The sequence below is a fragment of the Streptomyces sp. NPDC001851 genome, from assembly GCF_040297165.1.
Classification (GTDB): domain Bacteria; phylum Actinomycetota; class Actinomycetes; order Streptomycetales; family Streptomycetaceae; genus Streptomyces.
On record NZ_JBEOYR010000043.1, the window covers coordinates 1 to 57,665 of the forward strand.

Consider the following 57,665-nt stretch of genomic DNA (forward strand, 5'->3'; position numbering starts at 1 on the left):
CACAGTCGGCGCGCCAGACCCGCTACCCACTGGCCCGCGACTTCAGACCGGTGCCAACTATCCCGCTTTTGTGCCAACTAAAAAGCCTCGTCACAGCTCAACAGATGCCGGGCGGGGCCCGTTACGGCCGGGCCACTGGAACACGAGGCGGCAGTAGGGCTTGTCCAGGACGTCCCCAGCAGGCAGCTCGCGGTCGGCGGTGCCGGCCGGGTACACAGTCAAGACAGGGTCGTGGTGCTTGCCATCGTTCTTGCGCACGTCGCGGTCCCAGGCTCTCACCGTGGCCGCCAGCTGCTCGGCGAGCTGCGCGCCGTGCTGTCCGAAGGCGTGGACGACCCACTCCCACTCCTTTTCGGCAGGGCTGTCACCGTGCCGGGTCTGGACGTGGACGAGGTAGGCCAGTGAGGCGTCGCCGAGGATCGCCGGCGCATCGCCGTCCTTCGCGATCTGGGTGACGCCGGTGCCTTTGTCCCAGTGGGCGGACAGACGGACGAAGCCGGGCAATGTGGTGGCCGCGTAAAGCTGCAGCGAGCCGAAGTAGAAGCCCGCCCCCATGGTGACCCCGGTGGCGACCTGGTAGCGCGGCCCCCGCAGGGCCTCCTCCAATCCCTTCGTCGAGGCGGGGGTGCCGTCCTCGAATCGGAGCTTCAGCTCGCCGTCGAGGAGGTCCACGACCGGGATGGCGCGGGCGTGTTCGCCCTGAGCACGAAGGAATCCGCAGTGCGTGAACTTTCGCGCGTGCAGCACCTCGCCGTGCCGCTCGAACGCGATCGCCCTGGTGTATCCATGGATTTCGAGGGGCAAGACCAGACGCCCGCCCTCAGCGACCTGCTCCCGCCAGAATGGGGAGATGTCCCAGGAGTTGTAGGTGATCACGACCGCGTCGAAGCCGCCACGCGGTACGAGGTGCGAGGGGGCGCCGAGCGCCGCATCGCCCTGGAACGCGGTGACACGGCCACTGCCGGCCTCTGTGGTCAACCGCCGGGTGCGGTGCACGACGTAGGGGTCGATGTCGCCGGTGACCACCCTGCCCGTGGCGCCGACCACATGGGCGATGAGCTCGGCGTTGTAGCCGCCGGATCCCGCCTCGAACACGATCGCTCCCGGCGTCAGGCACAGGCTTTGGAGCATGTCGGCCTGGAGCCAGACAGCGGACACCGAACTGGTCGCCTTCCCCGTCTCGTCGCGGCGGGTGACGACGGCCCGGTCGCCGCCGTCGTACGCGGTCTTCAGGGCTTTCTCGGGGACGAAGCGGTGCCGGGGCACCGTGCGCAGCGCCTGCTGTACCGGTTCGGAGGGCGCCCAGCCGCCGTCGATGACCGTCTGGGTCATCTGCTGGCGCAGCCGGACAGCTTCGGCCGGTTCGCCGGGCACGGGCGGCTGGTCGGTCGCGAGCGGATAGGAGTGGACCGGTGCAAGGTCAGGAATAACCCCGGGCCAGGTCGCGCCCAGGGCCTGCGCGGCTGGAGCGAACACGGGACCGAGGCAGGCCACGGCGTGCAGGTCATGCCACTCCCACCGGTCGAACAACTGCCGTTCTCGGTTGGCGAGGGTGCCGGACCATGCGGTGATACGGACGACCGCGGTGAGCCGCGGCACGCCGTGGCTGTCGTCGGCCAGCATCGTGACCACGTGCGCGTCCGAGGCCGAGGCGGTCAGGCCCGTCTCCTCGGCCAGTTCCCGAACCGCCGCCGCTTCGAAGGACTCCGCACCACTGGTCTTCCCGCCGGGAAGTTCCCACATGCCCCGGCGCGAGCGGCCGAGCAGGACCCGGCCGGCCTCGTCGGTGACGACCGCAAGGGCGCCTGTCACAGCCAGACCGGTGGGCGGTCGCTGCCGCTCCACCGCCCGGGTGCCGGTGTGGCACGGGCCGCGCAGGACCAGGACAGCGAGCTGGTCCGCCTCCAGCCGCTCGACGGTCTCCCAGCCTTCGGTGAGCAGGCGGATCTCGTCTTCGTCGAGGGCGATGTCCCATCGTTCGGCTGGGGTGTGCTCGACCACGGGGGTGATGACCACAAGCGTGCCGCCGGGCCGCAGCCGTTCACCGAGCCCGTGCAGGACGCGGGTGCGATCGCGCAGGAAGGGGTACATCAGCCGCATGGTGACCAGGTCGTAGCCGTCCTCGAGCAGCTCTGCCGGGTCGTCGCGCTCGATGTCCAGGCAGATCCAGCGCACCGGCTCGACGCTGGCGTGTTCTTCCCGGGCCCGGGCGAGAGCGCTGTCAGCGAAGTCGACGGCGTCCACCGTGTAGCCGAGGGAGGAAAGGTAGGCGGCCAGGCTGCCGGTGCCGCAGCCCACATCGAGCGCCCGTCCGCCGCCATCGGGAACGGGAGCGTGCTCGGCGAGCAGGGCCCGCTCGCGCTCACCGAGTTCCCGGAACCCCTTGCCGTCGGCATAGTGCTGCTGCCACTGGTCGCGGACGACGTACGCCACGGGCGTGCTCCTCAACTGCTCTTCAGCTGGTGGGTGGTGTGGTGTGCTGGTCAAAGACGGTCCGTTGCGCGGAGCCGGGCCAGGGTGCGGCGGCCTCGCTCGACGAGTTCCGGATCGCCGTGGGCGGCGCCGTATTGGATGCCGGAGACGGCATCCAATACGGACAGGACGACCAGGTGCTCTTCTTCGGCGAGGGACAGGGGGCGGCCGTAGCCGGTCATCAGGGCCTCGTGCAGGTCCGGCCGGCCGTGCCAGGCGTCGGACAGGCGGACGAAGTCCCTGACGGCCGGAGCGCGTTCGCTTCTTTCGAAGTCGATCACGTACACGGTGCCAGTCGACTTCTCCCAGCGAAGGTTCCGCCGCTGGAAGTCGCCGTGTGTGGGAACTCTCTCCAGTGCAGGCAGACCTGCGGCCTCCTTTGTGGTGGCGCGGATGAACGCCTCGTCCCCGGGCTCAAGGCAGGCGCGTGCTCCGTCCAGATGCCGTTCCAGCTTCTCGAGTGGCATGGAGTCAGGGAGGGGCGGCAGCGCCGGGGCGCTGCGGTGGATGGTTGCCGCGAGCTGCCCGATGCGATGGAAGATCCGTCGCTCTTGTTCGGGTGGGTGGACGGCGCCGTGAAGGGAGCGGCCTGGCACCGCGGTGATGACGACGGCCCGCAGTGATGCATCGGCGGCCATCAGCCGGGGTGCCATGGGGCCCAGACAGGGGACCCAGCTGCGGAAGGCGGTCACCTCGCGCTGGTGGAAGCGGTCGCTCTGGTGGATCTTGACGAACCACACCCCATCCTCGGCATCGCGTGCCCGCCACACCTGGCTTCCCTTGCGTGCCCAGGAGACATCCGTCCAGCCGGTGACCCGGCCGACCGCCCGCTCGACGAAGTCCCGCACCGCGTCCTCGGGCGTCGTGCTGCAGGGGCCAGCGTGGGGGAGGAGGCGTAGCCGGTCAACGGCCGGGTCGTAGGCGATGGGATCCCCGGACTCCTGGAAGTGCAGGGCGATCCGGGCTCCCGCCCGGTAGGCGTCCAGCCCGGCCCGGCAGTAGGCCACCATGGGCTCCGGCAACGCGTCGAGCGAGAACCAGCCTATGGCGTCGCACCGGTCCGGCTCCATGACGCGGGGACTGCCGTGCCAGTGCCGGACCTCGAAGAAGAACCCCACGCGCGTGCCCCCGCCGGGGGAACGGTGGTGCACGGTGACGGCCGCGCAGACATCAGCGGGGTAGACGAGGACGCCCGTCTCCTCTCCGGTCTCCCGCACGAGCGCGGTGACGACATCCTCTCCGGGGTCCAGGTGACCAGATGGGAGATGCCAAAGTCCTGTCGCGTAGACATCGCCAGCCCGCCGGGACAGCAGTACTTCGGGGCCGGCCTCGGTATCGCGGACCGCGACCAGGTGCACGTCCAGCGGCTCGGTGTGCCGCCCCCCGCTCACCGGTCACCGCCGGGGCGGCGCGCGAGCAGTACGGTGAACGCAGCGTCCTCAGTGAGCCCTTCGCCTCGGCCGTGTTTCTCCAGCATTTCTTCCGGGCGGCGCCTCATGCGTGCTCCAGCAGCGTGCGCAATGCGGCGGCGTCCGCCTGGAGCTGTGCCTCGTCCTGGCGGTTGGTATCGAGAGCTGTCCAGGGGAGCGGCTCGCCTGGCGCCGGGTCGGCGTCGCCGGCGTAGCGGGGAACGATGTGGGTGTGGAGGTGGGGTACCACGTTGCCGAGGGTGGAGTAGTTCATCTTCACCGGCTGATAAAAGCCCGTCAGGGCCTTGCCGAGCGTGAGGGTGTCGGCCCAGTACGCGGCGGCCTGGGTGTCCGAGAGGTCGGTGGGCTCGGCGACGTGCGGTGCGCCGCGGTGGATGAGTACGCAGTAGCCCCGGACCTGGCCCGAGCGCCACAGGTAGGCGTTGGCCACTTCGCCCTGGTGGAGCAGGAGCCCCCAGCCGATGTCGTCGGCGGCGAAGTCGGTGCCGCACATGGGGCAGCCCTGGCCGTCGCGGTGGCGGAGGAATTCCTCGGACCACCCGGCCGGATGACTGTGGCCGTCGGCGGGCTGAGGGAGGCGTTCCCGTTGCTGGGTCATGGACAACTCCCGAGCGATGGAGACGTCTGGTGGGGGACGGTGGCGAGTGGGGGCAGCGTCCAGGTGAGGGCCGTCCGGCCGGGACCGGAGGTGACGCGTTGCGGGCCACCGCCGTCTGGAATATCGACCCGGTAGGTGTCCGGCCGGCCCGCCCGCTCCCAAGCGTCGTGGACGTCTTCAAGTTCGGCCCACACATCACGCGGCCCGTGCACGCGGACCGTGCCGTCGCCGGGGCCGGCCACCGCCCAGGATTCCTCCTCAGGGGCGACGATGGTCATCGTGTCGACCTGGAAATCCCTGACCAAGCCCGGTGCCAGGTACGCGGCGGCGATCCAGAAGCCGTGGGCGTCATCGGCGGGCGGCGTGAGCCGGGTCGGGCGCGGTCGGCCGGGGTCGGCCTTGACCTGGGGACGGTGGTTGACGGCGGTGAGCCACTCGTAGCCGAGCAAGGGCCGGTGGCCGCGCGGCCTGCCCGTCAGCACCGCCTGAAGCCTGCCCTTCATCGTGCGGGTGGCTCGCACCTGGCCGGGCCAGCTGGGCGTTTTGGTCACGAGCGTGGTCAGCAGCGTTCCGCCGGGGGCGAGCTGCTCCACCCAGGCCAGCGGGATGCAGGGCACGCCGATGCCGGAATGGATCCGGTCATACGGTGCCCCGGTGGCGTATCCATTGAGCGCGTCACCTTCGACGACCGTCGCTCCCAGCCCGAGCCGGTCCAGGTTCCGCTGGGCGAACACGGCCATGTGCGGATCGCGTTCGACCCCGGTGGCACGGCCGGGGCCCGTGATGGCAGCGGCGAGCGCCAGGGAGATGCCCGGACCCGACCCAAGGTCCAGGAACCGCTGCCCGCAATCCAGTTGGAGGCATTGCAACACCTCGACGGTGGCAGGGGCGTAGGTGCTCATGGAGGTCATGTGGCCGCCAGTCACAGGTCCCCGGCGAAGGGCGTCCAGCGGCTCGCCGTCGCGCTGGAGCAGGACGGAGTCGCCGCTGTGGACGAGGTCGAGCCACTCCGCCTGGTCGTTGGGGTGCGAGCCGTCGAGGAGCCGCCAGTCGATCGGATCCGCCCCTGGGCCGCTGACCCGGACATACGCGTGGGGGAGAAGTACTTCCCGCCGCACACGCAGGAGAGCATCGCGCAGCCGCGGGTCGGTCAGCACGCCGTCGGCGACGAGGCGGTCGACCATCGCGGTGCGGGAGGCGGTCGTTGCGGCGAGCAGGTCAGCGGACATCCTCGGACGCTGGGACGCGCTCGATGCAGAACCCTCTCCTTGTTCCTGACCGGTTGGCCCTACGGCCGTGCTTGCAGTGCTTGCATCGGGAGGCACGGGTGTATCTGGGATCTGTGCGCGGTGGTTGCAAGAGGAGTCCGGCTGCTGGGCCGCTTCAGGACCAGGCCGGTGCGTGTCCATCTCCGGGGCGCTCACTTCCGCCGCTCCCAACCGATCTCGGTATACAGCCGGCCGGCACGAATCCCCTCGATGGCCGCTCGGGTGTAGGGAACGGTCGGCTCCGGCAGGCCGTCGACAGGCCACCAGGCCCAACGGAGGCACTTGTCCGGCTCCAGCACGCGGGGCTCGCCCTCCCACCGGCTGGCCTGGAAGAAGAAGCCCACGCGCGGGACGGCGTCCTCGTGGTCGAGGAGGTGCACCGTATGCACGAGGATGAGGTCCTCCTCGGCCACGACCAGCTCCGCCTCCTCCCTCGCCTCCCGTGCCACGCAGGTCCGGGCCGGTTCTCGTTCCACATGGCCTGCGAGCAGATGCCACTGGCCGCCCGCGTATGCCGAATCCGGATGCCGCTGCCCGAGCAGCACCATGCCGTCCCGCTCCAGGTACAGGTGGCCGCCGATCACGTTCAGTTCCGCGCTCACGCCGTACCACCTCCGCCCACCGCGGGATTGCGCTGTCCGTCGCCAGCGGGGGCATGGCCGGGTGAAGGTGAGGGGGAGGGGACAGGTGGTTGCACGAGTGGATCTCCTGGATGGGAGGGGACAGGCTGGGCTCCAGGCATCTGGGGGAGGCCGCGTAGCGGGGAGCGGTAGAGGACCACGAGGGGGACGAGGAGCAGGCAGGTGCCGACGATCAGGGTGGGCCGTACCCCGATCCGCGTCCCGAGGCCGCCCGCGACCAGGGCGGCCACCGGCCGGGCGCCTGAGGTGAGCCAGGTACTCACGGCCTGCATGCGAGCCTGCATGCCCTCGGCGGTGACAACCTGACGAATGGAGCGCTGGGTAGTTCCCGCTGCCGCGGCGCAGGCCAGCTGGAGAAACAGGGCGGCGCCGATGGCGGTCTGCCAGGCCAGGGCTGGGGAAGCGAGTAGCAGCGGGATCTGGGTGAGCGGGGTGAGCGCGAGCGCGACGAGCATCATCGGCCCAGGCCCGTACCGTCGCGCGAGCGCCGGGGCGGCAAGCGCTCCTGCCGCCGCGCCGAGGGCTCCCACCCCCAGGACCACGCCGAAGGCGGTCGGGCTCATCGAAAGGGACCTGAGCAGGTACAGGGCCCACAGGGTGTTGAGGAGTGCCAGGGCGGCCGAGGTGGTCGCGTTGACCAGGGTCAGCGTGCGCAGCCGGTGGTCACGGCGCACGTACCGCAGGCCCTCACCGATCTCGGTGTGCAGACGGTGGCTTCCTGCCCGCGCCCGGGTGGTCTCGCGAGTCTGGATACGGGCGGTGCACCAGGCACTGACGAGGTAGGAGCCGACGTCACCGAGCAGTGCCCGGGCCGGTCCGAGGAGCGCGGTCAGGGCGGCGCCGAGGTTGCTGCCGGCGGTGGCGGCGACGGCGAACAGGGCTCCGATACGGCTGTTGCTCCGTTGGATCAGGGACCGGTCGACCAAGCTGGGCAGGAGACTGATCGCGGCGGCATCATGCAGCACCCCTGCCGCCCCCTGCACCGCGGCGACCACCATGAGCTGGGCCAGGGACAGCCTGTCCAGCGCCGCCGCTGCGGGCACGCTGGCCAGCGCGGCGGCGCTGACCAGATCCCCGGTGATCATCTGCTTCCGCTTGGAGCGCCGGTCGGCCAGCGCTCCGGCGTACAACGCCAGTAGGACGGGCGGGAGTTGGCCCATGAACGTGATCCAGGCGACCTGGGCAGGGCTGGCATCCAGTTCGAGAACGGCCAGCACGGGCAGGGCCATCGAGCTGATCGAGCTGCCGGCCACACTGGCGGCCTGGCCGGTCAGGTACCGACGGAAGTCCCGGTGCCGCCACAGCGACGTCCGCCCGGCAGACGAGACGGAGTCATACGGGGAGGACATGACGTACCCCCTCGGCTCCCGTCGGACGCACGCCCGGCACGACCGTGGCAGCGTGATCGTGTTGCTCGGGCATCCCAGGCACCGCGGTGTCCACGCCCGGGTCGCCGCCCCGGACACAGCCGTGGAGGAGAAACACCTTCCGTCGCACACGAAGGGGGGAGTCACATGCCTGTTGGTCGGCCGGCACATAGGCATCCGGACGGGCCGGCATGGCGGTGTGCCGTGTGCTCACGGCGGCGGACAGGTCTGTGAGCACGATGCTCTTCTGCAGGCGTGTGTTCATGCGTGTGCCTGCCGCTGTTCGTCATCGTCCCGGGCATCCGACGGGACCTGGCAGGACAGCAGCTGCCGGAACAAGCCGGGTTGCTGAGATAGCTGTTCGTATGTGCCTTCCTGCACGACCCTGCCCTCGTCGAGAACGACGATCCGGTCGGCCACGGCGGCGCTGGTGATGCGGTGGGTCACCAGCAGTACCACCCGATCCCGGGCAAGGCTCCTCAGCCGCTGGAAAATCCGGTACTCGGCAAGCGGATCGAGGTTCGCGGTCGGCTCGTCGAGGACCAGAAGCCCTGCTTGGCGGAAGAAGGCCCGTCCGAGAGCGATGCGTTGCCACTGGCCCCCGCTCAGTTCCTCCCCGTTGAGCCACTCGCGCGCGAGAAGGGTGTCCAGCCCGGCGCCGAGCCTGTCGACGACCTCGTCGGCACCGGCGGCCTCACACGCCTCGCGTACCGCCGCGTCGCCACGCGCCGTGGGCTGCCCGAGGGTGATGTTCTCCCGCACCGTCAACGGCCAACGCGCGTAGGTCTGGGGCACCAGGGCCACCTGCCGCCACAGCGCCTGCGGCTCGGCGTCACCGGTGGGAACGCCGTCCCACAGCACCTGCCCCTCGGTGGGCAGGTACAGGCCACTGATCAACTTCGACAGCGTCGACTTGCCCGAGCCGTTGAAGCCGACAACGGCGGTCACCTCGCCCTGGCGCAGGGTGAGCGTCACGTCGGACAGAGCGTCTTGGCTCTTGCCCGCGTACCGGTGCGTGACCGACTTGACCTCGATCTTCTTCGGCGGACCCGGGCGATGCGCACCCCGGCGCATGCGGAACCCTCCGGCCTTGTCCAGGAAGCCGCTCCAGTCGTCCATGTACAGGCCCGTGCGCACGGCGCGCGCCCCTACCGAGACCAGACCGCGGACCGACTGGCCCACCGTCTGCAGGGCGAACACAGCCGTCCCGGCGTGTCCGACGCTGATGCGGCCGGTGGCCAGCAGCCACACGACCGCCGCCCATACGACCGCCGAACCCACGCCGCCGCACAGCGCGCCGATCAGGGACATGCGGGCCCCCTGGTCGGCGGCGGCGCGGTCCTCGCGGTTGATCCGGGCGACCGTCTGCCGGTACCGGCCGGAGAGGAAACCGGCCATGGTGCCGGCACGGATCTGGTCGGCAGCCTCCTTGGTGTAGATGTGCCAGCGCAGGATCGACAGCATCCGCAGGTCGCCGTTGCTACGCAGGTTCGCCAGGTATCGCACGCGGGCGGCGCTGATCTGGGCCAGGGCCTGCGGCAGGCTGGCCGCGACCAGAAGGGGGAGAAGGACCCAGTGCACGCCGGCCAGCACGATCGCTCCGGCGACGAAGGAGGCCGACGAGGCGATTAGGTCCTGCCCCTCGTTGATCAGGTCCCCGGTGACCTGCGCGCCGCGGTCGGCGGCTTCGCGGTCGTGGTTGAAGTCGGGCTCGTCATAGGCGCACAGCTCCACCTCGGCGCACCCGGTGAGCAGCATCTGCTCGGCCTCGCGCGACATCAGCGGGCCCAACCGGGAAGACAGCCAGGAGACGGTGATCCCCAAAAGGGCGCGTACGCCGGCGGTGCCGGCCAGCAGGGCCACGGACGGCCACGCCTGAAGGAGCCGCTGGTAGACGTCTCCGCTGGTCAGCAGGGCGGTCAGCGTGCCGCTGATGGCGACCAGGCCGAGGGCTTGCAGCACGCCGGTGACGGCCTGGCACAGCAGGAGACCGATGGTCGCTCGGCGGTCGACCCGCCACGCGAGAGCCAGTGACCGGCGTACCAACTGCGGCAGCCGCCGGGCCATATCACGCATCCTGATCGAACGGCCGGCCGCTTCACGGCTCCCCGTCAGATCGACATACCGCATCTGCGGCTCGCCAGCGGCCGTTTCCGACGGCTCATCCGGCTCATCCGGCTCGGCCGCAGAGGACGCGTCGGGCCCGGTCGTCGGTCCGGGAGGCAACGAAGAGGGCGCGTACTCCAGCGGGGAGGTGCGCGGCCCCGGGACGTTGGCGGGTGAGGCATCAGTGGGCTCACTCATGCCGCCCACCCCGTATCCGGTCGCGCTGCGCGCTGGGCGGCGGCGTCAACCTGCCGCCCGGATCGTGCGGTGTACGGGACGGCCGGCAGAGGACGTTCGAATACGGCGGTGGGATGCGCAGGGGCGGGCACGGGATTCACGGGGTCCTCCAGATGGACGCACGAGGGGTACTGGTGCTCTAACAACGGCCCCCGGACGGGTCTGTCACGGGTGAATCCGGGGCAGATCGTGGACGGATGTTCTATTAGGTGGCCGTGGTCAAGCGGGCCTTGTCGCGAGGTGTGCCTGCATCGCTCGAACAGCTCGGATCACCCCTTCGAGGTATTGCAGGGATGCTGTCGGGCGCGGTGCGGGCATGGCAATGAGGAGCAGCGGCGGCAGTGGCGTCCGCTGCTCTCGACCTGGGGCGGGTCAGGTTCCGGTCTGCTCCAGGGCCGCGTTCCAGGCGGCGAGGGGGTCGGGGCCGGAACGCAGGAGCGGAGCGACGGGCCGGCTGAGGTAGCTGTGCTCGACGAGGTAGAGGCCCGCGGTGCCGGCGTAGCCGGGGAACAGCTCGTTGAGGCGGGCCATCACGGTCTCGGGCTCGGCGTCGTCGGCGTCGAGGAGGCGGCGCGCGAGGATCTTGCGGTTCCACACGTCGATCCCGAAGACGGCCGGGTCGCGGGAGGCGTGGGAGGCGATCACCGCGGCGGTGTAGGGGCCGACCCCCTTGATTTCCTGGACTGCCTCCATCAGGTTTCCGGACGCCTGGAGGTCTTCGGTGCTGTGGTCGCGGAAGTAGGCGGCGTAGTGCGGCAGGCTTTTGGCGCGAAAGCCCAGCCGGTCCTGTTCCTTCAGCGTTTCCGGCGGGACGTGGGCGATTTCGTTGGGGGTGAACCAGGCCCGCAGCGTGATCCCGTCGAAGCGGACGAGACGGCCGTAGTGCACCAGCAGGTTGCGGGTCATCTGGGTGGTGCGTGCGATGGTGACGTTCTGCAGCAGCAGGGCGATCACGGCGATTTCGAAGTGGTCCTCCGGGCACGACTGCCGCATCCCGCCCAGTACTGCGAGTGCCTCGCGCATCGCGGGCACTCGGGACGCGAGCTCCGCGAACGCCGCCTGGTCTTCGTCCAACCCGTATGAAGAGATCAGTCGGCGCGTCAGCTCCTCGCGGTCGGCAGGCTTGAAGTCGCCGTCGGTGTAGATGTCGGCGATCACGGTGCGGTCCTCGGCACGCAGGCGGACTCCTACCACGAGGTTGCCGACTCGGAAGGTGCGCCAGCTGCAGGACTCGGTGTGGGCTTCCAGGCCGGTGGCGTAGTGGGACGGCTTCCAGAAGGTGTGCAGGGCGTTGAATGGACCGTCGCCGGTGACGGGCAGTTCGAGGGTGTCGGTGTGGTCGAGGGTGCGGGGGCTCACAGTCATGCTCCTGGGTGGCGGCCGTGGGTCGAACGGAGGCGGGAGTCGTCGTGGTGCGGGCCATCGGGTGGGGCGGAGCCGCCCGTCTCCGCGTCGTCGTACAGAGCGAGGGTGCGGCGCAGTTGCTGAGTGAGGGCCGCGCGCAGATCTGCGGGCTCGACGACTTCCACGTCGGGGCCGTAACTGGTGACCAGCGGAATCAGCCACTCCCAGCGGTCGACGAACAAGACGATCGACAGGGTCCCGTCGTCGTGTTCGTAGACTTGCGAGGTGGACTTCAAGCTCAGACGCAGCAGCTCGTCCCGTGCCCCAGGGGACACCCGCAGGGTGACCCGGACGTCGCCCTTGCCGTAGTCCTCCATGGTCTGGGCCCACCATTCGCGGACCGAGAACCCTTCCGGGTAGGCGAAGGTGAGGTCGGTGGGCTGGAGCCGGTCGACCAGGTTCAGTCGGAAACGGGTGGGTGCGCCGGTGGTTCTGGCGGCGACCATGTGCCATTCGCCGGCCTTCCAGACAGCCCCGTACGGCTTGAGCAGGGCTGTTTCCTGATCGCCGTCCTTGGTCCGCCATGTGGCCTCAAGTACGGTCGCGGTGAGCATGGCAGTGCGCAGGACGGGCAGGTGGCCGGAGCCTTCATCGCGCCAGTACCAGTCAGCGGTGTCGAAATGGATGCGCTGGGCCAGGCGCCGGATGACATCTTGGACGGTGTCACTGATCCCCGCGGCGCGAGCGCGGTCTTCCGCCGGTGTGTCCGGGCGGGGCGGGTCGAGGAAACCGAGGACGTACAACCGTAGGGCATGGTCGGAGTCGATGGTGAGCGGATCGAGCGCGGTGTCCGCGGCCAGCCGGTAGCCCCCCGTTTTGCCAGGGGTGGCCTGCACGGGAATGCCGGCAGCGATGAGGGCGGCCATGTCACGGTAGACGGTGCGCTCGGTGACGCCGAAGCGGGCCGCGATCTCGGGGGCAGGCACGTTGGTGCGGTTGCGGAGCAGGTGCACGATGCTCAGTTGGCGGGCCCGGGTGGAGTCGACCATCAGCGCACTGCTCCGAGCGGGTAGATCTGACCGGTGACGTAAGACCAGTGTGCGGCCGTGGCCAGCTCGATGCATGCGCCGGCGACCTCGTCCAGTGCCAGGGGGCGGCCCCAGGGCAGTTGGGCGAAGTACCCCTCGGGATCCGTAACGCCTTTGAGTGCCATGACGTGATGGGCAAGCGGCGAGTCGATCAGCGAGGGCGCGAGCAGGTTGACCCGCACGCCGTGCTGGTCCTCCTCCTTGGCCACGGTGACGACGAGTGCTTCGAGAGCGGCTTTCGCCGCGGTGTAGGGGCCGTTGTTCGCGCGCGCGGCCTGCCCAGCGTCCGATCCGATCACGAGGACGGATGTGCCATCGGACCGGGCCCGTCCGGCCAGCGCGTGCCAGGTGCGGACGAAGCTGAGGGCGTTGGCCTCGTGGACGCTGCGGAACTCGCCGATGGGGGTTTCGGCTACCGGACGTTTGCGGGAGGGTGCGCCGACGCAGGCGAAGACCGCTTGTAACCGGCCTGGCTGCGCGTCGACAGCCTGCCGCAGCGCTTCCGTTGAGGCTTCGTCGCCGGCATCGAAGTGCACCCAGGTGCTGCGCCCGTTTTGCCGCGCGGGCCCGGGAGCACGCGTGTTGTACGTGGCGACGACCCGCCAGCCTGCTACGGACAGGCGGCTGTGGATCGCGGTGCCCAGTGCCCCGCTGGCGCCGGTGACGACGGCCAGCGGGGCACTGGTGGACGAGGGTGGGGTCACCGTGTGCTGGCCTCCGGATGGGCGGGGGCGTCGGGGTGGTCGGTGTCCCACATCTCGGCGAACCGCATCTGCTCGTCCGGGATACTGAACAGCGCCCCGATGCGACGGGCGTGGGCGATGGCGTCGGTGTCGCCGCGGGGGATGTCGACCACCGTGCGCGGAAAGGCGACCAGCATGCGCTCCTCGTCCAGCAGGTGCGCGTAGTACAGCTGCGGCTTCAGTGCGGCGGACAGCTCCAGCGCGAGTGCCGCGGCCCGCTCGGTCGGCACCGTCAGTTCGATGATCTCGATCGGGGTCTGCTCGTCCAGCAGATGCGGGTAGCGACGGTCCTCCATTCCGGCGAACGCCGCGGGGAGGACGCCTCCGGCAATGCTTTGGGCGATCACCACGGCACGCAAGGTGGGACTGGCCATGTCGGACATGGTCCTCTCGCTCTAGTGGTAGGGGAAGGTCAGGGTCTCGAACACAGTCCGCCCGGTGCACAGCGCGAGCAGGCGCTCGATCCCGAGGCCGAAGGTGAAGACATCGGCCGGGTCGCAGTCGATGTCGGCGAAGAAGTCGACCGGCCCCTTGTCGGCCGGGACGCCGTGCAGCTGGGTGCGCAGAGCGATGTTGTTCTCCACCATGGGCCGGTAGTCGTCGGCGGCGCGCAGCTTCACTCCGCCATCGCAGATCTCGATCCCGGCCGCTATCAGGGAGAACCGTTGCGCCCGGCCGGAGGCATCCACGCGGGAGTTGTGCCGCAGCTCGTAGGGGAATCCGTACAGGACGACGGGAGCGGTGACGGCCGCCTCCACGGCGTGCTTGAGGAAGTCCTCCATGGCCGCCCAGTCGGATTCCCCTGCCGTCAGGCCGTGACTTGTCAGCCAGTTCCGCGCCGCCGTGACGAGTTCGGGGCCGGCGGGGGCTTGCGGCAGATTCAGCGCCTCGGCGATGGCGTCGTCCACCGTGCGGGTGGCGATGGTGGAGAAGTCGATGCCGGCGGGGGGTTGCAGTGTGGCGAACGCGGCCTGGACGGCGTGCTGGACCAGCTCGGTGATCAGCTTGATCCCGTCGGGCAGAGTGATGTCCCGGGCGGCGGTCTGCAGCATGGTGAACTCGATCGCGTGGCTGTCGTCCGCCTGTTCGACCCGGATCGCCTTGCCCAGGTCGTAGACGCGGTCGACACTGATGACCAGGCGCCGCAGGTGCTCCTCCGCGGAGTGCTTCAGGTGGAAGGTCTCCCCGGTGAACGGGTGCCGGGTGGAGAACTGGGGGATCGGCGCACTCTCCCTCGCCGCGCACAGCACGGGGGTGACTGCCTCCCTGTAGCCCGTTTCGTGCAGCCAGGCGCGCACGGCGCGCAGCAGATCCGCCTTGGTCAGCAGCAGGTTCCGCTCGTCCGGGTGCTGCTTGAGCAGCGTTCCGTACAGGCGCCGTTCCTGCTTCGGGATCGTCATTCCTACTCGCCTCCCCGGGCTGTCCACGGTGAGGTGATGGTCAGTGCGTGCTCGGCGTCGCTGTCGAGCAGGACCTCGGCGCCGATCGGCAGGGTGTTCTTGAGAGGGGTGTGGCCGAAGGGCAGCCCGAAGGCGATGGGGAAGGCGTACTCGGCGCACAGGTCCATGACCATCTCGTGGGCCCCGAGACCGCCGGAGGGTTCGCAGTTCACCAGATCGCCGACGACCATGCCGGCGATCTGGTCGAGGACGCCCCGGTCGCGGAAGTGAGTGAGGGTCTGGTCCAGCAGCTCGACCGGTTTGAACGCGTCCTCCCATGCCAGGACGGCGCCGTTCCAGTCCGGCTCCCATACAGTGCCCAGCAGGCATCGCAGCGAGGACAGGCAGCCGGCGACCAGGTGACCCTGGGCGGAACCGGTACGCGCCCAGGAGAGCGGCGCGTCGATCCGTGCGGCTGTGGCATCTCCGGCGAGGACCGCGGCGAAGTGGTCGCCCGTGGCGGAGGGGGCCTTGTCGCAGCCGAAGTCCCACAGCACGGAGGGGCCGTGCAAGGTCGGCATGCCGGTGCGGGCGGTGATCGCGTTCAACAGCAGGCTCGGATCGCTCACGCCCACGATCGGCTTGGGGTGCGCGGCGATCAATGAGTAGTCCAGGCCGCGCAGCAGCCGGTTGGCGTTCTTTCCTCCGCCGGCGCACACCACCGCGTCGATGGCCGGGTCGGAGACGAAGGTGTGAAGGTCGTCCAGGAGTTGCGCTTCGCTGCCGGCGCGGTAGCCGTCGCGCGTCGCGGCGTGGGGAGCGATGACGGGCTCGTAACCGCGGCCACGGAGGCGCTCCACGCCGCGGTCGAAGATCTCCGGATGCGCGGCGGGCTCCGGCGCTGACACGGTGACGATGCCGATGCGGCCCCCCTTGGCGACGGGTGCGGGCAGAAGTCGGGCGATGCTCAACGAGTTCTCTCCTTAACAGCGGTACCGGTCAAGCCGTGCACGTTGGGTGATATGCTGGGTGCACGGGGTGACCGTATGGGGTGTCAGCGGGCGGGGGCCAGCCGCATACGGGTCTCCTGCCTGGCCCGGGCAGCGGTGGCCTCGCTGGTCCAGGGAGTCAGGGAGGTGTAGTAGTCGAACCTCGACCACCCCTCGAGTGAATCCGGAGGGGTAAACCCGTGCTGAAGGGCCTGGTCCCACAACGGTGTGCCTGGGTACGGGGCGAACAGGTGCACGCGCGTCTCGGGTTCCGGGTCCAGTCGCCGCAGCTCGCCCATCAGGGAGTAGGTGTCCTCCATCTCCGCCTCGCTCTCGCCGGGGAAGCCGACGATGAACGTGTAGGAGCCCAGGATGCCGTGGTCGGCTATGTCGCCGGCCACATCGAGGATCTGCGCGCGGGTGACCTCCTTGTGCACCACCTCGTTCAAGACCCGGTCGTTGCCGGACTCCACGCCCATGAGCAGCCGGGAGCAGCCGCTCTCGGCGATCCTCTCCAGCAGCGGGAGCTTGGCCCGGCGGGCTTTGAGGATGTCGTTGGGGTTGATGCTGGCCGCCCACCGCAGGTCCAGGCCGCGGTCGATCAGACCATCGCAGAACCCGATCGCCCGGCGCAGGTTCACGAACCAGTCCGCGTCGTAGAACTTCACGCCGTTGAGGTTGTAGGCGGCCTGGAGCGCGGCGATGTCGTCGAGGAGGTCCTGGGCGGCCATCGCCGAGTACTTGCGCTCGTAGGTCAGTTCGAAACAGAACCGGCATTTGTACACGCAGCCCTTGCTGGACACGTAGTTCAGCGTGCGGGAAGCCACCGTCGGGTCGTCGCGGATGTACTGGGCGACATCCAGCAACGACCACGGGTACGCGCCGAGGTTCCCCGTCCGCGGCGGGTTGTAAGTCCCGCACACCACGCACCGGCCGTCGTCGATACGCAGGCCCGGGACCAAGCGGCGCGGGGTGCGTCCGAGCAGCGATTTCACGAACTCGACCATGGAATTCTCGCCGGGGCCCTGGAGAACGGCGTCCACCAGCGGATGCGCCGCGGTCTGCTCGGGCTGCACATTCACGTGCGGGCCGCCGAACACGACCGGCGGACAGTACGGGTGCTGCTTGGCCGCGCGCACCATGTCCAGGGCGTGACCGATCTGGCCACCGCCAGTCATGACGCTCACCCCGATACACACCGCGCGCTCAAGGTGCTCGTCCAGGAGGCGCTCCCACGCAGCCTTGTCCTGCTGGTTGCCGTCGAACAGCACCACGTCGACCAGGCCACTGGCCATGAGCGGCTTGGCCAGCGTGAGGAGCGAGAAGGGCATCCAGAAGTAGACGTAATCCTTCTCATGATCGATTTTGGGATAGACCAGAATCACGGTGGGGCGGCCGGCCGTCGCTGGCCGGGGCACAGGGATGGCCGGGGACTGGGCCGGGCCGCCCGGGAGGCCCATGAAGACGCTCATCGGCTGACCTCGACCAGATGCTGGGGAGTGGCGTCGCCGGGTCGGAAGTAGGCGGCGGCGTACATCTCGAAGGCCGCCTCCAACTGCGCGGCCAGACCCTCGGCGTCACCCTTCTCCAGCAGGGGAGCAAGGTCGACGGTGACGTCCTCACGCAGCAGGCAGAACTGCAGCCGGGCATCGGCCGTCAGCCGCAATGCCATCAGGGCGTCGTGGCAGGGGAACAAGGGGCAGCCCCGGCACACCGATCCGTACCAGGCGCCGGCGTTGGAGTCCTTGATGACGACCTTCGTGCCCGAGGGCATCGTGAACACGGTCATGGGGTGCCCGAGCCCGCCCTGCTGGAGGACCTCCTCGTCGACGGCCCGCACCCGCAGGTCGCCCGCCAGCTCCTCCAGCGGCACGTACAGGTCGGGCAACTGGAGTTGCCGCTTGATCTCCAAACGTCGGGCGAAGCTTTCGCTGGACTCGTTGAGGTCCTTGATGATGTCGAGCAGCTTCACGCTGTGGACGCCGGTGGCCTCGCAGAAGTCGATCAGGGGCTCGATTTCCGCGGTGTTGATTCCGGACATCACCACCACGTTCACCTTCACCGGGACGCCGGTGGCGACACACGCCTTGATCGCGGCAAGTACCTCGCCGTGGTCGTCGACGCCGCAGATCTCCTTGTGAAGCTGCGCGTCCAGGGTGTCCAGGGAGACGTTGAACAGGGTCACCCCTGCTTCGGCCAAGGCCGGGGCGAGCTCGCCGATGCGCGGGTGACGAGAGATGACCTCGACCTCACGCATGCCTGCTTTCTGCCGCAGGCGTCGCACCGTGTTGACGAGCGGCTCGTACAGGGCCGGGTCGCCACCAGTCAGCTTAATGGCATCGACGCCATGGCCCTTAGCGGCGGCGGCTACGGCGACCAGGTGGTCGGGGGACAGATCCGTACCTGACTCGGTGGCCACGGCCTCGCCTGAGGGGCGGCAGTAGTAGCAGCTCCTCTTGCAACGGGAGTTCACCGTCACCCGTAACTGCGGTTTACGCATGTCACCCATCCCTCGGACATCGCTGACATTCTTGGGCACAGCCTTCCGGCTCCTCTCTCTGGTCAGCAACAACATGGAGAAGACTCGATGTCAGGGTTTGCTCCGCGTGAATTCCAAACCCTGACACGGTGGTTATGAAGATCGGATTCACGCCCGCTGTCACTCGGTGGTCTCGATTGCCGGCGCGACGGCCGTCGGGGCTTCTTGAGCACGGCAGTAGACCAGGGCCGCTACTCTTTCGCCCTGTCCGCTTCTCCGATACGGAAGTGATGCTCGCTGTGACAACTGGCGCTCACGTTTCCGACTTCTACTGCAACCAGGCCCTCGCCGGTCGAGTTCCAATCAAGAAGGTGACCGAGACAGCTCGCGTCTTGGCTTTCCACCACACCAACCCTGCGTATCCCGTGCACATCGTGGTGGTCCCCAAAGAACACGTTCCGTCGCTCACTGATCTGGGAGACGCCGACGAGAGCCTTCTGCCGGAAGTCGTGGATGTGGTGCGTGAGGTGGCCGCCGGGGTCACGAACGAGCATGGTTCGTGCTCGGTCATCACGAACCTCGGCCTGTACCAGGAGTCCAAGCACATGCACTGGCACGTGGTGTACCGCGGCGAGAGCAAGGAGCAGATCCTGGGCACCTACGGGCACCACGACCGCTGACCTGCTAGCGGCGCCGTCGGCGCGTCGCCGGAGCGACGAGGATGATCCGTGCGATGCAGGCGGCGGCTTCGTGAACCTGCTCCGGGCTTGCGGCAGCGCCGCGGAGGCCGATGACGGGCACGAGTTCCTCGCAAGCCCTGACGAGCGCGGCCCCGTCCCGCAGCAGCTCGTCCTCCGGTACGGCGCGGCAGCGGTCGGCCCGGCGTGCGGCGTATGCGGCGGCATGGTCGATCCGGTCGCCCCGGCTGACGGCGGAGGGCAGGGGGAGGAGGGCAGCCGGAAGGCCCTCTCGGCACGGTTGATCAGCGTGCGAGCGCTACAGGACCGCTGCGGTTGGCTGCTCATGGTCAGGCTCCGAACTGGAGGGCGTCCACGAGGCGACGCGCCGTCTTGACGGGGATGGACCCGAGGCTGATGGCTGCGACCTCGTCGCAGCGCAGGCAGTCCGGGTGGAAAGTCAGGTCGATGAATCCGCCCCGCGTGGCGACGTTGAAGGCGTCGCTAAGCCGGTCCAGGACCTTCTGCGCTTCGGGCCACTCGCTGAAGTCCAGGTGGGATTTCGGCTGCAACGGCGCACCCAGCAGACGGGCGAGGTGGTCAGCCGTCTCGACGGGGACGTCACCGAGATGAATCTCACCCTCCCGTACAGACGGGTCCGGCATGTTGAGCTGGTGCGCCTGGAAGATGGTCCGCAAGTCTTCGGCGGTCCTGAAGGCCCGCTTCATGCTCTTGCCGATCAGTCTGGCCAGCTCGACGGCCGTCTCCGGAGCCACCGCGCCCAGGTCGACATACTCGCTGGGTCGGTCCATGTCGGGCATCGACGAGATGCTGAGACCTGCGGCCCGAACGGCACGGTTCAGCTCATTCGACGCCTCTCCGGTCGTGGGACGGGCGGGTATCACCGAGGTGCCGGCGGCGATAGTCATGAAGAGTTCTCCGAACAGATGGGGCACTGACGAACCCGTGCAGCGGACGTTGGAAGCGTTCCGATGCAGGTGAATTCCTTGATCACTTGGTCGGTAGCGCGGTTCAGGGGCCAGGACGGTGCGCCCGGTGCTCGGCTGCTTGGGCTGTGCCGATCGGGGCGGGAGGTATAGCCGCCAGGAGGCTTCGTCGAGCGTGGCCTGGGCGCTGGGCCTGGCGTCCGGTCGGCGCCGATGTCGGCGTTGGGTGCGCAGGTCGCCGGCGTCGGCAACGGAGGGGGCGTGGCAGCCATGCCACCACGCCGTCTGCGCACGCGCTCGGCGCTCCAGCAGTGCTCTGTTGGCATCAGAGGTCCACCGGCCCAAGTGACAGTACGGCGCGGACGGTCTTACCGGGACCTTCGTGGTGAAGGAACCAGGAGACCGCGGCGCCCAGTTGCGCGACCTGCCGAAGGCCGCGGCCCCGCTCTCCTCGCACTGCGGCCTTGAAGTCAGGGAACGACGGATTGAGGTCGGTCACGTCGACAAGGAGATGGCCCGCTTCGTCTACGGCGGCACGTAGGAGGAGCGTGTGCGTCTTTGCATGATCAGGCAGGCCGTGGCGCACTCCGTTGGAAACCAACCGGGCGACCACCTCAGCAGCTTGGAGAGTAGGACCCATCCAGCCGAGCACAGGCAGCATGGAGCGAATCCATACTCGGCCCACCCTCACCGCGCCGATTTCTTCACTGGGCAGGTCAGTCTGGAGGCTGGCGGCGATCGGCGATGACCACACAGTGGGTAGCAGACCTGCTTCGGCGCTCTCAACGGGTGGCTGCACGGTGCGGAGCAATTGTGGCAGCGCCCGATAGACGAGGTTCGCCTGAGTGGTTGCTCCACCGAGCAGCTTCCGAGCCTGCCTGGCGATCTCCTCGACTTCCCAGACCTCCGTGTGCAGGTCGTCCCACGCGTACCCCTTCAGCGTCCTGCCACGAGCCAGAGCTTGGACATAGCCGAGGACGTCAGGAGGAAGCCAATCGGTGCCCTCTGGGTCTGGCAGATCAAGTACGCCGTGGACACGCGCGCGAAAGACGAGCTCTGGTTGCCGACCCTGCGGCCGGCTACGTGCGGTGCCGAGTTTCTTCGCTGCTGCGGACCAGATCGGTCCCAGGCCGTCTGGGGGAAGGCGGTACTTCTCCTGGGCCAGGTTCCCCGCTATCTCTGCACCACCCTGGCCAAGCGCAGCCAGAGCGAGTGCACGCCGCTCTAGCGCAGACAGAGGGGCGGCACCCGCCGGTAGTTCGGGGCGTACGAGGACTGTCACGGCCGGCCTCCATGCGCCGGCCCAACGGCCACGGTGGACCCACAGGTGGGTGCCTGCTCCGCCGCGGTGCCCGCTGTAGCGAGGGGCTGCGCCTCGGCGATCAGCGGCAGTGAGTCACTGTTCAGCGAGTCCGGCTTCTTCACGACCTCGCGCTCGACCAGCAGGTCCAGCAGCTCGTTCACGGCCCAGCCCATCCGCCGCAGGTGGCCGAGGCCCTGCCGGTAGTCGCCCGGCATCTCTTCCTCGCACATTGAGCCGGCCTGCTTGATGCGGGGGTCGGGCTGCTCGCGATCCCCGGCACCGTAGTTGGCGGTGATGCCCAGGAGCTGCATGAGGTGGCCGCGGAGGCGCTGCCCCAGTTCCTCGACGTTGTCCTCGGGCGTAGGGACGGGGTCGAGAGCGTCAGCCACGTCGTCCAACATGGCGTCCCCGTCGTACGGTCTCCAGGCGCGCACCTTCGCCAGGGTTGCTTCGATGGCCGCTTCCGCCGGCCGCCTTGCGGGCTCCACAGGGTGGTCCCAGCGGGGCGCCCCATCGCTGCCACGGCGCACGAGCGCGGGGGAGGTCATTCGCCTTCCTCCCTTGCGAGGAGGCGGCACCAGACGGTAGCCCCGTCGTCGCTGACGCCCCATTGTCCGCCGTTCGCCTGAACCATGGCCTCGACCAGCGCGAGGCCACGCCCCGACTCGGCGTTGTCATTCGCCTGCACGGGCTGGGCGCTGCCCTCCATGCCGTCATGAACCTTGATGCGTAGAAAGCCATCGGCAAGGGTCACCGTCAGGCCGATCTCCGTGGTACCGCTGTGCAGGACCGCGTTGGTGACCAGTTCGGAGAGGATCACCAACACGTCATCGGTCATTGCCCCGAGGCCGCAGTATCTGAGCCGCGCTGTGGCGATCCGGCGCATGATGCCTACCCGAGCTGCATCCTCGGGTCGGGGTGGCTCGCCCTGCCGGCGTGGAGCAACGGGGAAACGCTCATCCATCACGTGCCCGCTGCGGCGGAGAACCGCGCGAGGCATCCGTACGGCTGTCGTCGTCATCACGTCCTCTGGGGGGAGCGCAGGACCGAACGGACAGCGGACACAGCCCTGCGCAAGGGGGTCCGCTCCGCGTCGGGGGCGAGGATGGTGCAGGCTTCGGTCAGGCAACGGGCCAATGGAGCCGGGCTGGTGACCAAGGGCCCCCGTCCCGGCAGCAGGTCGTCCGCCGGTAGTTCGAGCCACCGTGTCGTCGCATCAGGCCGCGGCGACCGTGCAGGCACCTGAATCTTGTGCTCGCCCCGTCGCCCGAGGCATATCGGTCGAGGAATCCGGTCAGGCCATCGGGAAGTGGCCATCAGGGGCTGCCAGCGGTCGGCAGTGCCGAGAGGTACGAGGATTTCGGAAGTTCTGCACGAGAACGGCCACTGCGGGGGGTGGTCGAGGTGCCGTACGCCGGACGTCGGAGCGGGTGCGCGCCCGTCGCCTGACGCAGTCCGGGTATCCGTGCCAGTCGTATGGCTGGTCTTCACCGGTTTCCTCCCGGGCAAAGGCAGTTGGTGGTTTCGTTGAGCACGAGCGAACCGTGGATCGCATCCCGGCGGTATCTCCCGGCGGCTGCCAGGGCCGTCAAACCCGTCAAAGATCGTTTTGGTGAACCGAGGTAGTCGATGGCGCGCGAGCGGAACGTGAAGCTGGCCGACGCGATCGCGGAAACAGGCTGGTCGCAGCAGAAAGTGGCGGCGGCCTTCGTGAGGGTCGCGGCCGAGGTAGGAGCAAAGGAACTGCTGGGCACAAGCCGCTCGCACATCGCCATGTGGGTGGCGGGGACACAGCCCTCGGGCAGAGCACCCCTTATCTTGTGCGAGACGTTGTCCCGGCGCCTCCAACGCCCCATCACTCCAGCTGAGATCGGGCTCTCCGCGCCAGGTGCGGGTGCAGTCGCGGCATCGGAGTGGAACGTCGATACGCTGACTGCGCTGGTAGACCTTGGGAGAAGCGACGTGGACCTCGAACGCCGCCGATTGCTGGACGGCGCCGCCTACTCGGTCGGTGGCCTGGTTCTGCCTGGACCGCAGTGGTGGGATGAGGCTCCCCAACGGGCAAAGTCCCGCCCCGCCGCGACGAGCCGCAGGGTCGGGGCCGCCGAAGTCAGCGCTGTGCGTGAGATGACAGAGTTCTTCTCTCGAAGAGACCAGCGCCACGGCGGCATGGACGGCCGCACGGCCCTCTACCAGTACCTCGTCGACGACGTGGCCAGGTACGTCGGAGGGGTATTCGCCAGTGACGACACCCGTCGTGCCCTGCTCGCCGCTGCCTCCGAGGCGGTGTACGTCGCCGGCTGGATGAGCTTCGACGCCTCCCACCACGAGGCCGCGCGTCGCTACTTCACGCTGGCCCTGAAGCTCGCGGCGGAAGCCGACGACGCTCCCCTCGCCGGCCACATCCTGCGGGCGATGGCTCACCAGGCAACGGACCTCGGCCACCCACGGGCTGCCGTCGACCTCGCCACGGCTTCCGTGGAGCGTAAGCGGTACACCCTCGCGACCCCTCGCGAGCGGGCACTGCTCGGAGTGGTGCAAGCACGCAGCCTCGCCGCCGACGGGCAGAAGCGTGCCGCGGTCGCAGCGCTTCTCCGGGCCGAGGATGACCTCGCTGTGGCGGACGTCGGCGACGAGGATCCGAGTCGTGTGTGGTTCTTCCAGCAGGCTTCCCTGGCCCACGAGACCGCCCGCACCCTGTGGACGCTCGGCGATCTCGACGGAGCGCTCCGAGAATTCAACAACAGCGTGCTGACCAGGAAGGCCGACACCTTCAGCCGGACCCACGCGGTGACGTTGGGCTACATGGGCACCGTGCAGGCCCGCAAGGGGAACGTGGAGGCCGCGTGCCTCACGTGGGCACAGGCCCTGGACGCGATGGAAGGGGTGCAGTCGGGCAGAGCACGCGAGGCAGCCGTGAACATGCGCCGGGTGCTGTCCCCCTTCCGCAATCGGGGAATCAGCGTGGCGGCGGAGATCGACGAGCGCGCCAAGGCCGTACTCGAACGAGTAGCCTGACGGCGCCATGTGGTAAAGGCGGGCATGCTGTGGTCGACCGCCTTGCCATGCCACGAGCGGAGAAGGGGGAACCCGTGTCCACAAAGTCCATCGAGGTGCCGGTGATCGCCGACGTGGTCGGGGGCCACAAGGGGCGGCTCGACGACTTCAAGGGCGGTGTGGAGTCGATCATTCGGCTGCGCCCGGAGTACCCGGAGGAGACCCTCCAGGGGATCGAGGAGTTCTCTCACCTCCAGGTCACCTGGTTCTTCAACCTCGGCTCTCCCGAGGACGTGGCGCTCCACGCGCGCAGCCCGCGGGACAACCCGGCGTGGCCGGCCACGGGCACCTTCGTGCACCACAACCACCGGCGCCCTGCCCGCCTCGCAACCTCGTTCCCGCGGTTGCTCCGCGTCGACGGACGGGACCTGCATGTGACCGACCTCGACGCTGACGACGGCACCCTGGTCGTTGACCTGGTGGCGGTCTTCAAGGAGTTCCTGCCGCGCGGCACCGTCACCCAGCCCGCGTGGCCCAGCGAGATGCTGAAGGACTACTGGAGTGACGCCGCCGAACGCTGACCCGGGCATGCGCCGGAACGGAGGCCGGCAGCCTGACGGGACGTAGCCGCCCGAGGGGCGCCAGTGAGTGGTCGGTCAGCTCGTCGAACCTGGCGGCTTCGGTGAGGGTGGCCACCAAATGCACGACCGTGCCGCGCCCCAGGCTCTTCGCCGCCACCCGGCGGCGAAGAGCCTGGGGTGTTGCGCCAACCTTCGGCAGCGGCAGCGGAGTTTCCAGCTCGCGCTTACACGGAGCCGATTCATGCGGGTGGAGGCGCGATACCGCCACGAACAGCCCGCCGCAGGTCGTGGTTCACAGGCGGAGTGAATACGTCGTCGGCGGCCTGCGTACATGCCGGGCATGCAGCGGAATCTGAATCCCTACGGCGACGGCCAACCGGCCGCCACGATCATGCTCCGTCGCGCCTATGAGGCCAAACGTCGTCCTGACCGACGAAGCGCCCTCTTTCCGCGCTGTCAGGCCGACCTGGCATTCGCCCACGGCAGACGAGAAAGACTCTCGCAAGAGTGGAACCCTCTCCAGGGCTATGTCAACGTACAACACGCCCCAACCACGAGGTCGGTAACCGGCCCACCGCGTAACCAGATGAGGAGTCCCCTTCCACCGACGTGTGCCCTTCGACCTGTTCAGCTGGTTGCCTCCGCCTTTTCAGCGCTGGCTGTACTCGACGCGTCGCTGCCGACACCTAGTTCGTGCGGAGACCGCAGCTAGGACAGGTGCCCTAACCAAGTGCGAGTGCAACATAGACGACGATCGTCGGTTAGCCAAACCGGCGATCGTGACGACCATTGAGCGAGTCGCGCTTGGCTGACCTTGGCAGGGCACCGTAGCGGGTGCAGTAGGCAGCGCTGCAATCCAAGAATTGGAATGTCGGGCGAACCGTCTGCTGATTCTCTGATGGCAATCATTACCCGTGAAGATGGTAGGTGTGATTTTGACGCAGGGTGGAAGCTACCGGCTTCTAACGCCAGCTGAAGTGGCCGATTGGTTGAAGGTAAGTGAATTGACGATCAAGAACAAATACCGAGCCTGGGGTTTGCGGCCTCAAAAGGTCGGTCGACTCCTGAGATTTCGCGAGCGTGACATCGTCGCATACCTGGAAAGGAAGTACGGGTAGTTTGATGAAGCGAGTCCTCTTGGTGGTCTGGCAGGTGGTCCGGTAGGTTGGCTCGGGTTTTTCAGAAATGCAAGGAAGACGAGAAGAGCGGTAACTATCCCTGCACTGCAACTCGCTGCGGCCATCCGTGGACGGTGCGCTACCGGGAGCCTGGTGGACGCGGTGGGCGGCAGCGAGAGAAGTCGTTCGAGAAAAAGGGGTCAGCCGACTCCTTTGCCGCCAAGGTAGAGCGAGAGAAAGATCTCGGTACCTACATTGCCCCCACAGGGCTGCTCGTCCCTCTTGTGGCCGTGTACCGCGAGTTCATCGACTCTGGGAGCCGGGTGAACGGGACGCGTTACCAGTATGAGACGAGTCTTCGCCTCCACGTGGAGCCCTATTTTGGGACTACTGCCATCGGTGCCGTCAAGCCGAAGCATCTCAATGCGTGGTTGAAGTGGATGGTGGAAGAGCGCGGTTATGAGGAGAGCACGGCGATCAATCGCTATGAGACGCTCGCTGGTGTCTTCAGCTTCGCCGTCGCCAACGAGTACATAACCAGGAATCCGTGCCAGCATGTCCGCACCGGTCGCCAACGAGTGAAACGGAGGGTCAAAAGGACCATCCGCCTGCCGACCTTGGCGGAGATCGAGGCGATTGAGCGGCATCTACCCGGGCCCTACAAGCTGCTCGTGTGGCTCATGGCTGGGTGCGGGTTGCGTATCGGTGAGGCGTGTGCAGTGACGTTGCAGCAGTTCGATTTTGAGAGCGGCACTCTCTACGTCGACCGCCAGGTCACGCAAGATGGTGAGAACGAGGAGCCCAAGACCACCGTCCAAAAGGCCATCACTAAGGGCAGGGGGCGCGCCCATTGCATCCGCCACCTCAAGTGGCGTGACCTGGACGAGGGTCGAGCGGTTCCCGTGCCACCCACCATCGCTGCCCGGGTGCAGGAGCACGTCCGGCTGTATGGCACCTTTCGCGTAGAGGAGGGTCTCAACCGCCTGGAGGGGGACTACCTCTTCTCCAACGTCGGGCGCACCAACATCCTCATGTACTCCCTCGTCGACCGGCTGTGGCGTAATGCGAAGAAGGCGGCGGGAATCTCGCGGAGGATCACCACGCACTGGCTCCGGCACTTCTTTGCCTCGGCGGGCCTGTCGAAGGGCGTTCCGGTGACAGACATGGCTGAGTGGCTGGGGCATCGCGACCCGAGGGTCACCCACCAGACCTACGCGCACGTGATGCCTGACGCTCCGGAGCGTCTGAGGTCTCTTATGGATGCCGTCTTCACGATGCAGACCGAGCTCAATTTGCCTCTTGAGTTCGAGGCAGTGGTCGAGGCCGCCTGACGCAGGGTGGGCAGACTTGGGGGTGGCCTCAGCCAAGCGAAGGACTGAGGCCGATACCTGGCCAAGCCGCGGGGGTCGCTAGTCCGCCGACCGGGTGTCAACCTGGTCACCGTCGACCGCGCAGGCCAGCCAGCCTGGTCCTTGAACCATTGCCTGACCGACTCCACCTGCCCATTCGCATTGATACAGGTAGCCCAGCATCTGGCCGGCAACTGAATGAGGCTCATCGGAGCATGCAGTCGCGCGCTGGCAGGTGCAGGGAGTACTGCCCCGACCGCAATGGGGTCACGGGCGCTGAGCCCGCACCTCGGGGGTGTTTCCAATCGGCTCGAGCCGGTCTTCGGCGGGCATGAAAGCGGTCAGCTTACCTGACAACGGAGCTGTCGGTCTTGCCAGGAGGCCGTTGTCAGTGGCGGCTGCCAGTATGCGACGTGGCTGCCAACTGCGCGGTGTCTGGGGAGGGATGGGCGTGGGCCGAACGTTCGTGGAGCTGTTCCGTGCTGCGATGGACGATGCTGATGCAAGGCCGTATCCGTACCAGGAGCGACTTGCAGCTGAGGGGCTCCCGGAACTGCTGCGGATGCCTACGGGGGCGGGTAAGACAGCGGCTGGGGTGTTGCCGTGGTTGTGGCGCCGTCTAGAGCATCCTGACGCCGAGGTCCGAGCCGGCGAGGCCCGGTGGCTGGTGTTCGTTCTGCCGCTGCGGTCGCTTGTCGAGCAGACGGCAGCCGTCGTACGAGAATGGATTGCCAGGGCTGGCCTGGCCGGGGTTGTAGGGGTCCACGTCTTCATGGGGGGCGAGGACCGCGACGATGATGCATGGCGCATGGAGCCCTCGCGGACCGCGATCTTTGTCGGAACGCAGGACATGTTGCTGTCCCGGCTGTTGATGCGTGGGTATGGGGAGTCGCGTGCGCAATGGCCGGTGTCGTTCGGGCTTCTCCACAGTGGTGTGCAGTTCGTCTTTGACGAGACGCAGTTGATGGGGCCAGGGCTGCCGACCTCGGCCCAACTGCAAGGTCTGCGGGAGAAGCTGGGTACGGGCGCGCCGTCGCGGTCGATGTGGATGTCAGCGACGCTGGCGCCGCAAGAGGTATGCACCCCCGACCACCGCGAGGTACGAGGCGTGGTCGAACTGGGGGAGGAAGACCGGGTCGGTGGCCTGGCAGTGCGGTTGAACGCGGTGCGCCAGGTTGAGCGGGTGAAGGTGCCCGAGTTGGCAGCGGCATACCCGGCTGGCGTGGCGCAGGTCCTCGTGGCGCGTCACGTGCCGGGTACGCGGACGATCGCGGTGTTCAACACCGTTGAGCGGGCCGTGGCGGTTCAGGCGGCCTTGGCCAAACTCGTTCGCCGGGGCGGTCCCGAAGTGGTGTTGTTGCACTCCCGGTTCAGGCCACCCGAGCGGGGACGTCTGATGGACGTGCTGAAGGCTCCGTTGTCTGCTGCTGGCCAGGTGGTGGTGAGTACCCAGGTACTGGAGGCAGGCGTTGATTTATCGTCTCGCGTGCTGTTCACCGAGGCGGCTCTGTTCTCCTCGGTGGTTCAACGGGCCGGGCGGTGTAACCGTGCCGGTGAGTTCCCGGAAGGCGCCAACCTGCTATGGGCCCCGCCTCCCTCCGGACGGGGACAATACGCGCCGTATGAGCAAGAGGATGTCGAGGCGGCGGTTGAGGCACTCACCTCGTTGGAGGGAACCTGGGCGACCTCGACGATGCTCCAGGAGATGCCCGTCGACCCCAAGCCCGTTGTCCATCCGGTCCTGCGGCGCCGCGATCTGCAGCAATTGTTCGACACCATGCCTGACCTGAGCGGTGCGGACATCGACGTCTCCCCGTGGATCCGGGACGGCCAGGACACTACGGCACTGGTGGCGTGGCGCAGTTTGACGGACGGCAAGCCGGGCGAGCGTGAGGCGTTTCCTGCCCGCGAGGAGTTGTGCGCCGCGCCGGTCCAGGACCTCAAGACGATCCTGAAGGACTCTTTGGGCCAGTTGTGGGTCCTGGATGCGGCGGAGGGCACCTGGCGTCGAGCCCAGTTCGCGGACATTCGCCCGGGCTCCCTGCTGCTGACCTCTACAGCCTCGGGCTGGTACGACTCGAAGCTTGGGTGGGGCCTGAAGCACCGAGCCCCGGTGACCTCACTCGCCCGGACGGGGGAGGTTCCGGACGGCATGAACAAGGACGATGCCTCCTGTGCCGACCGGTGGGTGGACCTGAACGAGCACCTTGAGGATGTCGAACAAGAAGTCTTGCTGCTAGCAGAAGACTTGAGCCCGTTGGACGGCCTTTCCGCCGGTCATCTGGAGGCTGCTCAGCTAGCCGGTCGCTATCACGACCTGGGCAAGGCACACTCCGTGTTCGTCAACACGATTCGCCGCAGCTGTCCGGAAGGCAAGCATCCACCGGGCGAAGGACCCTGGGCAAAATCGCGTCACCGGATGGGCCGGCACGAACGCAAGTACTTCCGGCATGAACTGATCAGTGCACTGGCACTGATGCATCCAGATAGCACCCTCCTGCAAGGCAGCGAGCACCCTGACCTGATCGCCTACCTTGCAGCTGCGCACCACGGCAAGGTGCGGCTGTCGGTGCGTTCCATGCCAGGCGAGGCCGAACGCGTGCCGCCCCGGGTTTTGGGCGTCGAACCGGCGGACGAGGTCGGCCCGGTCGAGCTGCCGGGCGGACAGGTGCTCCCGCGCATCGTCGTCGACCCGTCCGTTCTCTTCCTTGGCGGTGGTCCGGTAGGAGCTCCCTCCTGGACGCAGCGGACCTCTCAACTGCTGTTCAGTCTCGGGCCGTTCCGACTGGCCTTGCTCGAGGCGCTCGTGCGTGTCGCGGACTGGCGGGCCAGCCAGGCGTACCGCACACCGCAGTCCGCGCAGGACCAGGCCATCCCGTCGCACGAGCAGCCGTCCGTCGCCCCGCTCCCCATTCCCGCACAAGCGGGCGCATTCGAGCAGGAGGTGCTGTGGTGAGCACCCAGATTCCACTGCGCGGTTTGCGCGCCACGACACTGGGGGGCTACCTCAGCGCGCTCGGCCTGTTGCGTATTTTGGCGACCCAGCACGACACCACGACGGGTCTGCGGTGGGCAGACGACCTTCCCGTCTTGACCGGCGCTTCCAGCATCGAGGAGCTGACGGCGTGGCTCCTCGGCTCTTACCAGCCAAGCCCCATCGTCTCCCCGTGGAATGCCGGAGCGGGGTTCGCCGGCAACGGCAAGAGCGTGGAAGCCGAACGGGCCCTGGCTCAGATCGAGGGCAGCCAGGATCCCCGCGTGGCGGTCCTGCGAGAGGCTATCGCCGCAGGCCGCAAGGTCGTGGCCGAAGGGCGTGCCCGCGGCTGGTCGGGTGAGAGCCTGTGGGTCAAACAGCACAAGCAGTCAGTGATCAGCTTGTGCCGAAACACCTTCCCCGATGAGGCGCTGTCCTGGATCGACGTGGCTGCTGTCCTCAGTGGTCCAGATGTCCACTTCAACCCGGTGGCCGGCACGGGGGGCAACTTCGGCCGCCAGGAGCTGTCCGCCACCTATCTCCAGCATCTCGCCCTGGTCCTCGGCCCCGAAGCCGACCACAGCCGTGCCGCGGCATGGGTACGCGCTGCCCTGACCGGTGACGAAGACGTCCCGTATAAGCGAGGAGCCGTCGGCCAGTTCGACCCCGGGCGCGCCGGAGGGGTCCTGGCCTCCATCTGGGGCGAACCCGACAAGCAAGGCTTCGTCAACCCCTGGCGCACCATTTTGACCTGCGAGGGATTGCTGCTGTTCGCCAGCGCCGCGGTCCGCCGCAACGCCGCCGATCCGGGGGCGGCGTGGCCGTTCAGCGTTCACGCCACCCCCATCGGGCACCCCACTGCCTCGGCCCGTGAGACTGCCAAGGGCGAGATCTGGGCGCCTTTGTGGAAGCGGCCCGCCAACCTCGCCGAACTAGAACAACTCTTCGGTGAGGGCCGGGCACAGTGGGCCGGTGCCCAAGCCAAAGACGGCTTACTGTTCGCCCTGGCCATCTCCGCCCTCGGCGTCGACCGCAACTTGGCCGCCTTCCGCCGATTCGTCATCGTCGAACGCCTCGGCCAAAACCCCATCGCCATCCGGGCCACAGACGTCCCCGTCGCCCTACGCAATGAGCACACCCTGCTCGCAGAGCCGTACGTGTGGCTGACCCGGCTGCGTCGCAAAGACAAGATCCCAGCAGGAGTGGTCGCGCTGCTCCGCCAGTGTGATCAAGCCCTGTTCGCTGCCATCACCGGCAGCGGCACCACGGCCATGTCCCGCTTCGTGATCGCATTCGGCCGCCTTCACGAAGCCGTTGCCCGCTCGGGACGCCTCCGGGAGGACATCGCCCCCTACCAGCCACGCCAATCCCGCATCTGGAACCCACCGACCGATGCTGCCAGCCAACTTGAGCTGCAGTTGGCCTCCGCCCTGGCTTCCCTCAAGACCCGCACCGAGCGCGCAATCCCCGCGCTGCGTCCGCTGCTGACCCGAGTGACACGCACCAGGGACCGACTGGTGTGGGCCGATAGCCCCGCCACCGGCACCGAACTCCTCGGCTCTACCCTCGCGCAGGCACTCGCCCAGGCCCACCGCCTGCACCTGCAGAGCCTCGACGCCGCACCCGGTGACACGGAACCACCCGCCGCGGAATTGCCCGTAGGGCAGACCGTGGCACTCCCGGTTCTCGAAAGCTTCGTAGACGGGGACTGCGATGACGAGGTGATCGCCGACTACCTACGCGGCCTGATGGCCCTGGGCTGGACCACCAGCCAGCCAGCCTCCGCACTCCAAGGGCGGACGCGAAATCCGGTGCTCTCCGTGCTGTTGCCGTTCTTCGCCACCGACCCGTTCCGACTGGTCTCCACCTGGGGACCAGACCCCGTCGCCTTCACCGCAACACTGCGCCCGCGCCCCGACTGGATCGCCCGCCTGATCGCTGCCGGCTCCGGCGGAGTACTCGATGACGCACTGCTGCGACTCCAACTCGCCGGATGCCAGCCGATGGTCGGCCGCCCACCGGACCGCGACAGAGCCCTGGCTGCCCACCACACGAACGGCACACGCCTGGCCGCCGCCCTCCTGATGCGCGTCCGTACCCGCGATCGCACCACGGCGCTGAGCGCCGCGACCGCGACGCGCCCCGACAAGGCATCCCCCGTCACCACCTGAAGACCGTGCACGTGAAAGGACGCATCGTGATCACCACCGATCTCCACCGCATCCGCTTCGAGGTCCCCCTGCGCCCGGCCTTCGGGTCGACCTTCCAGCCCACTGGCTTCCCCGACATCGGCGCCGGCACCTTCGACACCTTCGCCGACGACGGCAGCACGACCCCGTCCCTCCTGGTGGAGTCCGTGCAGTCCATGGCCAACCGCCTGGAGGCCACCGCCTGGGACCACGGCGCCCAGCAGCCCGTCGAGCTGATCGCCGACCTGCCCTACATCCGTGTCCACCGCGCCAGCGCCCCCGAAGAATTCCTGACCTCCAGCCGCCTCGAGGCCCACCGGATCGCCTCCGCCTTCGTCCGCGAAGCCACCCTCGACGGCACCAAAATGCTCGACCTCATTGCCAGCCGGCTGGGGCTGGAAAACGACAAGCCGCTCAACTTCCCGGCCATGGCCGACGCGCTCATGAGCCTGGACCCCTTTGTGCTGCTGCACGGCACCTTCTTCAACAACAAGGCATGGTGGGGTCAGCCGCGCTTCACCCGCGCTGTCTCCGCCGTCATCGAAGCCCACGACGTCCGCCGCGCCGTCAGCGGCGGACGCAAGAGCGACAGCGTCCGACATGCCCTCGGCGACCAGAGCGAAGGGGCCGGCGGCACCAGCGAAGGCTACGGATCCGTCCCCTTCCACCGCGTGGAATGGACCGCACGCGAAATCCGCGCGATGTTCGCCATCGACACCGCCCTGCTGCGCTCCTACGGACTCGGCGAACCGCGCACCGAACTCCTCACCACGCTGGCCCTGTGGGAGATCCGCAGCTTCCTCGACGGCGGCCTGCGCCTGCGCACCGCCTGCGACCTCGAACCCGTCGCCAAGCCCACCGGCAACGCCGGAGACCTCCCCGAACGCGACGAACTCACCGCCCGGATCGCTGAACTCCTCCCGCAGGTCACCGCCGACCTTCCCACCCACGGCGCCATCACCGTGCTGTGGAACGGCGAAAAGCCCAAGAAGAAGACCGCAGGCGGCGCCCAGTGATCACCCTGGCTCTGCACTTCCCCTGGAAGCGCTACCACGCCACCCCCTGGGGACACTTCGTCAACGAAGGCGCCGTCGAACTGCCCCCCTCACCCTGGCGCATCCTGCGCGCCTTCTACTCCACATGGAAAGAACGCTGTCCCGACCTGGAGGCCGAACAAGTCCACCAGGTCCTCGCCCGGCTGTCCTCCCCGCCCACCTACCGCATCCCGCCACATCACCTCAGCCATAGCCGCCACTACTTCCCCGACAGCACCCATCGCTCTGGCAGCAGCGCAGGCACCGACCTCGCCCTGGATGCCTTCGCTGTCCTTGGTGGTGACGCAACCATCTACGTCCAATGGCCCGGCGACCTCGCCATCGACCAGGCCAAAACCCTGGCCCAGCTCGCAGAATCCCTGCCCTACCTCGGCCGCGCGGACAGCATCGTCGAAGCCCGCCTGCTGACCAGCGCCGACGACATCCCCACCGACACCCACACCCCGGCCGTCAAGCTCAACGACGACGACCTCGCCCCCAACGGTTGGACGAACCTCGAACTCCTCGCACCCACCATCCCCTTGGACCTCGACGGGCTCACCATGCGCCCCACCGACGTCCGAGCCCGCTCACTGCTCTACCCGCCCGGCAGCCGACTCCTGTCCTACGCGACGCCCATCGCGCACCCCCACGCACCGCCACCAACTCACCGGCCCAGGGCCAAGCGCAAGAACGAGAAGATCACTGCGGTCCGGCTCACCATCAGCGGCCCCGCACTTCCCCCACTCACCCAGACCCTGCCGCTCACCGACACACTCCGATCCCGCTGCATCAAGCCCCTGACCCCCGGCAACGGCAGGCAGGCCCCGCGTCACAGCAACCTCGCCGGCAAGGCCGCCGACGGCACGCCCCTCACCGGCCACCACCACGCCCACTTCCTGCCCTGGGACAGCAACCACGACCGCCGCATCGACGAAATCATCATCTGGACCCCCGGAGGACTCGACACCGAGGAACTCGACGCCATTCACCAAGCCACCACCGGGACCATCGGCGTTCCAGAAGGCGTCCCGGGCCCACGCCGCCTCCACCTCCGCGTCACCGCCTACGGAGCAGCGGTCGACGTCCTCCCCGCCGAATGGACCAGCCCCGCCACTCGCTACACCAGCCTCACCCCCTTCATCCCGGTGCGGCACCCCAAGAAACGCCAGACACTCACCGAGTTCTTCACCGCTGAGGCAGCCCGCGAACTCGGCCACCGCCAACACCCCGCCCCCGCCCATAGCAAGATTCTTCAAGGCGACTGGCCGCTCTACACCCAACACCGCTGGACAAAACGCGAGACCCGTAACGACAACCGACCTAGCCGCGGACTCCACCTCACCTTCAACGAACCCATCAGCGGACCAATCGCCCTCGGCCGCCACAGTCACTTCGGCTTGGGCCTCCTCCTCCCCACCCTCACTTCGGAACCGCAAGCACACCGGCGACACGCGGAGCCCATCGAATCGTAATGTCCGAAAACGTCACACTTATCCGTGCTGAAGAGCGACACGACTACCAGGCCAAACACAGAACCCTGCAGCTCACGCGGCCTGTCCGCGGCCTGTTCTGCCGCGGCCCCATCGCAGGCGGGCGCCGCCCTCGACCGCGATGCCGTAGCCGGCCTGTCCGCGGCCTGTACGGCCGCGGCCCCATCGCAGGATCTGAACCGGCACCGAGATGAAGCGCTACCCGGCCCTGTCCGCGGCCTACTCGGCCGCGGCCCCATCGCAGGGCTCCGCACTTCCCGGACGGTGTCTGTCCGCCGACCGCTGTTCGCGGCCTGGCCGGCCGCGGCCCCATCGTAGGTATCCGAAGACAAACGGCTACCTGGCGGACCCGTGGACTGTCCGCGGTCTGTCCGGCCGCGGTCCCATCGCAGTGACGGCTCCATACGCAGAGACGCCGCGGGCCTTGTCCTGTCTGCGGCCTACCCAGCCGAGGCCCCATCGCAGGGTGCCTTCCTTGACCCGCAATCCCTTTCCGGCGAGGCTGTCCGCGGCCTACCAGGTCGCGGCCCCATCGCAGGACGGCCTGCTTCAGGCTGAGGACCGAATCCATCTGGCTGTCCGCGGCCTGCCCGGCCGTGGCCCCATCGCAGGAGCCCGCGCGTCGTCAACGACTGCCGCTCCCGCGCCGCCTGTCCGCGGCCTGCCTGGCCGCGGCCCCATCAGAGGACCGACGACTTCAACCGGGCCGACGGCGCTCCCGGCCTGTCCGCGGCCTGCCCGGCCGCGGCCCCATAACTGGAACGCGAAGGTCGACCGAGCCGAGGCCCGGTTGGACACTATCCGCGGCCTGCCTGGCCGTGGCGCCATCGCAGGCACGTGCTGGTCATCGGTCGCAACCCGCACGAGCCCTGTCCGCGGTCTGGCCGGCTGCGGCTCCATCGCAGAAGCGGTGACTGCTCAATGAGCTGGAGGCACACCGTTTGTCCGCGGCCTGTCTGGCCGCGGCCTCATCGCAGGAAGACGCCGTTCAGCGTCACCGTCACGTCCGCCAGCTGTCCGTGGCCTGCCGGCCGTGGCCCCATCGCAGGATGGCGTAGTAGATATCGATGACGTCGCCGCTCGCGTCTGTCCGCGGCCTGCCCGGCCGCGGCCCCATCGCAGGCACCAATCCAGTCCCGTCGTCTCGGTGTCGAACCCGCCGTCCGTGGCCTGCTCGGCCGCGGCCCCATCGCAGGGTCACCGGCACGCGGACTCTGGAGTCCGAGACCTACCCTGTCCGGGGCCCATGCTGCCTCGGCCCCATCTCAGTTCGTCGAGCAGCCACTGGAGGACGATTGCGTCGGACTGTTCGAGGCTTGCCCGGCCACGGCCCCATCGCAGGCACCAGTACTCCACCGCAGGTGGCATCGACTACGACTTGTCCGCGGCCTAGCCGGCCGCGGCCCCATCGCAGGAACGCCGAGTCCGAGCTGTTCTCGTGGACGGGACAGGCTGTCCGTGGCTTGCCTGGCTGCGGCCTCATCGCAGAGTTTTGTCCTCCACCAACTTGGCGATGGCCGGCGGCCTGTCCGTGGTTCGCACGGCCGCGGCCCCATCACAGGTACGACAATCCTGCGGACTTCCCAAACTGGATAGCCCTATCCGCGGCTTGCCAGGCCGTGGCCCCATCGCAGGGCGGGGAACGCCTCCCCGGCCGCATCGACCCACACCACTGTTCGAGGCTTGCTCGGCCGCGGCCCCATCGCAGGTAGATGTAGCGATGTGTTCCGGTCGGATCGCACGCCCTGTCCGCGGCCTGCCTGGCCGTGGCCCCATCGCAGGGCCTTGAGACGCTCGATGGAGGGGTCACCCTCCTCTGTACCCGGCCTGCTCGGCCGCGGCCCCATCGCATGCCGCCGCACTCCTGGTTCATGCGGCGCAGCATTGTCTGTCCGCGGCTTGCCTGGCCGCGGCCCCGTCACAGCACCGTCATCACGGAAGACGACACGCAGCTCACGAACTGTCCGCCGCCTTTCCGGCCGCGGGTCCCATCGCAGGCTGTCGCCGAAGGTCGCCAGCGCGGTGCCCACGTCGTCTGTCCGTGGCCTGCGCTCCACGGCCCCATCGCAGACACGTCGTTGCTGGTCCGATCGTCGTCAAGCTTGCGCCTGTCCGTGGCCAGCTTGGCTGCGGCCCGATCACAAGTCCGACGGGAGGACGCACGTCTCTTCCTGGCTTCCGTCTGTCCCGGCCCGCTGGGCCGCGGCTCCATCGCAGCGCCCAGCCCAGCCGGCGCTGGTTCTCCTGCATCGCCTGTCCGTGGCATGCCCGGCCGCGGCCCCATCGCAGGGTCAGGAACGAGCGGCGCCTGCCGCGCAGGTCCTGCTACCCGTGGCCTACCTGGCTGCGGCCCATCGCAGGCATTCGTGCGCGGACCGTATGATCAGGCGCTCGTCTTGTCCGCGGCCTCGTCGTCGTGCACCTGTGACGCCAGCTCAGCCGCTGGCGTTGTTTGTGGCGGGCCTGTCCGGCTGAGGCGCTTTTGCAGCTCAGCACCGGCAACTTGCGTGGTGGGGCGGCAGCGGATGCAGGTCGGTCACCATCTCACCTAGCCCGTGACGTCTGCGCCTGTGTCCGATCAGACACTCGACGCTGCCCCATGACCTGTTTGTTGACTGCTGTCAACACGGAGAGTGAGTATCTGCAGCTTTGGATGCCGTGTTGTAGGCAGCTGCTGGACTCGCTTTGAGGGGCGTTAGTCATCACCGTCGACTTCCGGTGCTGGTTCTGTGCTGACTTCCGTGGCCAGAATTGCAGAAAGCCGCAGGTCCTAGCCCCGATCGAATGAGTTGTCGTACCACTCGATGGTGGTGCCGATGAGACTGGCGGCGACGATTCTGGGGAGGCTGGCGGGGGGTGGGGGAGCGGTGGTTCCGGAGGCCATGTGCGCCACTTCCTCGTGTGCGGTGGGGACGGGTACGTGTCGGCACACCGTAGGAAGAGGCAGCTCAGGGACACATGTGGTGGGGCAACATAGTTCGAGCGTTGGCTATGCGTGCGGCCACCATGCCGGCTCGCGGAAGGGCGTGCGGTACTACATGGCACAGGTTGTAGAGACCGTCTTCGGGCGTCCACGTCAGTCCAGGGCGGGCGCGTAACAGCAGGTCAGGCGCCGCGGTCCGGGGGAGTCGACGTAGTTGGTGACAGACGTGTGAGAGTGCCGGTGAGAGCTGCGCTCGACGGCAAGCTCCTACAGGCGCGGTCGGCGGGGGCTTCCGGGCGGGTGTGCTGCAGCTCCGGCGTCGGCACCGCTGCCCCCGGGTTCTCCTCCCTGCGCCCTCGCGTCGAGTGCTCGGCAAGTCCGCCCGGGGCCCTTGGCGACCAACAGTCATAGCCTTCGCCCCTGCAAAGTCGAACGCTCCGGGAGTTGTCTGAGGCAATGCCTGCCCCCGCCGAGGGGCGGGCGGGCTTCTCGTCCGCAGGCTGTTCATGGTCGTGGAAGCTGCGAGAGGAAGATGTGCACCCGGCGGGCCGCACCGCCCGCGCCGGTGAGTCCGGCAGCGTGGTCACGCTCGTGCTGGCGGGCCGGCGCCGTGAGACGAGCCGCATGATGGCCGGGCCGGCATCGAGCCGACCGTTACCAAGGTGCGCTCGGGCGGGGCGGAGCTGAGCCGGATCACCGGCGCCAAGACTCCCTCCGGGATCCCGCTCGACGGCGAGTCAGCCGTCCCCCGACCCGAGAACACCAACGCTCCCTTCCGCGGCCTCGGCACCAGCAAGGGCACCTCCCGCGGCGCCGGCGGCAAGTCCCGAAAGGCTGGCGAGGCCCGCAAGCTCGCCGAGGCCCGCAGGGCCGCCCTCGTGCGTCGCAACGGCTGAGAGCCGTTGCCCTGGCAGCCTGGCCACGGGATCGACAACCCTCGGGCCGGCCCGAAGCCGCCCTGTGCGCCTCACCTACGAAGTCAACGCCTTTGACCGCGACAGGGATGCCCGCCGAAACGGAGCAGGATGATGTTGCCGGCGCCTCGCACTGCGCCCGGCATGACAAGCTGTGCTAGCCCACCCCCCCCGAACCCAGGAGGTCACCATGACCGCAGAGCCCGTGTCTACGGAAGGTTCGGAGCCGGCTGCCCCCGAGACGTCCCCTCTGGAGCCGGACAGCGACGGCAACTACGACCTCAAGCGCAAGTTCCGCGAAGCCCTGGCGCGCAAGCGCGGTGCGCAGGCGGACGCCGCTGATGTTGCCGCCAAGTCCGATGCTTCGAAGGTGCGTTCGGCGCACGGCCCGGCTGCGAGCCAGCGGTCGTTCAGGCGCAAGAGCAGCGGCTGAGTCGATGAGTCCCGCGATCTAACCGCTTCACCGGCAGTCGCGCTATCCACTCGCGCGTCCCGTGCAGTGGCCCGCGACGTGCGCATGCCCGTGCGCGCGTTGCGGGCGGGGCGTAGCCGGCGGACTCGCCTGGGGGAATGGCCCAGATGCGGTTGGTTCGGGTCGGTGGCGCCGCCGAACTGGAATTCCGGGATGAGGGCACTGCCTTGTCCGAGGGTACGCGGCCGATGTTGCGCGCCTTGCGTGCCCCCGTACCGCTGTGAAAAACGACTGAGGCTGTCGTCAGTTCCTCGCCGTCCGGGCCTGAGGCTCGGTGCGTGCGCCGGAGACGGGCCGTGACGCTTGCCGGAACCACCCTGATCTCCACGCCCGCCCGCACCATCCCTTGGGGGAGTAGCCCTTACGCTGGGCGCGCCCCCAAAACTTCCCGAAACGTTGCGCTCCGGCTGGGTCAAAATCTGTGCCCGCGAGCTGAGGTTTCAACGGGATAGGCAGACAGATTCTCTACTGCATTAAGTGGGGTGGGATTCTTCACCGTACACAGGCCGCTTCGGCGTGCTACTGTCGATCTCAGTTGCAGTTGTGGTTCCCAAAACTTCAAGTGCCCTCCGGGCGGCGCCTGTGCCACTGGAAGCACTTTTGTTATCCGGTCTTTTTCCCGGCGGGGTGATCATCGCGGCGACACGGGGTCCGTGCAGTGCGGATCCCGATGCACTGCCCCAAAGGAGAAATGACATGGCTTCTGGTACTGTCAAGTGGTTCAACGCGGAAAAGGGCTTCGGCTTCATCGAGCAGGACGGTGGCGGCGCTGATGTGTTCGCCCACTACTCGAACATTGCCGCCCAGGGCTTCCGTGAGCTGATCGAGGGCCAGAAGGTGACCTTCGACATCGCGCAGGGCCAGAAGGGCCCGACGGCCGAGAACATCGTTCTCGCCTGACGCTGACTGTCGCGTAATTGTAGCTGGGGCCCGCGTCCTTCGGGGTGCGGGTCCCAGCTACTCGCATTTTCCGCAGTGGTTTCACCTGCGGACGACAACCAGGAAACCCGTAGGCTCAGCGCATACGAAGCATCCTTCAGGGGTGTACGCACCCTTCATAACTTCATAGCGGCGGACGCCCGAACATTGCGTCGGCTTCCCGCCACTCATTCCAGCGCCTGTGCCCGCACGGATTTTCCGTCGGTCAGATTCGCTGTCGCATTCCACCGGTCCATTCTTGTAATTCTCTGTGCTGCTGATCGCTGCGGGAATTCCTTGATATGTGCCGCATCGAGGAAGGTTCCGCATGAACCGCACACGCACGAACGACCGCTTCACCCGCACCCGTAACGGCAGTACCGACTCCGGCAGGGGCGGCAGCCGATTCGGTTCGTCGGCCAGGAGCCGCTCCGGCGGGCCGAGCCGTTCCGGTGGTTACGGCCGCCGGCCGGCCGCGGTCCAGGGGGAGTTCGCGCTGCCCAAGACGATCACTCCCGCGCTCCCCGCAGTGGAGGGCTTCGCCGATCTCGACATGCCCGGGGCGCTGCTGGGCGCGCTCAGCTCGCAAGGCGTGACCGTACCCTTCCCGATCCAGGCCGCGACCCTGCCGAATTCCCTCGCCGGCCGGGACGTACTGGGCCGTGGCCGCACCGGCTCCGGCAAGACCCTCGCCTTCGGGCTGGCGCTGCTGGCCCGTACGGCCGGGCAGCGCGCCGAGGCCAGGCAGCCGCTGGGGCTGATCCTCGTACCCACGCGTGAACTGGCGCAGCAGGTCACCGACGCGCTCGCCCCGTACGCCCGCTCCGTGAGGCTGCGGCTGGCCACGGTGGTGGGCGGAATGCCGATCGGCCGACAGGCGAGCGCGCTGCGCGCCGGCGCCGAGATCATCGTCGCCACGCCGGGACGCCTCAAAGACCTCATCGACCGTGGCGACTGCCGACTGAACCAGGTTTCCATCACCGTCCTCGACGAGGCCGACCAGATGGCCGACATGGGCTTCATGCCGCAGGTCACCGCCCTCCTCGACCAGGTCCGCCCCGAAGGGCAGCGCATGCTGTTCTCCGCCACTCTCGACCGCAACGTCGACCTGCTCGTGCGCCGCTACCTCAGCGACCCCGTCGTGCACTCCGTCGACCCCTCGGCCGGCGCGGTCACGACGATGGAGCACCACGTGCTCCACATTCACGGCGCCGACAAGCACACGGCAACCACCCAGATCGCCGCACGCGACGGCCGCGTGATCATGTTCCTCGACACCAAGCACGCCGTCGACGGCCTCACTGAACATCTCCTGAACAGCGGGGTACGGGCCGCCGCCCTGCACGGCGGGAAGTCACAGCCGCAGCGCACCCGCACGCTGGCACAGTTCAAGACCGGACACGTCAATGTGCTGGTAGCGACCAACGTCGCGGCGCGCGGCATCCACGTCGACAACCTCGACCTCGTCGTCAACGTCGACCCGCCGACCGACCACAAGGACTACCTCCACCGCGGCGGCCGCACCGCCCGCGCAGGAGAGTCCGGCAGCGTCGTCACCCTGGTCACCCCCAACCAGCGCCGCGGCATGACCCGCCTCATGGCAGCGGCCGGCATCGTCCCGCAGACCACCCAGGTCCGCGTCGGCGAAGAGGCCCTGCACCGCATCACCGGCGCCCAGGCCCCCTCCGGCATCCCAGTCGTCATCACCGCACCGGTGGTCGAACGCCCCAAGAAGCGCGGCGCCACCTCACGCGGCCGACGCCGCCCCGTCTCGGCGGCCCGCCGCGCGCCCGTACGGCAGTCCACCGCCGGTGCGGCGGCATAGAACCTTCGTGTCAGGAAGCCCGCCCAACTTCGCAGGAGGCACCCTTTGACGCTGGACCAGACGCAGTCAACACGTACCAACGCCGTGCAGACGGCGGCCGATCCCGCGGACGCGGCCGGACCGCAGGTCTGGGAGGACATGACCGTGGAGGTGGCACTGTCCGTGATGGCCGCCGCCCGTACAGGTCAGCTGGTCGTCTGCGACGAGGACGGTATGTGCACCGGCCTGGTCACCCGGGACCGGCTCAGGGCCATTCGTGACGGCTCCGGATACACGGACCGGATCCGCCTGCGTGACATCGCCGACGTCATCGGGCCCTTCACGTCGCCGCTGGCCACGAGGGCCGAAGCCGAGCGTGCGATGCGCTGCGGCCGGCTCGGGGCCCCGCCCGCGGGCGACGGACACGGCAACGCTCTGGGCGTCCTCGCCCTCTCTCGCTGAACCGCCGTCACCCCTATCCGGGGCCGTCTTCTCTTCTTCCTGGAGGCATCATGCGCTGTGTCATCGCCCGCTTCCCGTTCGACCTGACCAAGAGCGGCGTGGTGGAATCGATGAAGGGCGTCACACCTGAGCTGGTCACCGGTGAGTTCGTCATCATCGGACGACGCCACTACCCCGCCAAGCAGGTCGGCCAGGTCATCACCCGCCAGGACCGGCGTGATTTCAGCACCGGCGAAGTCATCAGGGCCATGACCCAACTCGGCTTCACCTGCCGCACCCGCCCTACCGCCGCAACTGCGCCCCTGGCCGACCCGTACGGGCCGGCTTCCGCAATGCTCGGCGCTCCCCCTGTCCGCCTGACGTACGGACAGGTGTGAGCCGAACCGAACCGTGAGGCCCCACCGGCGTGGGCGAATTCCAGGCGGTGAGTTGATCAAGCCGCGAGCAGTTTGGACAGACGCTCGGCTGGGGTCTCCCAGTCGAGCGTTTTGCGTAGGCGGCTGTTGAGTTCGGTGGCGGCAGCGTCCAGGTCCTCGCGGGTGTGGCGGGACAGGTCGGTGCCCTTGGGAAGTACTGCCGCAGCAGGCCGTTGGTGTTCTCGTTCGAGCGGCGCTGCCAGGGGCTGGCCGGGGCGCAGACGTAGACCTGGATGTCCGGGGTGATGGTGAAGGCGCGGTGGGAGGCCATCTCGATGCCCTGGTCCCAGGTCAGGGACCGCATCAGGTGAGGCGGGAAGGTCTGGACGGTCTCGGTGAGCGCGTTGCGGACAGCGGCGGCGCCGTGGTCGCGTGGGAGGTGCACGAGCATCAGGTAGCGGGTGCTGGCGGGTGGACTGCGTTCGACCACGGTGCCGATGGCGGAGCCGTTGTTCTTGCCGACGATCAGGTCGCCTTCCCAGTGGCCGGGGACAGCCCGGTCGGCGGCCTCGGCGGGCCGTTCGCTGATCATGACCATGGGGTGCACGAACCGCGATCGGCGGGCCGTCGAGTGCCGGTGCGGGCGGCGTATCGGAGCCTCCGGTCCGCAGGGCCCGGGTCAGCTCGCGCCTCAGTTCCCTGCGGCCTTGGTCGTAAAGCGCCTGGTAGATCGTCTCGTGGACCACGTGCATCTCCGGCTGGTCGGGGAAGCGTGCCCGTAGAGCGTGGCAGGTCTGCTCCGGGCTCCACTGTCGGGTCACGTGGTCCTGGAGGAAGTCCCGCAGCCTGGGGTTCTGGCCGATCTTGCCGGGCTCGGGGCGCGGTTCGCGGGCGTCCGCGCGGCGCTGGGCGGCGTACGGACGGTAGGACCAGCCGCCGTTGGGCATGAGCGTGCGGTTGCGGCGGATCTCCCGGCTTACGCTGGAGGGACTGCAGCCAAGCTCGGCCGCGATGGCCCGGACGGACGCCGTCTCCCGGAGCCGGTCCGCGATGTGGATGCGGTCGGCGTCGGTGAGGTAGCGCGACGGGCCGACGGGTTCCTCAGGGCGAGCCGGGGGTTCGGGTGCTTGCCAGTGCAGCCCCGTGTCCACGATGGGCGGGCTGCCCTGTACCTCGCGGATGCCTGCCGGCCATAGAGCCGACGCTTGCCGGTGCGGCGGTTGATGCCGATGATCCGGCAGGCTTCCGTGTTCCCCATTCCAAGACCCACGAGCCGAAGGTGTTCCTCCCGCTCAGTGTCCAACCTCCTGGGCCCCTGAGGCCGCAGATCTTTCCGGATCTCGAAGTCCATCGCCCCCCTTGAACTGGGGTGTTGCGACGACCACTAGAACGGAAGCGTGCCCGTGGGGCCTCACTGTGTGCCGTGGGTCGGTGAGTCAGTGGTCGGAGTAGCTGAAGTCGCCCACGGTCCAGGCACTGACGTCCTCGATCGCGACGCGGTACATCCCGCCTGTCTCCGGGATCCCCACCGTACCCTGCAGGATCCGGGCGACGTGGAAATGCAGATGCGTGGGCGGTCCGTCCTTCCTCGCGGGGGTGTCGAAGACGGCGGAGAACTCGCCCAGGTCGGCGGAGTCCGTCAGCACCTCAGACACCCTCTGCCTCCACATGGCTTCCGGAGCCAGCCGACCGGTGATGACAGCACCACTGGTGACCACGGTCAGGGACATCTGATTGCTCTGCCCGGACTCCACAAGGGCAGCTATCGCAACGAGCAGCTCGTCAGGCTTCGGCATGGAGTCGGATTCTATGCACCGGCCCGCCCGGGCGGCTTGGACGACGGCGCAACCGGGCGAGACGGGCGCATACGGCTCCCCTGGTGCGCACTACAGGCCGGGGGTGCGCATGTGCGGCGGCTGCGAGCCAGGGGCGTGCTTCGAGGCATTGGTCTGCTGCCGTTCGGCTGCCGCAGGTCTTCGATGAACGCCCACAGAGAGGTGAGATGACAGCAGACGAGTCGCTGAGCCGTCTCGACGACGACTACCCCGCCTACACGATGGGCCGGGCCGCCGAGTTGCTCGGTACCACTCCCGGCTTTCTCCGCGCCATCGGCGCAGCGCGACTGATCACGCCACTGCGCTCCGAGGGCGGACACCGCCGCTACTCCCGCTACCAACTGCGCATCGCGGCCCGCGCGCGTGAGCTCGTCGGCCAGGGCACCCCGATCGAGGCCGCATGCCGGATCATCATCCTCGAAGACCAACTCGAAGAAGCCCAGCGCATCAACGCCGAATATCGCCGCACCGGCGGATCGTCCAGTCCATCGGCCGCAGCCTGAGGTGAGCAGGCCCGCCAGTATCGGCGGGCTGTCACACCCGCGCGTGGCTGGGCTGCGGCGCGCAGAGATGATCCTCGTGTCCGCGAACGGCTTCCCCGTCAGTAGACGGCGAGGGAGACGGCGAAGTAGTGCGCGGTGAAGGCCGCCACGGTCAAGGCGTGGAACACCTCGTGGAAGCCGAACCAGCGGGGCGAGGGGTCGGGGCGTTGGACGGCGTAGACCACCGCGCCCGCGCTGTAGAGGAGACCGCCGGTCACTGTCAGGGTGACCACGGCCACACCGCCGGTGTGCAGGAAGTCAGGCAGGTAACGCACCGGTGCCCACCCCAGGGCCAGGTAGCAGGGGGTGTACAGCCAGCGGGAAGCGTTGACCCACAGCACGCGGAAGGCGATACCGGTCAGCGCGCCCGTCCATACGATCCACAGCAGCAGGTTTCGCCGGTCAGGAGGGAGAAGGAGCACGGCCAGAGGGGTGCAGGTCCCGGCGGTGATCAGGAAGATGTTGGCGTGATCGAGGCGACGCAGGGCGGCCTCGCCCAACGGCCCCCAGGTTCCCAGGTGGTAGACGGCGCTCGTCCCGAACAGCAGGCAGGCGGTGACGGAGTACACGGTGCAGGCCAGGGCCGCCTGCTGGGTCCGAGCCAGGCAGACGAGGACGATGCCGGCGCTCACCGAGGCAGGGACCATTGCGGCGTGGAGCCAGCCACGCAGCTTCGGCTTGACCGGCTCGAGCAGGTCGGCCGCCCACTCGACCAGGTGGGCAACCGGGTGAAACTGCCTTCCATCCGATCATGCTAAGAGCCTGCCCGTGACAGCGTCCGTCGAGGTCGGTCTCGCCACCAACTGGGCCTGCGGTGGCCGCCACAGGAGAGTCACGCCGGGCGGGGGGCCGGTCGTGCGGATGCGTGCCATGTCGTTTCGGGGGTATTCGTGCGTCTTAACCGGGTTGCTCAGGACGGGGGTGGCGGTGTGGGCCCAGTGGTGCACGAAAACGAGGACCAGCCGCTGGCCCGCCGCCCGATACTGCCGGCCCTCGCCTTCGAGGGCAGCGAACCGATCGCCGAGGCCCGCAGCGCGGCCCGCTTCCTGACCGACGTACAGGCAGTACACGGCATCCCGGTCGTCGACCGCGCGATGGGCACCGTGCAGCTGGCCGTCAGCGAGCTGGCCACCAACGCCTACAAGTACGCGCCAGGCCACTGCCTGGTGGACCTGGAGGTCAGCGAAGGCACCGTCCAGATCAGCGTCTGGGACACCGACCCGACACTGCCCGCAGCTTGCTCCGCAGACCCGGGCCGGGTCGGGCAGCACGGCCTGGAGATCATCATGGCCGTGTGCCAGAGCTTCGAGGTGCGCCGCGAGCCGGTGGGCAAGCGAGTCAGGGCCGCCATCGTGCTGGCCGACGGCATGGATGCAGGCCAGCCTCCGCGCGCACCTGAACCCTGTGGATCACTCACGGGACAAGTGGTCGCCGAGCCAGGAAGCGACCCGGGACAGCATTCTTCCGAGTGTGTCTGCGGAAGAACTCCAGACACTAACCATGGAGAAAACCTGTCGTGACGACAGTAGACATTGGCCCGTCGCAGGGTTACTGTCTTTGTCGTACCCAGGAAGTCGAAGTGGGCACGGCAGACACGAACTGCCGTGCCGGCAGGTCAAGCAGGACACGGCCCAAGAGGGTCGTGAGCAGTACCCGCGGTATCCAGCAGTATCACCGAGTAACCGAAGGTAAGGAGCGAGACGCCATCAGGATCGCCCGGGCGAGGAAGCAGTCCGCCCGGGTACCGCAGGCCCCGGATTGGAAGGTGGTCCCCGGTCACGCATCCGCGATCCCCGCAGTCCCGCCCTCCCCGGCGGACCCTGCGGACATAGAAGGCCGGCGCAGTTCGCCGGCAGATGGTGTTGAAAGCTCGGGGCCCGGGTGCCAGTACGGCGCTCGGGCCCCTCGACGCGTCCCCCGGAAGAAGAGGTCTATGCCCCCTGGCAGTTCCCGCGCCGTCACCCCTCTCGATGACGACGACTACCCCGCCTACACCATGGGCCGGGCCGCCGACATGCTCGGCACCACCCCCGCCTTCCTGCGCGCCCTCGGCGAACACCGCCTGATCACACCTTTGCGCTCCGAAGGCGGCCACCGCCGCTACTCCCGCTACCAGCTGCGCATCGCCGCCCGTGCCCGCGAACTCGTCGACCAGGGCACCCCCATCGAAGCTGCCTGCCGCATCATCGTCCTCGAAGACCAACTCGAAGAAGCGCAGCGCATCAACGAGCAAATGCGCACACAAGGCCCCGAGCCGCAGTCGAAGACCTCAGCCTGACCGGGCGCTGGCGCGAAGACACGGACGACGCTCCCGGCCCGCCACCGACCGACCCCGCCATTGGCCCCTGAAACGAGCGCCCCTGACTCCCACAGGGCAAGGACCCCGGCGATCACCACGCTGGGGTCCTTCTCCGTCAAAAACGGTTCCACCAGTCCCGGGCCGGAGCCCTGCCAGCGCGCCGGTTGCCCATCGGCGGCCCGCCAGGCCCAGTGAGGCACACGCCTGCCGTGTCGACGTGTGCCGTCCCGCGCGCCTCGCACGATGGTTCTCATGCAGCCGCTGCCGGCTCCCTGCCCCGCCGACCTCATTCCCGACGCGACGGGCATGGCGGCCTTCGAAGCGGCGTACCGGCAGGCCAAGGAGCAGGACGCCGTCTTCGTCGCCGTCGAGTCTCTGGGTGAGCACTGGACGGTGAAGGCCGACATGATCACCGCCCCGCAGTACGCCGTCGCCGACTCGGTGTACGACGCCATCCGCGCCGCGGTCATCCAGATGATCCGCGCCGGCGAGATCCGCTCGGACTCCTCCGCGGGGCCGGCCTACTTCGTGCTGCACAACGTGGCAGCCGAGAGCCGGGCCACACCCGGGCAGGCGTCCGGGGGCGGTCGCCGATGTGCACGAGGTGAAACCCGGCGACGAGTCGGTCCTGATGTCCAGCCTCATCACCGGCCCACCGGGTCGGCCCGGGCGGCCCGGTGGCGAGCGCTGCGCCGGGTGTCCCGCAGCACCTCCAGCAGCTGACCTGCCGCCCGAGCAGCAACATGACGGCCACGGGCATCGGAAACGCGGACAGCCCGGTGTACCGGCCAAAGGAGGAGAGACCTGCGGACAAGGGCGCCTGACCTCGGGTTCGTGAGCCAGGCGCTTGTAACCATCAGGCGGCGACGAGCTCCTGCTCACGGTCCGGCGTCTTGACCTCGGGCTTCTTGTTCGGCAGCGAGAGCCGGAAGACCTTGCGCCACGCGGAGAACACCTGCTTGGGCAGCGGTCCGGTGACGTACTCCAGCTCGTACTTCTCGAACAGCGCGCGCACCTTCACCGCGACCTCGGCGTACCGGTTGCTGGGCAGGTCCGGGAACAGGTGGTGCTCGATCTGGTGCGACAGGTTACCCGTCATGAAGTGCATGGCCTTGCTGCCGCTGATGTTCGCCGAGCCCATCATCTGGCGCAGGTACCACTGGCCCCGCGTCTCGCCGTTGATCGACCGGCGCTCGAAGACCTGCACGCCCTCGGGGAAGTGCCCGCACATGATCACCGAGTGGGACCAGAGGTTGCGGACCAGGTTCGCGGTGAACGTGGCGGCGAGCGTGGTGAGGAACGACGGGCCTGACAGCAGCGGGTGGATGACGTAGTCCTTGAGTACCTGCTTGCGGATCTTGCGACCCACGGCCTTGGCCCGCGCGCGGAACTCCGGATTCTTGCGGCGGCGCTTGTCCAGGTTGTTGCCGAGCTCCAGGTCGTACGCTGCGATGCCGTACTCGAAGAAGCAGGCGTTGATGAAGTTCCACAGCGGCTGGCCGAGGTGGAACGGGTGCCACTTCTGGTCCTCGTCGACGCGCATGATGCCGTAGCCGAGGTCGTTGTCCTTGCCGATCACGTTGGTGTAGGTGTGGTGCAGCTCGTTGTGCGAGTGCTTCCACTGGTCGGCCGGCGAGACGTGATCCCACTCCCAGGTCGTGGAGTGGATCTTCGGGTCCCGCATCCAGTCCCACTGGCCGTGCAGGATGTTGTGGCCGATCTCCATGTTGTCCATGATCTTCGCCACGGACAGCCCGGCGGTGCCGAGCAGCCACGCCGGCGGGAAGATCGAGAACAGCAGCACGCCCCTGCTGACCAGCTCGAGCTTGCGCTGCGCCGAGATGACCCTACGGATGTAGGCGGCGTCTTTCTCGCCGCGTCCGGCGATCACCTCGTCGCGGATCGCGTCCAGCTCGCGGCCGAGCTCCTCGATCTGCTCCGCCGTCAGGTGGGCGGTGGGGTCGATGGCGGTCAAGGCGCTCCTACCGTTCGATGTCGCAAGGGCCCGCCGCGGCGGACACACAGGTCTGGATGAGGACGCCCGGCTCGGCCTCGGTGATCTCGCCGGTGCGCAGGTCGCGGACGGCGCCCGCCTTGAGCGGCGTGACGCAGCCGAAGCAGATGCCCATGCGGCATCCGGAGGGCATGAGCACGCCGGCCTCCTCGCCCACGTCCAGCAACGGTGTGGCGCCGTCCGCGTCGACGGTCTTGCCGGTGGCGCTGAACGTGACCGCGCCGCCGCCGCATCCGTCGCCGGCGACGACGATGCCGGGGCGGAAGCGTTCGGTGTGCAGGCGCTGTTGTACGCCGTGCTCGGTCCAGTGCTCTTCGGCGGCGTCGAGCAGGCCCGCGGGCCCACAAGCCCAGGTCTCGCGCTCGGCCCAGTCGGGCACGAGTTCGTCGAGACGGGCGATGTCGAGCATGCCGTCTGTGTCGGTGTGCACCTCGGTGAGCCGCAGCTTCTTGTCCGCGACCAGGTCGTGCAGTTCGTTGCGGAAGATCACGTCTTGCGGCCGTGGCGCGCAGTGGACCATGACGACGTCGTCGAACTCGGTGTCGCGCAGCATGCCCATCACGGGTGTGATGCCGCTGCCGGCCGTCAGGTAGAGCACCTTGGCGGGCTTGGCCTGCGGCAGCACGAAGTCACCGGTCGCCTGGTCGAGCTGGATCAGCGTGCCCGGTTTCGCCCTGCGGACCAGGTGGTTGCTGACCTTGCCGTCCGGGATCGCCTTCACGGTGATCGTGACGCGGCCGTCCTGGCGGTTCGTCGGCGAGGTGATGGAGTAGGCACGCCACAGGCGCACCCCGTCGACGTCGACCCCGATCCGCACGTACTGACCGGCTGTGTGGCCGCGCCAGCCCCGTCCCGGCCTGATCACGATGGTCGCGGCGTCATCCGTCTCGGGGTGCACGGCCTCGATGCGTCCCCGCAGGTCAGCGCCGGCACGCAGTGGGCTGACCAGGTCGAGGTAGTCCGACGGAAGCAGCGGCGTCGTGACCATCTCCAGTAGTTTCCACGCCCTGCTGCGAAGGGCTGCACTCGTCATGACTCCAGCTTGCTGCGTCTCAGGGCGTAAAGTCCTGACCGTAGGACGTGAATCTGGTGGGTGGAATTGTTCGCAGGGAATAAAAACGTGAGTCGTGTAACCCAGAGGGCCAGCGAACTGGCCCTGGATGAGACGACGGTCACCGCACTTCGGGCCGCGCTGAAGACCACTGCCGACGAGGTGGTCCAAGCGATCATCGACGAGGTCCCTCCCTACGCCAACGCTCTTGCGGGCAGCATGGGCGGCACCATCCGCCGAGCCGTTCGCACCGCCCTCGGGCACTACCTGGACCTCGCGAGCGGGAACGCCACGGGCGGCGACGGCGGTGACGCGGCCTACGAGCTGGGCCGCGGCGAGGTGCGCGACGGCCGTTCGATGGACGCCCTGCTCAGCGCCTACCGCGTCGGCGCCCGCGTGGCCTGGCGGTGCCTGGCAGCGGGGGCCGTGTCCGCAGGTCTGCCCGCCGCCGAGGTCGCCAAGTTCGCCGAGCTGACCTTCGCCTACATCGACGAGCTCTCCGCCGCGAGCGCCGCGGGCCACGCCGACGAACTGGCCGCCCGGGGCAGGGCCCACGAGCGCCACCTGGAACACCTGGCCCGCGACCTCCTCGCCGGTGCCAGCCCGGACGTGCTGCTGGCCTCTGCTCAACGGGCCGGATGGCAGCCTCCGGTTACGCTGACGGCGGTCCTGCTGCCGGCCGCCCAGGCCCGGCCTGCCTACCGCGCGCTCGACCCGAGCACCCTCGTCCTCGACGATCTGCCGGACGCCACCGGTGTGCTGCTCGTCCCCGATGCCGACCGATCACATCTCTTGCGGCAGCTGACCGACCGCACCGCCGTGGTCGGCCCGGCCCGGCCATGGACTCGTGCGTCCGCCTCGTACGCACGCGCCGCACGCGCGCGCTCCCTCTCCTCCGACATCCGCGACACCGAGGACCACCTGCCCGAGCTGGTGCTGAGCGCCGACGCGGACGCGTTCGCAGACCTGCGTGCCAGAGCCCTCGCACCGCTCAGGAACTTGCCTGGCACGACCGCGCGGCGGCTGGAGGAGACGTTGCGGGCGTGGCTGCTGCACCAGGGCAGGCGGGACGAGGTGGCGGCGGCGTTGTTCGTCCATCCCCAGACAGTCCGGTACCGGATGTCGCAGCTGCGGGAGCTGTTTCCGGATCTCGCATCGCCACACCGGGTCCTTGAGCTGACGCTGGCGGTCGGTCTTCGGGCCAGTTGACGCGTACTTCGACCGTCCACGACTGCCCGGCGGATCCCGGCATCGTGCTCGGTGTCGACCTGGACGTCCTTGCAGCCGGGACGATTCGGGTGAGCGACGCGATCCAGGTGCAGCAGGTCGGCTGACAGGGAGCGTTCCACCACGAGTCGCCCACCTGCCGATCCGTCAGGCCCGCGTCTGGCACGACCAGCCACACCCGGTCGCGACTGAGCGGGAGTTGACCGAGGAGGACGCCGGTCGCGTCGAGCACGGTGTTGGCGAAGGCTGGAGCGACCGGGTTGAAAGGGCGGACTGTCGGTCGTGAGGCCCGTTTGACTCCCTGGGCACCCACATGCATGACGATGGGCCAGGAAATGGGATCTGACCTCGGGTTTTCCGAAGACCGCTCAGGTCGACAACTTTCCGATGACCCACCAGGTCGGTGTGCCGCGATTGCACCGGGTGCGATGAGCTCCTGAACTGCGGTTGTGGGCGCACAATTGTGCGGTGCGGGCGTTCAGTAGGTGGGACCGTAAGGGCTCCAGTGCCCGAGGAAGGGTTTCAGCTCGTCGGCTTGTGGCTTGGCAATGTCGGGCAGCCGGGGCGGTGTGTTCAATGGGTCAAGGCGCTCAACGGTGGCCGCTGCCCAGCTGATCCATTCCTCGGCGTCGGTTCTGGCCTGGCCCGGAGGCATGGCCTCGACTCGCTTGCGTACGGTGCTCACGTATTGGGTCAGTCGGGTGGCGTGGCGCCATGCCGCTTCCTGAGCTTCTAGGTGCCTGACGCGGTACGCCTCCGCGTACCGGATGCGGGCTTGTTCCATGGCGGCTTCCCAGCGGATGCGCTTCTGGCGTGCTGCTTCGGCCTCGTCCTGGCGTCTGCGTTCGGCGGCTTCGCCGCGAAGCGTGACCTCCTGTGCGATCTCGGCGAGCTGCTCTTCAAGGGGACGGCCGGGTGTGTCGGCCCATTCGCTCGCTCGGTGTGGCTGGCCGCCGCTGATGATGAAGCGGAGGCGTTCGGCCGGGGTGTAGTCGAAGCGGGGAATTCTGACCCACGAGTGCTTCTTCGCGTCGGCGAGCTCCTTCTCGGTGGCGATGTGCTCGGCCCGGTCTTGTTCCTGGAGGACGACAAACCCCACTGTCTGGCCCTGTGCGGTGATGGTGAAGTGGGGATGTGCCCTGCGGCGGCGATGAGGTGGGGGTGCAAAGCCGGTCCGCCCGGCCGAGCAGGTGTGCCCTTCGGCCTCGGCAGCGGTGATCAGTGCCTGGATGAGCCGGAGAGCGCGTCCTTGGACGGGCTTGGTCAGGCCCAGCGGCTGGCGTTCGTTCTGCATGGCCCGTACCACGGTGTGCGGCCGAGTGAGCCGCGAGGGCACGGGGACGGGGTCGAGGACGGCAAGGCGCCAGACGGGGATGTCGACGAGCTTGATCTCGTACCCGTCGCGGCACCAGTTTCCGTACAGCTCCTTCGTCTCCGGAACCCTTCCGGACCTGCGTGCGGCGGCGACGCGGGACGGCCACTTCTCCAAGCCGGGACCGCTGCCGCTCTTGACGATCCTGCCGCCGGCCTCCGCGAGCTCCTGTAACAGCTGCTCCGTGAGCGTCACACGAGGCTGTGAGGGAGGGCTTGGCTTCCGCAGGGCGGCCTGAGTTGCCTGCCCTCGGGGGGACCGGGGGCGTGGAGTGGCGGCCTGAGTCTTCCGCGGGTGTGATCCGCTGGGAGGATACGTGCCGTGCGCCAGGTAGTGCTGACCGGCGCTCGTCAGGGCGACGCTCCACTGGCCGGCCTTCCGGGAGACCGTGACCAGGCCCCTATTGTGCAGTGCCTGACAGGTGGTCTTGTAGGAGCTGGTCTCCCATACGCCGGCAGGACACCCGTCTTCCACCCACTGCAGCACGGAGAGCTGCCGTTCATTGACCTGCCGTTCCAATGGTCCGCCTTCGACTCGAAGCGACGTACGACGGCGGCATGGTGCCAGTTCCGTTGGTAGGCGACCGGCGCTTCGACTCAATTCGTCCGAACGAGCGAGCTGACCTAACTGCGAGCCGGATAGACGGAGAACAGTAGATGGGTTCTGTCCTACGGCGGGGTCTGACTCCTGAGATCTCTGACCGAGGTGTCCTGATCACACTGTGTCGACCGCCGGCCAGAGGACAGCGCACTGTTGGTCTCGGGCTGATGGACGTGTCTCGATAGGGGCTTGCCGGACAGGCGTCATCACGATTCTGACCGTCCGCACGGCCCGGTGCCGGCTACGGGACAAGTCGTCGGCCTGAAAGGCAACGAGCATGACCGGCACGTCCTCCGCTTCGCGTCCTCGTCGGCGTCGGCCGGCGGGGGAGGTGATCCTGGGAGTGGACACACACCGGGATGCCCATGCGGTCGCTGTGCTTTCCCCAGTGGGGGAAGCGATCGGCACCGCGGAGTTCCCGGCCACCGCGGCTGGATACCGAGATCTGCTGGGGTGGGCCAGGGCGTCGGGTACGGTGCGGCGGGCCGGAGTGGAAGGCACCGGTTCGTTCGGGGCGGCGCTGTCCTGCTACCTGCTGGCCCAGGGTGTGGACGTTTTCGATGTGAACCGGTTCGACCGGGCCGACCGCCGGCGGCGCGGCAAGTCGGACCCGCTCGATGCCGAGAACGCGGCTCGGGCGGTGCTGTGCGGGCGGGCGCGCGCCCAGGCCAAGGCGGGTGATGGGCCGGTGGAGATCGCCCGGATGTACAAGCTGGCCAAGGACTCCGCGGTCAAGGCCCGCACTCAGGCGATCAACCAGCTCAAGGCCGTCCTCATCCGTGCCGATCCGCAGCTGAGGGAGGAACTGGCAGGGCTGGGCAACGCAGAGCTCATCCGCACCTGCGCCGGGCTCGTCGACGACAGCCTGAACCACGAGACCGACGAGAAGGCGGTGCTCCACGTCACCCTGGGTCTCCTGGCCCGGCGCATCAGGCAGCTCAGCGAAGAGGTCCGGGAGCTGGAAGGCCGCCTGACCCGGCTGGTGGAACGCCACGCTCCCCAGCTGCTCGAGGTGGTGGGCATCGGTCCGGACACAGCCGTCACTTTGCTGATCACGATCGGGGACAACCCGGAACGCCTGGGGAGTGAGGCGTCCTTCGCGGCGCTGTGCGGGGTCAGCCGCGTCGAGAGCCTCAAGCGCTACGCGGCCCGGGAGGTCTTTCACCTGGTCAGACCTGTGCAGCCGCAACCTGCGTTATAGGGGCAGTCGTGAGACGTGAGAGGGTCTGGGGCGTGAGTGAGACACCCCCGAACACCCTGCAATACCGCTTTGACGGGCCAGAAGACGCTCCGGTCCTGATCCTGGGTCCCTCACTGGGTACCACCTGGCACAGGTTGTAGAGACCGTCCAGGGGCGTCTACGCCAGTCCAGCGCGGGCATGAAACTCCAGGTCAGAGCGTTCTGGTCCGTGAGGGGCCGCCCAGTCGGTGATTGTTGGGTGATAGACGAGTGATACGGCGAGGCCCCGCCGGGGCACTTCCTGCCGGGACTCTACGCGGAGCCCTGAGACGGCGCAGCCGCACCGGATCGCTCCGGTGCGGCTGCGCCGTGAGATCGGCTGCGCTGGCGCGGACGATGCAGTCGGCGCCTCACGCAGTCTGGGTTCCTGCGACGATCTGGGAGTGCCTGATTTGCGATCGCACCCGCCTGCTCGTCCGTAACGATCCGCGTAGCACATGGCGCGCCCCGGCCACGCGCGGGTAGGGGCGTGAATGACGAGGCGTTGGCCGCGCTGTCCCCCCACGGCGATCTCGCCGGTCCGGGCGCTGACCTGACCAACCCGGTGGCTGTCGACCGCCTGCGGGGCATCCTCTAGGCGTCGAGGGACTCTGCGGCCTCACGGGTCACATCGAGGACGAAGTCAGGATGCGAGAGCATGGGAAAGTGGCCGCTGTCCGCGGGACGGATATTGGCGCCCATGCGCTCGGCGGCGGACCGCTCCAGGTCGGGGTGCACGGTGCGGTCGTTGTTGGCGACGATGCCAGCTTGGCTTCGTCCGCCAGGCGGTGCCGGAACCTGCTGGTTGAACAGGTCCGCCACTGGCACAGCGCCTGTCGCCAGAACGAGCTTCGCTCCTGGCGGCTGCAACACCGCACTGGTTCGACCCTCACAGATCTCGCGCGGCGGATCAATCCCGTCGTTGCGGGGTGGCTCAACTACTACGGCCGCTACGGCCGTTGGATGTTGATCCCGTTCCTTCAGCGCATCAACGCCTACTTGGTGCGCTGGATCCGCAGGAAGTATCGACGGCTGGCGCCGTTGCGGAGGGCCAACGCGAAGTTCCAGGAGATCGCCCAACTGTATCCGCGGATGTTCGCGCACTGGCCGGATACAACGCTCGCCGCATTGGCCTGGTGATCAGGATGACAAGAGCGGAGTGACGAGAGATTGTCACGCTCCGTTCTGGGAGAGCCGAGGGGTGAGATTCCCCTCGGCTACTCGACCCAGCAAGGTGAGCGGGCCGGTGTTGGTCAGGTCCAAGGCGTGACAGCAGCCGCTCGTAAGGTCACCCAGCGCCCCCTGCACGACCTCGGCTGAGAGCCTCGACGACAGACAGCTCAGGGTCCCGGCGTCCAGAAGGACGCCGGGACCCTGCGTGCTCACACCGGATGGCTACTTCATGGCTGCCAGGGCCCCGTCGACGCCCGCGGTGGGGGAGCCGAGGCCGGTGACGGTGTCGTAGCCGGGGCCGGCTGTGCACTCCGCGCCGCATCGGCCGTTGGAGCCGGCGGTGATGTCTCGCAGGTAGCTGCTGCCGAGCGCGTAGACATCGGTGTGCGCCGTGTCGCCGTCCGGACCGTCGGAAGCCAGGTGCGGCTTGCCGGCGGTGGCCCGGAGCTGGTCGGCCGAGGCGATGATCGCACCCCAGATCGGGGCGGACAGGCTGGTGCCGCCCACCTTGAACCACATGGAGTGGGGGCTGCTGCTGAACGACCCGCTGGCCGGGGCCATGGCCAGCGTCGGTGCGTTCATCTGCGGCATCGGTACGCTGCTGAGCCCGCTGCGGCACCCGGTGGTGAACGCGGTCGGGACGGTTGCGGCCTTCAGCGCCATGGCGGTGCTGGGGGCGCTGGTGCACGGCACCACCTGGTTGTTCCTGCTGCTGCTGGCGGGCGCGGCGTTCGCCGTCGGGCTGTGGCGGACGGTGGGCGTCGCGCCCGGCATCCGGGGCTGCCTCCTGGTCATCGGGCTGATGATCACGGCTGATCTCGCTCCCGACGTGCACGGCGGCCTGGTGATAGCCGGGTGGATCGCGGTCGGGACCGGACTCGTCGTCGTGGTGTGGTTGCTCCCGCCGTACGGTCCGCGGTTCGCTTCCCAGCGCCGGGCGCTTGCCGCCCTGTAGGCGATGAACCGCGTCCCCTGGCCGCCGCGCTGTTGACTAGGGCCAGGTCGAGCGAGGCTCCGCCGCAGCCCAGCAGGCACTCGACGCCGCCGCCCGCGTCGACTCCACCCTCCTGGCCTCTCGGCTTCAACGCCCTGCTGGACGCGGCTCGCCCGTGCGAGACCGCCGCGGTCGACGACGTACGGACACAGCCGCAGGATCGCGCCGCCCGTCCGACCACGATCGCCGCCTGAGGCCATCAACACGGTGGGGGACAAACCGGAACGCCTGGGCAGCGAGGCGTCCTTCGCCGCGCTTGCGGGGGTCCGCCCTGTCGAGCGTTCGTCGGGCCGCTCCGGCGATCGTCGACGAAGGACAGCCGGTACGGCGGGCCACACGGCTGTTCGTCGATGCCGGTCACGAGTTGACGAAGAGTCGACCCATTTGTCGGCCCGTCCACGCCAGGTTGAGTACCGGTTCGGAAGAAGCCATCCGGCAGTGATCGAGTCGCGCGGTTGTGCCGGGTTCGATGGGACGGTTGTGCCGTCCCGGACGGGGGTCTGACTCATGAGATATATGACCGAAGTGTCCAGTCACAGGCGTGTCGACTGTCGTTGCGGGACAGCACCTGCCGGTACCGAGCCGCAGGGCGTGTCCCAATAGCGCCTCTGTGCGTCAAGCGTCATGGGCGAGGCGGGTCCGTTGGTCTCGTTTCATGATCCGGTAAACCACGTTGGACAGCCGTCG

At 68.3% G+C, this 57,665-nt stretch carries 49 protein-coding genes and 2 pseudogenes; 25 read left to right on the top strand and 26 right to left on the bottom strand.

Annotation, left to right across the window (positions count from 1 at the left end; translation table 11 throughout):
• Nucleotides 1–90: 90 nt before the first annotated feature.
• The 15 genes from fxlM to ABT171_RS39080 form a co-directional block, all read right to left on the bottom strand.
• Nucleotides 91–2,433: a methyltransferase, FxLD system gene (gene fxlM, locus ABT171_RS39010; RefSeq protein WP_351251313.1), complete on the bottom strand. Its 2,343-nt coding sequence runs from the start codon at nt 2,431–2,433 to the stop codon at nt 91–93.
• A 50-nt stretch (nt 2,434–2,483) separates the two neighbouring features.
• A complete protein-coding gene (locus tag ABT171_RS39015) occupies nt 2,484–3,863 on the bottom strand; it encodes a phosphotransferase (protein WP_351251315.1) in 1,380 nt (459 codons plus the stop codon).
• Nucleotides 3,864–3,966: 103 nt separating this feature from the next.
• Nucleotides 3,967–4,500 carry an HIT family protein gene (locus ABT171_RS39020; protein WP_351251317.1) on the bottom strand — a complete coding sequence of 178 codons (534 nt, stop codon included), beginning with the start codon at nt 4,498–4,500 and terminating at the stop codon, nt 3,967–3,969.
• Nucleotides 4,497–5,729 carry a methyltransferase domain-containing protein gene (locus ABT171_RS39025; protein WP_351251319.1) on the bottom strand — a complete coding sequence of 411 codons (1,233 nt, stop codon included), beginning with the start codon at nt 5,727–5,729 and terminating at the stop codon, nt 4,497–4,499. Before ABT171_RS39025 ends, ABT171_RS39020 begins: the two co-directional genes overlap by 4 nt.
• Before the next feature lie 191 nt (nt 5,730–5,920).
• Entirely contained in the window at nt 5,921–6,370 is a 450-nt protein-coding gene (locus tag ABT171_RS39030; protein ID WP_351251321.1) for an NUDIX hydrolase, read from the bottom strand.
• Complete coding sequence (locus ABT171_RS39035; RefSeq protein WP_351251323.1) at nt 6,367–7,758, bottom strand: MFS transporter; 1,392 nt, start codon at nt 7,756–7,758, stop codon at nt 6,367–6,369. The genes ABT171_RS39030 and ABT171_RS39035 overlap by 4 nt, the downstream gene beginning before the upstream one ends.
• Nucleotides 7,759–8,037: 279 nt before the next feature.
• Entirely contained in the window at nt 8,038–9,906 is a 1,869-nt protein-coding gene (locus ABT171_RS39040) for an ABC transporter ATP-binding protein (RefSeq protein ID WP_351251399.1), read from the bottom strand.
• 585 nt (nt 9,907–10,491) lie between these two features.
• Nucleotides 10,492–11,478: a DNA-3-methyladenine glycosylase family protein gene (locus tag ABT171_RS39045; protein WP_351251325.1), complete on the bottom strand. Its 987-nt coding sequence runs from the start codon at nt 11,476–11,478 to the stop codon at nt 10,492–10,494.
• Between the two features lie 2 nt (nt 11,479–11,480).
• Nucleotides 11,481–12,512, bottom strand: coding sequence for a helix-turn-helix transcriptional regulator (locus tag ABT171_RS39050; RefSeq protein WP_351251327.1), 1,032 nt, complete (start codon nt 12,510–12,512; stop codon nt 11,481–11,483).
• Nucleotides 12,512–13,255 (bottom strand): SDR family NAD(P)-dependent oxidoreductase, encoded by a 744-nt coding sequence (locus tag ABT171_RS39055; RefSeq protein ID WP_351251330.1) that lies wholly within the window; start codon nt 13,253–13,255, stop codon nt 12,512–12,514. Before ABT171_RS39055 ends, ABT171_RS39050 begins: the two co-directional genes overlap by 1 nt.
• Entirely contained in the window at nt 13,252–13,668 is a 417-nt protein-coding gene (locus tag ABT171_RS39060; protein WP_351251332.1) for a hypothetical protein, read from the bottom strand. The genes ABT171_RS39055 and ABT171_RS39060 overlap by 4 nt, the downstream gene beginning before the upstream one ends.
• Before the next feature lie 21 nt (nt 13,669–13,689).
• Nucleotides 13,690–14,694, bottom strand: a complete 1,005-nt coding sequence (locus ABT171_RS39065; RefSeq protein WP_351251334.1) for an amino acid--tRNA ligase-related protein — start codon at nt 14,692–14,694, stop codon at nt 13,690–13,692.
• A gap of 2 nt (nt 14,695–14,696) precedes the next feature.
• On the bottom strand, nt 14,697–15,644 hold the full coding sequence (locus ABT171_RS39070; RefSeq protein WP_351251336.1) for a S66 peptidase family protein: 948 nt from the start codon (nt 15,642–15,644) through the stop codon (nt 14,697–14,699).
• Nucleotides 15,645–15,727: 83 nt separating this feature from the next.
• The gene (locus ABT171_RS39075) at nt 15,728–17,134 is read right to left on the bottom strand and encodes a B12-binding domain-containing radical SAM protein (protein ID WP_351251338.1); all 1,407 of its coding nucleotides are present in this window, start codon (nt 17,132–17,134) and stop codon (nt 15,728–15,730) included.
• Complete coding sequence (locus tag ABT171_RS39080; protein ID WP_351251340.1) at nt 17,131–18,162, bottom strand: radical SAM protein; 1,032 nt, start codon at nt 18,160–18,162, stop codon at nt 17,131–17,133. The genes ABT171_RS39075 and ABT171_RS39080 overlap by 4 nt, the downstream gene beginning before the upstream one ends.
• Nucleotides 18,163–18,512: 350 nt before the next feature.
• Here ABT171_RS39080 and ABT171_RS39085 point away from each other — a divergent pair, with 350 nt between their 5' ends.
• Complete coding sequence (locus tag ABT171_RS39085) at nt 18,513–18,821, top strand: HIT domain-containing protein (RefSeq protein ID WP_351251342.1); 309 nt, start codon at nt 18,513–18,515, stop codon at nt 18,819–18,821.
• Between the two features lie 347 nt (nt 18,822–19,168).
• On the opposite strand, the gene ABT171_RS39090 is transcribed toward ABT171_RS39085, so the two are convergent.
• From ABT171_RS39090 to ABT171_RS39105, 4 genes are all read right to left on the bottom strand, one after another.
• Complete coding sequence (locus ABT171_RS39090; protein ID WP_351251344.1) at nt 19,169–19,774, bottom strand: hypothetical protein; 606 nt, start codon at nt 19,772–19,774, stop codon at nt 19,169–19,171.
• A 316-nt stretch (nt 19,775–20,090) separates the two neighbouring features.
• Complete coding sequence (locus tag ABT171_RS39095) at nt 20,091–21,047, bottom strand: ATP-binding protein (protein WP_351251346.1); 957 nt, start codon at nt 21,045–21,047, stop codon at nt 20,091–20,093.
• Nucleotides 21,044–21,679, bottom strand: a complete 636-nt coding sequence (locus tag ABT171_RS39100; protein WP_503078602.1) for a DUF6415 family natural product biosynthesis protein — start codon at nt 21,677–21,679, stop codon at nt 21,044–21,046. Before ABT171_RS39100 ends, ABT171_RS39095 begins: the two co-directional genes overlap by 4 nt.
• Nucleotides 21,613–22,089, bottom strand: a complete 477-nt coding sequence (locus ABT171_RS39105; RefSeq protein WP_351251350.1) for an ATP-binding protein — start codon at nt 22,087–22,089, stop codon at nt 21,613–21,615. Before ABT171_RS39105 ends, ABT171_RS39100 begins: the two co-directional genes overlap by 67 nt.
• 608 nt (nt 22,090–22,697) lie before the next feature.
• Here ABT171_RS39105 and ABT171_RS39110 point away from each other — a divergent pair.
• From ABT171_RS39110 to ABT171_RS39175, 14 genes and pseudogenes are all read left to right on the top strand, one after another.
• Complete coding sequence (locus ABT171_RS39110) at nt 22,698–24,086, top strand: NsdA family TPR-like regulatory protein (RefSeq protein ID WP_351251351.1); 1,389 nt, start codon at nt 22,698–22,700, stop codon at nt 24,084–24,086.
• Between the two features lie 47 nt (nt 24,087–24,133).
• On the top strand, nt 24,134–24,646 hold the full coding sequence (locus ABT171_RS39115; RefSeq protein ID WP_351251353.1) for a TrmO family methyltransferase domain-containing protein: 513 nt from the start codon (nt 24,134–24,136) through the stop codon (nt 24,644–24,646).
• A 920-nt stretch (nt 24,647–25,566) separates the two neighbouring features.
• Nucleotides 25,567–25,764: a helix-turn-helix domain-containing protein gene (locus tag ABT171_RS39120; RefSeq protein ID WP_184962893.1), complete on the top strand. Its 198-nt coding sequence runs from the start codon at nt 25,567–25,569 to the stop codon at nt 25,762–25,764.
• A gap of 134 nt (nt 25,765–25,898) precedes the next feature.
• On the top strand, nt 25,899–27,095 hold the full coding sequence (locus ABT171_RS39125) for a tyrosine-type recombinase/integrase (protein WP_351251355.1): 1,197 nt from the start codon (nt 25,899–25,901) through the stop codon (nt 27,093–27,095).
• A 469-nt stretch (nt 27,096–27,564) separates the two neighbouring features.
• On the top strand, nt 27,565–30,069 hold the full coding sequence (gene cas3g, locus ABT171_RS39130) for a type I-G CRISPR-associated helicase/endonuclease Cas3g (protein WP_351251357.1): 2,505 nt from the start codon (nt 27,565–27,567) through the stop codon (nt 30,067–30,069).
• On the top strand, nt 30,066–32,258 hold the full coding sequence (gene cas8g1 / locus ABT171_RS39135) for a type I-G CRISPR-associated protein Cas8g1/Csx17 (RefSeq protein ID WP_351251359.1): 2,193 nt from the start codon (nt 30,066–30,068) through the stop codon (nt 32,256–32,258). Before cas3g ends, cas8g1 begins: the two co-directional genes overlap by 4 nt.
• Nucleotides 32,259–32,284: 26 nt before the next feature.
• Nucleotides 32,285–33,292, top strand: coding sequence for a type I-G CRISPR-associated RAMP protein Csb1/Cas7g (cas7g, locus tag ABT171_RS39140; RefSeq protein WP_351251361.1), 1,008 nt, complete (start codon nt 32,285–32,287; stop codon nt 33,290–33,292).
• The gene (gene csb2, locus ABT171_RS39145) at nt 33,289–34,785 is read left to right on the top strand and encodes a type I-G CRISPR-associated protein Csb2 (protein WP_351251363.1); all 1,497 of its coding nucleotides are present in this window, start codon (nt 33,289–33,291) and stop codon (nt 34,783–34,785) included. The genes cas7g and csb2 overlap by 4 nt, the downstream gene beginning before the upstream one ends.
• A 3,475-nt stretch (nt 34,786–38,260) precedes the next feature.
• Nucleotides 38,261–38,622, top strand: a pseudogene (locus tag ABT171_RS39150) (DEAD/DEAH box helicase); the annotation flags it as partial.
• A gap of 208 nt (nt 38,623–38,830) precedes the next feature.
• Complete coding sequence (locus tag ABT171_RS39155; protein WP_351251365.1) at nt 38,831–39,073, top strand: DUF5302 domain-containing protein; 243 nt, start codon at nt 38,831–38,833, stop codon at nt 39,071–39,073.
• A gap of 735 nt (nt 39,074–39,808) precedes the next feature.
• On the top strand, nt 39,809–40,012 hold the full coding sequence (locus tag ABT171_RS39160) for a cold-shock protein (RefSeq protein WP_043505040.1): 204 nt from the start codon (nt 39,809–39,811) through the stop codon (nt 40,010–40,012).
• Between the two features lie 346 nt (nt 40,013–40,358).
• Nucleotides 40,359–41,855 (top strand): DEAD/DEAH box helicase, encoded by a 1,497-nt coding sequence (locus ABT171_RS39165; protein ID WP_351251367.1) that lies wholly within the window; start codon nt 40,359–40,361, stop codon nt 41,853–41,855.
• A gap of 45 nt (nt 41,856–41,900) precedes the next feature.
• Nucleotides 41,901–42,296: a CBS domain-containing protein gene (locus ABT171_RS39170; protein ID WP_351251369.1), complete on the top strand. Its 396-nt coding sequence runs from the start codon at nt 41,901–41,903 to the stop codon at nt 42,294–42,296.
• A 50-nt stretch (nt 42,297–42,346) separates the two neighbouring features.
• Nucleotides 42,347–42,673: an SCO5918 family protein gene (locus ABT171_RS39175; RefSeq protein ID WP_351251371.1), complete on the top strand. Its 327-nt coding sequence runs from the start codon at nt 42,347–42,349 to the stop codon at nt 42,671–42,673.
• Between the two features lie 56 nt (nt 42,674–42,729).
• Here ABT171_RS39175 and ABT171_RS39180 read toward each other — a convergent pair.
• Together ABT171_RS39180 and ABT171_RS39185 are read right to left on the bottom strand one after the other, a co-directional pair.
• A pseudogene (locus ABT171_RS39180) lies at nt 42,730–44,003 on the bottom strand (IS30 family transposase).
• 85 nt (nt 44,004–44,088) lie between these two features.
• The gene (locus ABT171_RS39185; protein WP_351251373.1) at nt 44,089–44,448 is read right to left on the bottom strand and encodes a hypothetical protein; all 360 of its coding nucleotides are present in this window, start codon (nt 44,446–44,448) and stop codon (nt 44,089–44,091) included.
• Nucleotides 44,449–44,654: 206 nt separating this feature from the next.
• Between ABT171_RS39185 and ABT171_RS39190 the strand changes: the two genes are divergently transcribed.
• Complete coding sequence (locus ABT171_RS39190) at nt 44,655–44,990, top strand: MerR family transcriptional regulator (RefSeq protein WP_351251374.1); 336 nt, start codon at nt 44,655–44,657, stop codon at nt 44,988–44,990.
• 98 nt (nt 44,991–45,088) lie between these two features.
• Here ABT171_RS39190 and trhA read toward each other — a convergent pair whose 3' ends face one another.
• Nucleotides 45,089–45,745 (bottom strand): PAQR family membrane homeostasis protein TrhA, encoded by a 657-nt coding sequence (gene trhA, locus ABT171_RS39195; protein ID WP_351251401.1) that lies wholly within the window; start codon nt 45,743–45,745, stop codon nt 45,089–45,091.
• A gap of 213 nt (nt 45,746–45,958) precedes the next feature.
• Between trhA and ABT171_RS39200 the strand changes: the two genes are divergently transcribed.
• The 3 genes from ABT171_RS39200 (at nt 45,959) to ABT171_RS39210 (ending at nt 48,051) form a co-directional block, all read left to right on the top strand.
• The gene (locus ABT171_RS39200) at nt 45,959–46,549 is read left to right on the top strand and encodes an ATP-binding protein (protein WP_503078603.1); all 591 of its coding nucleotides are present in this window, start codon (nt 45,959–45,961) and stop codon (nt 46,547–46,549) included.
• Between the two features lie 413 nt (nt 46,550–46,962).
• A complete protein-coding gene (locus ABT171_RS39205; RefSeq protein WP_030176886.1) occupies nt 46,963–47,307 on the top strand; it encodes a MerR family transcriptional regulator in 345 nt (114 codons plus the stop codon).
• Nucleotides 47,308–47,580: 273 nt separating this feature from the next.
• Nucleotides 47,581–48,051 carry a hypothetical protein gene (locus ABT171_RS39210; protein ID WP_351251377.1) on the top strand — a complete coding sequence of 157 codons (471 nt, stop codon included), beginning with the start codon at nt 47,581–47,583 and terminating at the stop codon, nt 48,049–48,051.
• A gap of 133 nt (nt 48,052–48,184) precedes the next feature.
• Here the strand turns inward: ABT171_RS39210 and ABT171_RS39215 are convergent, their stop codons facing one another.
• Together ABT171_RS39215 and ABT171_RS39220 are read right to left on the bottom strand one after the other, a co-directional pair.
• Nucleotides 48,185–49,303, bottom strand: coding sequence for a fatty acid desaturase family protein (locus tag ABT171_RS39215; RefSeq protein WP_351251379.1), 1,119 nt, complete (start codon nt 49,301–49,303; stop codon nt 48,185–48,187).
• A gap of 7 nt (nt 49,304–49,310) precedes the next feature.
• Nucleotides 49,311–50,375 carry a ferredoxin reductase gene (locus ABT171_RS39220; RefSeq protein ID WP_351251381.1) on the bottom strand — a complete coding sequence of 355 codons (1,065 nt, stop codon included), beginning with the start codon at nt 50,373–50,375 and terminating at the stop codon, nt 49,311–49,313.
• A gap of 87 nt (nt 50,376–50,462) precedes the next feature.
• On the opposite strand from ABT171_RS39220, the gene ABT171_RS39225 reads away from it, so the two are divergent.
• A complete protein-coding gene (locus tag ABT171_RS39225; protein ID WP_351251383.1) occupies nt 50,463–51,602 on the top strand; it encodes a PucR-like N-terminal domain-containing protein in 1,140 nt (379 codons plus the stop codon).
• Nucleotides 51,599–51,727 (top strand): hypothetical protein, encoded by a 129-nt coding sequence (locus ABT171_RS39230; protein ID WP_351251385.1) that lies wholly within the window; start codon nt 51,599–51,601, stop codon nt 51,725–51,727. The genes ABT171_RS39225 and ABT171_RS39230 overlap by 4 nt, the downstream gene beginning before the upstream one ends.
• Nucleotides 51,728–52,098: 371 nt before the next feature.
• Here ABT171_RS39230 and ABT171_RS39235 read toward each other — a convergent pair whose 3' ends face one another.
• On the bottom strand, nt 52,099–53,187 hold the full coding sequence (locus tag ABT171_RS39235; protein WP_351251387.1) for a hypothetical protein: 1,089 nt from the start codon (nt 53,185–53,187) through the stop codon (nt 52,099–52,101).
• A 682-nt stretch (nt 53,188–53,869) separates the two neighbouring features.
• On the opposite strand from ABT171_RS39235, the gene ABT171_RS39240 reads away from it, so the two are divergent.
• Nucleotides 53,870–54,793 (top strand): IS110 family transposase, encoded by a 924-nt coding sequence (locus tag ABT171_RS39240; RefSeq protein ID WP_351251389.1) that lies wholly within the window; start codon nt 53,870–53,872, stop codon nt 54,791–54,793.
• 684 nt (nt 54,794–55,477) lie between these two features.
• Entirely contained in the window at nt 55,478–55,951 is a 474-nt protein-coding gene (locus tag ABT171_RS39245; RefSeq protein WP_351251391.1) for a group II intron maturase-specific domain-containing protein, read from the top strand.
• A 255-nt stretch (nt 55,952–56,206) separates the two neighbouring features.
• Here the strand turns inward: ABT171_RS39245 and ABT171_RS39250 are convergent, their stop codons facing one another.
• Nucleotides 56,207–56,503 (bottom strand): S8/S53 family peptidase, encoded by a 297-nt coding sequence (locus ABT171_RS39250; protein ID WP_351251393.1) that lies wholly within the window; start codon nt 56,501–56,503, stop codon nt 56,207–56,209.
• Between ABT171_RS39250 and ABT171_RS39255 the strand changes: the two genes are divergently transcribed.
• Both ABT171_RS39255 and ABT171_RS39260 read left to right on the top strand, forming a co-directional pair.
• Nucleotides 56,502–56,939 carry a hypothetical protein gene (locus ABT171_RS39255; protein ID WP_351251395.1) on the top strand — a complete coding sequence of 146 codons (438 nt, stop codon included), beginning with the start codon at nt 56,502–56,504 and terminating at the stop codon, nt 56,937–56,939. The genes ABT171_RS39250 and ABT171_RS39255 overlap by 2 nt on opposite strands.
• Before the next feature lie 246 nt (nt 56,940–57,185).
• Nucleotides 57,186–57,482, top strand: a complete 297-nt coding sequence (locus ABT171_RS39260) for a transposase (RefSeq protein WP_351251397.1) — start codon at nt 57,186–57,188, stop codon at nt 57,480–57,482.
• The last annotated feature ends 183 nt before the right edge of the window (nt 57,483–57,665 follow it).

Bases quoted from the DNA above. Each gene is read 5' to 3' on its own strand.
- ABT171_RS39165 (WP_351251367.1), top strand. From the start codon at position 40,359: ATGAACCGCACACGCACGAACGACCGCTTCACCCGCACCCGTAACGGC.
- ABT171_RS39190 (WP_351251374.1), top strand. From the start codon at position 44,655: ATGACAGCAGACGAGTCGCTGAGCCGTCTCGACGACGACTACCCCGCC.
- ABT171_RS39185 (WP_351251373.1), bottom strand. From the start codon at position 44,448: ATGCCGAAGCCTGACGAGCTGCTCGTTGCGATAGCTGCCCTTGTGGAG.
- ABT171_RS39250 (WP_351251393.1), bottom strand. From the start codon at position 56,503: ATGTGGTTCAAGGTGGGCGGCACCAGCCTGTCCGCCCCGATCTGGGGT.
- ABT171_RS39040 (WP_351251399.1), bottom strand. From the start codon at position 9,906: ATGCGGTATGTCGATCTGACGGGGAGCCGTGAAGCGGCCGGCCGTTCG.
- ABT171_RS39210 (WP_351251377.1), top strand. From the start codon at position 47,581: ATGCAGCCGCTGCCGGCTCCCTGCCCCGCCGACCTCATTCCCGACGCG.
- ABT171_RS39020 (WP_351251317.1), bottom strand. From the start codon at position 4,500: ATGACCCAGCAACGGGAACGCCTCCCTCAGCCCGCCGACGGCCACAGT.
- ABT171_RS39050 (WP_351251327.1), bottom strand. From the start codon at position 12,512: ATGGTCGACTCCACCCGGGCCCGCCAACTGAGCATCGTGCACCTGCTC.
- ABT171_RS39075 (WP_351251338.1), bottom strand. From the start codon at position 17,134: ATGAGCGTCTTCATGGGCCTCCCGGGCGGCCCGGCCCAGTCCCCGGCC.
- ABT171_RS39220 (WP_351251381.1), bottom strand. From the start codon at position 50,375: ATGACGAGTGCAGCCCTTCGCAGCAGGGCGTGGAAACTACTGGAGATG.
- ABT171_RS39035 (WP_351251323.1), bottom strand. From the start codon at position 7,758: ATGTCCTCCCCGTATGACTCCGTCTCGTCTGCCGGGCGGACGTCGCTG.
- ABT171_RS39080 (WP_351251340.1), bottom strand. From the start codon at position 18,162: ATGCGTAAACCGCAGTTACGGGTGACGGTGAACTCCCGTTGCAAGAGG.
- ABT171_RS39160 (WP_043505040.1), top strand. From the start codon at position 39,809: ATGGCTTCTGGTACTGTCAAGTGGTTCAACGCGGAAAAGGGCTTCGGC.
- ABT171_RS39255 (WP_351251395.1), top strand. From the start codon at position 56,502: ATGGAGTGGGGGCTGCTGCTGAACGACCCGCTGGCCGGGGCCATGGCC.
- ABT171_RS39155 (WP_351251365.1), top strand. From the start codon at position 38,831: ATGACCGCAGAGCCCGTGTCTACGGAAGGTTCGGAGCCGGCTGCCCCC.
- ABT171_RS39115 (WP_351251353.1), top strand. From the start codon at position 24,134: ATGCCACGAGCGGAGAAGGGGGAACCCGTGTCCACAAAGTCCATCGAG.
- ABT171_RS39060 (WP_351251332.1), bottom strand. From the start codon at position 13,668: ATGGCCAGTCCCACCTTGCGTGCCGTGGTGATCGCCCAAAGCATTGCC.
- ABT171_RS39100 (WP_503078602.1), bottom strand. From the start codon at position 21,679: ATGGGGCGTCAGCGACGACGGGGCTACCGTCTGGTGCCGCCTCCTCGC.
- ABT171_RS39205 (WP_030176886.1), top strand. From the start codon at position 46,963: ATGCCCCCTGGCAGTTCCCGCGCCGTCACCCCTCTCGATGACGACGAC.
- ABT171_RS39065 (WP_351251334.1), bottom strand. From the start codon at position 14,694: ATGACGATCCCGAAGCAGGAACGGCGCCTGTACGGAACGCTGCTCAAG.
- ABT171_RS39175 (WP_351251371.1), top strand. From the start codon at position 42,347: ATGCGCTGTGTCATCGCCCGCTTCCCGTTCGACCTGACCAAGAGCGGC.
- ABT171_RS39110 (WP_351251351.1), top strand. From the start codon at position 22,698: ATGGCGCGCGAGCGGAACGTGAAGCTGGCCGACGCGATCGCGGAAACA.
- ABT171_RS39025 (WP_351251319.1), bottom strand. From the start codon at position 5,729: ATGTCCGCTGACCTGCTCGCCGCAACGACCGCCTCCCGCACCGCGATG.
- ABT171_RS39120 (WP_184962893.1), top strand. From the start codon at position 25,567: ATGGTAGGTGTGATTTTGACGCAGGGTGGAAGCTACCGGCTTCTAACG.
- ABT171_RS39105 (WP_351251350.1), bottom strand. From the start codon at position 22,089: ATGACGACGACAGCCGTACGGATGCCTCGCGCGGTTCTCCGCCGCAGC.
- ABT171_RS39240 (WP_351251389.1), top strand. From the start codon at position 53,870: ATGACCGGCACGTCCTCCGCTTCGCGTCCTCGTCGGCGTCGGCCGGCG.